The sequence below is a fragment of the Novosphingobium sp. PhB165 genome, from assembly GCF_004341845.1.
GTDB lineage: Bacteria > Pseudomonadota > Alphaproteobacteria > Sphingomonadales > Sphingomonadaceae > Novosphingobium.
On record NZ_SLVB01000006.1, the window covers coordinates 1 to 56,261 of the forward strand.

Annotated in this window: 53 protein-coding genes and 1 tRNA gene; 29 read left to right on the forward strand and 25 right to left on the reverse strand. The window is 65.3% G+C overall.

Going from position 1 to position 56,261, the window contains the following annotated elements; translation table 11 throughout:
* Positions 1-17: 17 nt before the first annotated feature.
* Positions 18-94 (forward strand) — tRNA-Met (locus EDF56_RS17025).
* Between the two features lie 163 nt (positions 95-257).
* On the forward strand, positions 258-959 hold the full coding sequence (locus tag EDF56_RS17030) for a Crp/Fnr family transcriptional regulator (RefSeq protein ID WP_132389644.1): 702 nt from the start codon (positions 258-260) through the stop codon (positions 957-959).
* A 77-nt stretch (positions 960-1,036) separates the two neighbouring features.
* Here the strand turns inward: EDF56_RS17030 and EDF56_RS17035 are convergent, their stop codons facing one another.
* Positions 1,037-1,735: an OmpW family outer membrane protein gene (locus tag EDF56_RS17035; protein WP_132389647.1), complete on the reverse strand. Its 699-nt coding sequence runs from the start codon at positions 1,733-1,735 to the stop codon at positions 1,037-1,039.
* 199 nt (positions 1,736-1,934) lie between these two features.
* Between EDF56_RS17035 and hemN the strand changes: the two genes are divergently transcribed.
* Positions 1,935-3,248: an oxygen-independent coproporphyrinogen III oxidase gene (gene hemN / locus EDF56_RS17040; RefSeq protein WP_132389649.1), complete on the forward strand. Its 1,314-nt coding sequence runs from the start codon at positions 1,935-1,937 to the stop codon at positions 3,246-3,248.
* Positions 3,249-3,254: 6 nt separating this feature from the next.
* Here the strand turns inward: hemN and EDF56_RS17045 are convergent, their stop codons facing one another.
* Together EDF56_RS17045 and EDF56_RS17050 are read right to left on the reverse strand one after the other, a co-directional pair.
* Complete coding sequence (locus EDF56_RS17045) at positions 3,255-3,527, reverse strand: PilZ domain-containing protein (RefSeq protein ID WP_132389651.1); 273 nt, start codon at positions 3,525-3,527, stop codon at positions 3,255-3,257.
* Between the two features lie 206 nt (positions 3,528-3,733).
* Positions 3,734-4,492, reverse strand: a complete 759-nt coding sequence (locus tag EDF56_RS17050) for a phosphocholine cytidylyltransferase family protein (protein WP_132389653.1) — start codon at positions 4,490-4,492, stop codon at positions 3,734-3,736.
* Between the two features lie 185 nt (positions 4,493-4,677).
* Between EDF56_RS17050 and EDF56_RS17055 the strand changes: the two genes are divergently transcribed.
* From EDF56_RS17055 to EDF56_RS17070, 4 genes are all read left to right on the forward strand, one after another.
* Positions 4,678-6,054 (forward strand): lipopolysaccharide biosynthesis protein, encoded by a 1,377-nt coding sequence (locus EDF56_RS17055; RefSeq protein WP_132389655.1) that lies wholly within the window; start codon positions 4,678-4,680, stop codon positions 6,052-6,054.
* Positions 6,055-6,073: 19 nt separating this feature from the next.
* Positions 6,074-7,291, forward strand: a complete 1,218-nt coding sequence (locus EDF56_RS17060; protein ID WP_132389657.1) for a M20 family metallopeptidase — start codon at positions 6,074-6,076, stop codon at positions 7,289-7,291.
* Between the two features lie 84 nt (positions 7,292-7,375).
* On the forward strand, positions 7,376-8,332 hold the full coding sequence (locus EDF56_RS17065) for a hypothetical protein (RefSeq protein WP_132389659.1): 957 nt from the start codon (positions 7,376-7,378) through the stop codon (positions 8,330-8,332).
* Positions 8,329-9,027, forward strand: a complete 699-nt coding sequence (locus EDF56_RS17070; RefSeq protein ID WP_243652663.1) for an AAA family ATPase — start codon at positions 8,329-8,331, stop codon at positions 9,025-9,027. Before EDF56_RS17065 ends, EDF56_RS17070 begins: the two co-directional genes overlap by 4 nt.
* Here the strand turns inward: EDF56_RS17070 and EDF56_RS17075 are convergent.
* The 3 genes from EDF56_RS17075 to dxs are packed head-to-tail and all read right to left on the reverse strand — an operon-like array spanning position 9,024 to position 13,056.
* Positions 9,024-9,818, reverse strand: coding sequence for an alpha/beta fold hydrolase (locus tag EDF56_RS17075; protein WP_165912232.1), 795 nt, complete (start codon positions 9,816-9,818; stop codon positions 9,024-9,026). The genes EDF56_RS17070 and EDF56_RS17075 overlap by 4 nt on opposite strands.
* Positions 9,815-11,131, reverse strand: coding sequence for an MFS transporter (locus EDF56_RS17080; protein ID WP_132389663.1), 1,317 nt, complete (start codon positions 11,129-11,131; stop codon positions 9,815-9,817). The genes EDF56_RS17075 and EDF56_RS17080 overlap by 4 nt, the downstream gene beginning before the upstream one ends.
* Positions 11,132-11,133: 2 nt before the next feature.
* Positions 11,134-13,056: a 1-deoxy-D-xylulose-5-phosphate synthase gene (dxs, locus tag EDF56_RS17085; protein ID WP_132389665.1), complete on the reverse strand. Its 1,923-nt coding sequence runs from the start codon at positions 13,054-13,056 to the stop codon at positions 11,134-11,136.
* Between the two features lie 97 nt (positions 13,057-13,153).
* On the opposite strand from dxs, the gene EDF56_RS17090 reads away from it, so the two are divergent.
* Together EDF56_RS17090 and EDF56_RS17095 are read left to right on the forward strand one after the other, a co-directional pair.
* Positions 13,154-13,549, forward strand: a complete 396-nt coding sequence (locus tag EDF56_RS17090) for a VOC family protein (protein ID WP_132389667.1) — start codon at positions 13,154-13,156, stop codon at positions 13,547-13,549.
* 36 nt (positions 13,550-13,585) lie between these two features.
* Positions 13,586-14,149 carry a GNAT family N-acetyltransferase gene (locus EDF56_RS17095; RefSeq protein ID WP_132389669.1) on the forward strand — a complete coding sequence of 188 codons (564 nt, stop codon included), beginning with the start codon at positions 13,586-13,588 and terminating at the stop codon, positions 14,147-14,149.
* Position 14,150: 1 nt separating this feature from the next.
* Here EDF56_RS17095 and EDF56_RS17100 read toward each other — a convergent pair whose 3' ends face one another.
* The 6 genes from EDF56_RS17100 to rpe form a co-directional block, all read right to left on the reverse strand.
* Positions 14,151-14,612: a transcriptional repressor gene (locus EDF56_RS17100; protein ID WP_132389671.1), complete on the reverse strand. Its 462-nt coding sequence runs from the start codon at positions 14,610-14,612 to the stop codon at positions 14,151-14,153.
* A gap of 72 nt (positions 14,613-14,684) precedes the next feature.
* Positions 14,685-14,861 carry a hypothetical protein gene (locus EDF56_RS25990; RefSeq protein ID WP_165912229.1) on the reverse strand — a complete coding sequence of 59 codons (177 nt, stop codon included), beginning with the start codon at positions 14,859-14,861 and terminating at the stop codon, positions 14,685-14,687.
* Positions 14,862-15,017: 156 nt separating this feature from the next.
* Positions 15,018-15,227: a hypothetical protein gene (locus EDF56_RS17105; protein ID WP_132389673.1), complete on the reverse strand. Its 210-nt coding sequence runs from the start codon at positions 15,225-15,227 to the stop codon at positions 15,018-15,020.
* Between the two features lie 22 nt (positions 15,228-15,249).
* Positions 15,250-16,842 carry a bifunctional phosphoribosylaminoimidazolecarboxamide formyltransferase/IMP cyclohydrolase gene (gene purH / locus EDF56_RS17110; protein WP_132389675.1) on the reverse strand — a complete coding sequence of 531 codons (1,593 nt, stop codon included), beginning with the start codon at positions 16,840-16,842 and terminating at the stop codon, positions 15,250-15,252.
* A gap of 136 nt (positions 16,843-16,978) precedes the next feature.
* Positions 16,979-18,931, reverse strand: a complete 1,953-nt coding sequence (locus EDF56_RS17115) for a heparinase II/III family protein (protein WP_243652664.1) — start codon at positions 18,929-18,931, stop codon at positions 16,979-16,981.
* 4 nt (positions 18,932-18,935) lie between these two features.
* Positions 18,936-19,598, reverse strand: a complete 663-nt coding sequence (rpe, locus tag EDF56_RS17120) for a ribulose-phosphate 3-epimerase (RefSeq protein ID WP_132389677.1) — start codon at positions 19,596-19,598, stop codon at positions 18,936-18,938.
* A 259-nt stretch (positions 19,599-19,857) separates the two neighbouring features.
* Between rpe and EDF56_RS17125 the strand changes: the two genes are divergently transcribed.
* Complete coding sequence (locus EDF56_RS17125; RefSeq protein WP_132389679.1) at positions 19,858-20,379, forward strand: DUF2141 domain-containing protein; 522 nt, start codon at positions 19,858-19,860, stop codon at positions 20,377-20,379.
* Between the two features lie 41 nt (positions 20,380-20,420).
* Here EDF56_RS17125 and EDF56_RS17130 read toward each other — a convergent pair whose 3' ends face one another.
* The 3 genes from EDF56_RS17130 to EDF56_RS17140 form a co-directional block, all read right to left on the reverse strand.
* The gene (locus EDF56_RS17130) at positions 20,421-21,200 is read right to left on the reverse strand and encodes a nucleotidyltransferase family protein (RefSeq protein ID WP_132389681.1); all 780 of its coding nucleotides are present in this window, start codon (positions 21,198-21,200) and stop codon (positions 20,421-20,423) included.
* Entirely contained in the window at positions 21,197-22,123 is a 927-nt protein-coding gene (locus tag EDF56_RS17135) for a hypothetical protein (RefSeq protein WP_132389683.1), read from the reverse strand. Before EDF56_RS17135 ends, EDF56_RS17130 begins: the two co-directional genes overlap by 4 nt.
* Positions 22,124-22,203: 80 nt before the next feature.
* Positions 22,204-23,250 (reverse strand): diacylglycerol kinase family protein, encoded by a 1,047-nt coding sequence (locus EDF56_RS17140; protein WP_132389685.1) that lies wholly within the window; start codon positions 23,248-23,250, stop codon positions 22,204-22,206.
* A 214-nt stretch (positions 23,251-23,464) separates the two neighbouring features.
* Between EDF56_RS17140 and EDF56_RS17145 the strand changes: the two genes are divergently transcribed.
* The 3 genes from EDF56_RS17145 to EDF56_RS17155 are packed head-to-tail and all read left to right on the forward strand — an operon-like array spanning position 23,465 to position 25,399.
* Positions 23,465-24,613 (forward strand): CDP-alcohol phosphatidyltransferase family protein, encoded by a 1,149-nt coding sequence (locus EDF56_RS17145; protein ID WP_132389687.1) that lies wholly within the window; start codon positions 23,465-23,467, stop codon positions 24,611-24,613.
* Between the two features lie 25 nt (positions 24,614-24,638).
* Positions 24,639-25,076 (forward strand): HIT family protein, encoded by a 438-nt coding sequence (locus tag EDF56_RS17150; protein WP_132389689.1) that lies wholly within the window; start codon positions 24,639-24,641, stop codon positions 25,074-25,076.
* Positions 25,073-25,399: a YnfA family protein gene (locus tag EDF56_RS17155; protein WP_132389691.1), complete on the forward strand. Its 327-nt coding sequence runs from the start codon at positions 25,073-25,075 to the stop codon at positions 25,397-25,399. Before EDF56_RS17150 ends, EDF56_RS17155 begins: the two co-directional genes overlap by 4 nt.
* Before the next feature lie 55 nt (positions 25,400-25,454).
* Here EDF56_RS17155 and phbB read toward each other — a convergent pair whose 3' ends face one another.
* Both phbB and EDF56_RS17165 read right to left on the reverse strand, forming a co-directional pair.
* Positions 25,455-26,177: an acetoacetyl-CoA reductase gene (gene phbB / locus EDF56_RS17160; protein ID WP_132389693.1), complete on the reverse strand. Its 723-nt coding sequence runs from the start codon at positions 26,175-26,177 to the stop codon at positions 25,455-25,457.
* A gap of 169 nt (positions 26,178-26,346) precedes the next feature.
* Entirely contained in the window at positions 26,347-27,117 is a 771-nt protein-coding gene (locus tag EDF56_RS17165; protein ID WP_132389695.1) for a hypothetical protein, read from the reverse strand.
* Between the two features lie 326 nt (positions 27,118-27,443).
* Here EDF56_RS17165 and EDF56_RS17170 point away from each other — a divergent pair, with 326 nt between their 5' ends.
* The 5 genes from EDF56_RS17170 (at position 27,444) to EDF56_RS17190 (ending at position 33,664) form a co-directional block, all read left to right on the forward strand.
* Complete coding sequence (locus EDF56_RS17170) at positions 27,444-27,920, forward strand: DUF3576 domain-containing protein (protein WP_132390542.1); 477 nt, start codon at positions 27,444-27,446, stop codon at positions 27,918-27,920.
* A 77-nt stretch (positions 27,921-27,997) separates the two neighbouring features.
* Positions 27,998-30,529, forward strand: coding sequence for a leucine--tRNA ligase (gene leuS, locus EDF56_RS17175; protein ID WP_132389697.1), 2,532 nt, complete (start codon positions 27,998-28,000; stop codon positions 30,527-30,529).
* Positions 30,526-31,023 carry an LPS assembly lipoprotein LptE gene (gene lptE / locus EDF56_RS17180; protein WP_132389699.1) on the forward strand — a complete coding sequence of 166 codons (498 nt, stop codon included), beginning with the start codon at positions 30,526-30,528 and terminating at the stop codon, positions 31,021-31,023. Before leuS ends, lptE begins: the two co-directional genes overlap by 4 nt.
* 37 nt (positions 31,024-31,060) lie before the next feature.
* Entirely contained in the window at positions 31,061-32,125 is a 1,065-nt protein-coding gene (gene holA / locus EDF56_RS17185) for a DNA polymerase III subunit delta (protein ID WP_132389701.1), read from the forward strand.
* A gap of 138 nt (positions 32,126-32,263) precedes the next feature.
* Positions 32,264-33,664, forward strand: a complete 1,401-nt coding sequence (locus EDF56_RS17190; RefSeq protein WP_132389703.1) for a sugar transferase — start codon at positions 32,264-32,266, stop codon at positions 33,662-33,664.
* A 109-nt stretch (positions 33,665-33,773) separates the two neighbouring features.
* Here the strand turns inward: EDF56_RS17190 and EDF56_RS17195 are convergent, their stop codons facing one another.
* The 3 genes from EDF56_RS17195 to EDF56_RS17205 are packed head-to-tail and all read right to left on the reverse strand — an operon-like array spanning position 33,774 to position 35,582.
* Positions 33,774-34,289, reverse strand: coding sequence for an LptA/OstA family protein (locus EDF56_RS17195; protein ID WP_132389705.1), 516 nt, complete (start codon positions 34,287-34,289; stop codon positions 33,774-33,776).
* Positions 34,286-34,933 (reverse strand): LPS export ABC transporter periplasmic protein LptC, encoded by a 648-nt coding sequence (lptC, locus tag EDF56_RS17200; protein ID WP_132389707.1) that lies wholly within the window; start codon positions 34,931-34,933, stop codon positions 34,286-34,288. The genes EDF56_RS17195 and lptC overlap by 4 nt, the downstream gene beginning before the upstream one ends.
* Before the next feature lie 25 nt (positions 34,934-34,958).
* Positions 34,959-35,582 (reverse strand): ribonuclease D, encoded by a 624-nt coding sequence (locus tag EDF56_RS17205; protein WP_132389709.1) that lies wholly within the window; start codon positions 35,580-35,582, stop codon positions 34,959-34,961.
* A gap of 93 nt (positions 35,583-35,675) precedes the next feature.
* Between EDF56_RS17205 and ung the strand changes: the two genes are divergently transcribed.
* On the forward strand, positions 35,676-36,365 hold the full coding sequence (gene ung, locus EDF56_RS17210; RefSeq protein ID WP_132389711.1) for a uracil-DNA glycosylase: 690 nt from the start codon (positions 35,676-35,678) through the stop codon (positions 36,363-36,365).
* A gap of 21 nt (positions 36,366-36,386) precedes the next feature.
* Here ung and EDF56_RS17215 read toward each other — a convergent pair whose 3' ends face one another.
* The 5 genes from EDF56_RS17215 to EDF56_RS17235 all read right to left on the reverse strand — a co-directional run bounded on the left by EDF56_RS17215 (position 36,387) and on the right by EDF56_RS17235 (position 46,740).
* Positions 36,387-36,695, reverse strand: a complete 309-nt coding sequence (locus EDF56_RS17215; RefSeq protein WP_132389713.1) for an antibiotic biosynthesis monooxygenase family protein — start codon at positions 36,693-36,695, stop codon at positions 36,387-36,389.
* Between the two features lie 150 nt (positions 36,696-36,845).
* Positions 36,846-38,279: a glutamate synthase subunit beta gene (locus EDF56_RS17220; RefSeq protein WP_132389714.1), complete on the reverse strand. Its 1,434-nt coding sequence runs from the start codon at positions 38,277-38,279 to the stop codon at positions 36,846-36,848.
* A gap of 16 nt (positions 38,280-38,295) precedes the next feature.
* Entirely contained in the window at positions 38,296-42,933 is a 4,638-nt protein-coding gene (gene gltB / locus EDF56_RS17225) for a glutamate synthase large subunit (protein ID WP_132389716.1), read from the reverse strand.
* Between the two features lie 471 nt (positions 42,934-43,404).
* On the reverse strand, positions 43,405-45,414 hold the full coding sequence (locus EDF56_RS17230; protein WP_132389718.1) for a hypothetical protein: 2,010 nt from the start codon (positions 45,412-45,414) through the stop codon (positions 43,405-43,407).
* An 84-nt stretch (positions 45,415-45,498) separates the two neighbouring features.
* A complete protein-coding gene (locus EDF56_RS17235) occupies positions 45,499-46,740 on the reverse strand; it encodes a TIGR04063 family PEP-CTERM/XrtA system glycosyltransferase (protein WP_132389720.1) in 1,242 nt (413 codons plus the stop codon).
* Between the two features lie 66 nt (positions 46,741-46,806).
* Between EDF56_RS17235 and EDF56_RS17240 the strand changes: the two genes are divergently transcribed.
* From EDF56_RS17240 to EDF56_RS17285, 10 genes are all read left to right on the forward strand, one after another.
* The gene (locus tag EDF56_RS17240; RefSeq protein ID WP_132389722.1) at positions 46,807-47,013 is read left to right on the forward strand and encodes a hypothetical protein; all 207 of its coding nucleotides are present in this window, start codon (positions 46,807-46,809) and stop codon (positions 47,011-47,013) included.
* Positions 47,006-48,421, forward strand: a complete 1,416-nt coding sequence (locus EDF56_RS17245) for a putative O-glycosylation ligase, exosortase A system-associated (protein ID WP_132389724.1) — start codon at positions 47,006-47,008, stop codon at positions 48,419-48,421. The genes EDF56_RS17240 and EDF56_RS17245 overlap by 8 nt, the downstream gene beginning before the upstream one ends.
* A 139-nt stretch (positions 48,422-48,560) precedes the next feature.
* Entirely contained in the window at positions 48,561-49,256 is a 696-nt protein-coding gene (locus tag EDF56_RS17250; RefSeq protein WP_132389726.1) for a response regulator transcription factor CtrA, read from the forward strand.
* 205 nt (positions 49,257-49,461) lie between these two features.
* Positions 49,462-50,685 (forward strand): PepSY-associated TM helix domain-containing protein, encoded by a 1,224-nt coding sequence (locus EDF56_RS17255; RefSeq protein ID WP_132389728.1) that lies wholly within the window; start codon positions 49,462-49,464, stop codon positions 50,683-50,685.
* A gap of 33 nt (positions 50,686-50,718) precedes the next feature.
* Positions 50,719-51,435 (forward strand): tRNA (guanine(46)-N(7))-methyltransferase TrmB, encoded by a 717-nt coding sequence (locus EDF56_RS17260; protein WP_132389730.1) that lies wholly within the window; start codon positions 50,719-50,721, stop codon positions 51,433-51,435.
* A gap of 62 nt (positions 51,436-51,497) precedes the next feature.
* The gene (locus EDF56_RS17265) at positions 51,498-53,048 is read left to right on the forward strand and encodes a peptide chain release factor 3 (protein ID WP_132389732.1); all 1,551 of its coding nucleotides are present in this window, start codon (positions 51,498-51,500) and stop codon (positions 53,046-53,048) included.
* A gap of 121 nt (positions 53,049-53,169) precedes the next feature.
* On the forward strand, positions 53,170-53,874 hold the full coding sequence (locus tag EDF56_RS17270; RefSeq protein ID WP_132389734.1) for an endonuclease/exonuclease/phosphatase family protein: 705 nt from the start codon (positions 53,170-53,172) through the stop codon (positions 53,872-53,874).
* Positions 53,875-54,025: 151 nt separating this feature from the next.
* The gene (locus EDF56_RS17275; RefSeq protein ID WP_132389736.1) at positions 54,026-54,364 is read left to right on the forward strand and encodes a P-II family nitrogen regulator; all 339 of its coding nucleotides are present in this window, start codon (positions 54,026-54,028) and stop codon (positions 54,362-54,364) included.
* Between the two features lie 29 nt (positions 54,365-54,393).
* Complete coding sequence (locus tag EDF56_RS17280) at positions 54,394-55,722, forward strand: ammonium transporter (RefSeq protein ID WP_132389738.1); 1,329 nt, start codon at positions 54,394-54,396, stop codon at positions 55,720-55,722.
* 182 nt (positions 55,723-55,904) lie between these two features.
* Positions 55,905-56,243 (forward strand): P-II family nitrogen regulator, encoded by a 339-nt coding sequence (locus EDF56_RS17285; protein ID WP_132389740.1) that lies wholly within the window; start codon positions 55,905-55,907, stop codon positions 56,241-56,243.
* The last annotated feature ends 18 nt before the right edge of the window (positions 56,244-56,261 follow it).

A 56,261-nucleotide genomic window follows, 5' to 3' on the forward strand; every position in this document is an offset into this window, starting at 1 on the left:
GACGCAACACACGGTGACGCGGGGTGGAGCAGCCCGGTAGCTCGTCAGGCTCATAACCTGAAGGTCGCAGGTTCAAATCCTGCCCCCGCAACCATGTCTCAAAAAAAAAACCCATCCACTCCTAAGCTGTGACACAGCGGATCTCCCAGGTCCGCGCGGTGCACGCTGCCGTATCTCGGATGCTGGCCTTTCCAGTTTGGCTGCTTTGCGGTATCGGCGGGGCTCCCATGCAGAGCAGGTCGCAGGTGCCCCCAATCATGTCCAATTGCGACCTTTGCGTCATCCGGAACCACGCCATTTGCGCGGCGCTCGACGCGAAGGAACTCGAAGCGCTGAATGCGATCGGGCGGACGCGGAGCATCGTGCCAGGTGAATCGCTGATCTGGGAGGGCGAGGATTCGGTCCTTGTCGCCAATGTCATCGAGGGTGTGCTCAAGCTTTCCACCAATACCGAGGATGGGCGCGAGCAGATCGTTGGCGTCGTCTATCCCTCCGACTTCATAGGCCGTCCGTTCGGCGGCACCACCGGCCACGGCGTGACCGCGCTGACCGAGGCCAAGGTCTGCGTCTTTTCGCGACGCGACTTCGACGCCTTCGCGCGCGAACACCCGGCGCTTGAACACAAGCTGCTGGAGCGCACGCTGGGTGAGCTGGATCGCACGCGGCGCTGGATGCTGTTGCTCGGCCGCAAGTCGGCTTCGGAGCGATTGGCGAGCTTCCTGCTCGAAATGGCGGAGCGGCTTGAAGGGCAAGGCTGCGCAGTCGATTTCGATAAGCCGAACCAGCGCCGCCTGACTCTGCCTTTCTCGCGCCAACAGATTGCCGATGTGCTCGGTCTGACGATCGAGACGGTGAGCCGCCAGTTCACCCGCCTCAAGCAGGATGGCGTGATCGATCTGCCCTCACGCCGCGATGTAACGATACTTGATTTTGCGGCGTTGACGGCGGAGGCCGGTTGACCTGCGTTGATGCTGTGAACACGAAAAGGGGGAGCCGATGGGCTCCCCCTTTTTGCGTTTGAGGCGGATGTACCGCTTCAGAAGCGATAAGCGACGCCAGCGCTCAGCACCCAGGGATCGAGATCGTGCCGGGTCTTGAGCGCAAGGGTGCCGTCTTCGTAGAACGAGGCGGTCGGCCGGACCCAGTACTTCTTGGCATCCAGCGAAAGGCCCAGCCCTCGATCGTTCAGCGCGATGTCCAGGCCGCCCTGCAGGGCGAAGCCCAAGGCATTCGACATCCTGACTTTGTCGACGCCGAGTGCCTTGGCGGTGTCACCCGGCTTTTCGTCGATCACGAAGAAGATCGAGGGGCCGGCGCCGAAGTAAGGCTTGATCGGCGTGCCCGTATCGAGGTGGGCTTTCAGCGTGACCGTGGCGGGCAGGATCAACACGTGATCGACAAGGCCGGCACCGGCGATATCGCCCGTTCCGCTGACGTGGTGCTGGGTGAGGCAGCAGATCGTCTCGACCGAGAAGGTCTTGTTGAAGAAGTATTCCACCGCGACGGTCGGCACCACATTGTCATTGGCCTTGGTGCCCACGGTATCGAGCGCCGCCAGCGTGCCGCCGAGGGTCGTGCCCGTGTCGATCGCGGTGATCTTATCGATCTTGCCGTCGGGAAGGACGGCGGTGCCGAGCACCTTGACCTGCCACGCGCCGTCGGGGCTGCCGGCCAGTGCCGGCGTGGCGATTGCAGTGGCGGCCGCGAGCGCCGCAAGCAGGGTCAGTCTGCGCATGTCTTGTGTCTTTCCGTCGCCGCCGGGGCCGCACGGTGCGATCCCCCCTCTTGAGCGGCGACGGCCTCGCCTGTGGATCATCTGGCGCGCGGTTGAATTGATGCGGCGCAATTTCGCGGAAAATCGGATGGTGGAGGCTCGCGAACGCGCTTGATCGAGCGCAATGACGCGCGGCCCATCTCGGACGATTCTCTGGCCGATGTGGACCTATCATCCCAAGCTTCTGGCGGTCCCCGTGCCGCGCTACACCAGCTTCCCCACTGCGGCGGAGTTCGGCGAAGACGTGGGCGCACCCGACTTCGTCACCGCGCTGGAGGAAACGCGGGGCGAGGTTTCGCTCTATGTCCACATCCCCTTTTGCGAGAAGATCTGCTGGTACTGCGGCTGCAACACCAGCGTCGCCAACCGCACCGATCGCGTGGCGGGCTATCTCGACGCAATCTGCCGCGAGATCGTGCTGGTTGCCGAGCGCGTGCCCTCGACCGCGCGGATCGCGCGGATTGCTTTCGGCGGTGGCAGCCCGAACGGCATTTCACCGGTCGACTTCGTGCGGCTTGTCGACAGGCTGACACTGCATTTCGCCGCGTCCAGCCCGATCATGTCGATCGAACTCGATCCGCGGACGTTCAGAGCAGACTGGGCCGCTGTGATTGCCTCGGTCGGCATAAGCCGCGCCAGCCTTGGCGTGCAGACGTTCTCGCCCGCGTTGCAGAAGGCCATCGGCCGCGTCCAGCCGACGCGGATGATTGCAGAGACCACCGAAAGGCTGCGCCGCGCGGGCGTGACCTCGCTCAACTTCGACCTCATGTACGGCCTGCCCGGACAGACGCTGGATGACTTGCGCGATTCGCTGGCACGGACGGTCGCACTTGGGGCCGATCGCATCGCGCTGTTCGGTTATGCCCACGTACCGCACCTCATCGCGCGGCAGCGGAAAATCGACGCCGCCGCGCTGCCCGATGCCGAGGCGCGCTTTGCCATGGCGGCTTTCGGTCACGCGTTCCTTGTGGCCGAAGGCTATGCGCCGATCGGGTTCGACCACTTCGCCAGACCGGAGGACAGTCTGGCGCAGGCGGTAGAGACCGGGCGGCTGCGTCGCAATTTTCAGGGCTTCACCGAGGACCACGCGCCGGTTCTGATCGGGCTGGGTGCTTCGGCGATCTGCCGTTTTCCCTCGCTGCTCGTGCAGAACGAGAAGAACACCGGGCGTTACCGCGCGATACTGGCGCAGGAGCAACTCGCCGCCGGGCGCGGCATCGTGCGCTCGGCCGACGATCGCAGGCGCGGAAAAGTGATCGAGGACCTGTTGTGCCGGAGCCGCGCCGCGATCGACGCGGACTTGCGGGAGGAGGGTTGGCCCTTGCTCCAGCCCTACTTCGCCGCCGGACTGTGCGAGGCGGACGGCGAGTATCTCGTCATCGCGCCGGGCGGTCTGCCCTATGCCCGTTCGATTGCCGCGCGCTTCGATCCCTATCGCAAGGATTCTCTGCGGCGGTTCAGTTCGGCGGTGTGACGCTTTTCACCCTCCTGCCTCGAACTCCACCCCGAACAGTTTCCCCTCGGTCCAGCGCACGAGTCCCCAGACTTCGCGCCCATCGTCCAGCCTTGCCCGCACCGCTTCGTTAAGCGCCGGCGGCTCACCCACGGCGGCGGCGCTGAGGCCGTGCGAGGATATGTCGCGGATCATGATCTCGATCGATCTGCCCGCCGCATCGGTGAGCACGAAATGGGCCAGGTGCGCACGGCGGCGTTCGCGGGGGGTAGGCGTGGGCTTGAAGCGGTGCGCGTCCATATCGGCGGGAGAACGGCCGCAATCGGGAAAAGTTAATCGCGGCTATCCGGTTTTGAGCCGGATCAATGGCAACAGCACCCCTCTCTGCGAAGACATGTCCGCCGGTCTCTCATCGCCGCTCCACTCGCGGTCGGTGAAACCGCTTCTCCCCCAACTCAAAGGGCGGCCCCTCGGGACCGCCCTTTTTAGACCGGCGAAACCCGTGCTCAGCCCCAGGTATCGGTCAGCTTGGTGGCGATTTCGATGTCGTTGAGGAAGTCGACTTCGGCCCAGTTCAGGCCTTCGATCGAATTGGTGCCGACTTTGCCGGTGGGCGCGATCGAATCGATCACCTTGAGGTACCAGTGCTGCACGCCTTCGGGCGTGCGCATGGCCTGCCGCACGGTCTCGCGGAACAAGTCGGCGCCTTCGCCCCGGAAGGCGAGGAAGCCGATCGATTCGGCGTTCGACTGGGCCGCGGTCAGCGTCTTGCCGATGTGGACGAGGCGCCCGTCGGCCGTGCGCTCCACTTTCATGTCGTCGCTGTCATAGCCGTCCTGCTTGACGTCGACGGTGACGGTGATCGGCCAGAGATTGCCGTCCTTGTCGGTCGCGCCCTGCTGCACCTTGTGGACGATCTCCTCCGAAACCAACGTGTCGCCGTTGAGGATCAGGAAGTCGTCGCGCATCGTTTCCCGCACGATCCAGCACGAGCCCAGATTGTCCGCCACCTTGAAGAACGGGTTGAAGCGCACCGTCACGTCGACGCGGGGATCCTTGATCGACTGAAGGTGCTCTTCCAGCATGTCGGTCATGAAACCGGTGACCACGTCGATCCGTTTGACGCCGCCGCGCGCCAGCATCTCGATTTGCCATTCGATCAGCGACCGGCCGGAAAAGTCGATCATGCACTTGGGACGCTCGGCCGTGAGAGGAAGGAGGCGTGAGCCCTGGCCGGCACTGAGAAGAATGGCGTGTTCGATCATGGGTTTCACATTCATGTTCGCGGGGGGGATGGTTCGCATCTAGGGATTGCGGCGTAAAAGGAAAAGGTGCGGCGCGATAAGGAGGCCGCAATGGAGCCTGCAAATGCGGCGCCGTTCACGCTGCGGCAATCGCGATTTCGCGACTGGCTTGCAACTCGTGCTCCCCTCGTTCACATGCAGATTTGATGTCCCCCAAACGCTACCGTCAAGAGAGCCAGTCTCCGCTGGGCCGGATTCTCCAGAACACCGCCTGGCTGCTGGGCGGCAAGGGCGTGGGCGCGGTTTGCGGGATCGGCTACCTCGCGATCCTCACGCGCACGCTGGGGCTCAAGGATTTCGGGCACTTTTCGCTGATTTTCGGCACGGCGCAGGCGCTTGTCGCCATCGCCGGGTTCCAGACCTGGCGTGTGGTCGTGCGCTATGGCAGCGAACACGTGCACAACAAGGACTGGAGCAAGTTCGGCCGCCTCGGCATGCTCTGCGGCGTGCTGGACGCGGTGGGCGCGATCATGGGCTGCGGCATCGCCGCCGTCCTGATCTACGGTTTCGCCCATAAGCTGGAACTCAATCCGCAGTACATGAACGTGGCGTTCTGGTTTTGCTGCGCCTCGCTCTGGGCGCTGGTTTCGGCGCCCACCGGCATTGTGCGCGCACTGCACCGGTTCGACATGGCGGTCTATGTCGAGGCCGTGGTGCCCATTGGCCGCCTTGTCGCGGCGGTGGCGATCTGGCTGACGGGGCCTTCGGTGGGCCGCTTCCTGTTCGCCTGGGCCGCCATCGATATCATCGAAGCGACGCTCTACTGGATCATGGCGCGCCGGCTTGCGCCAACGGCGGTGCGCTTGAAGCACTTCTTCGAATGGCGTCAGGCCATTGCCGAGAATCCCGGCGTCACGCGCTTCTTCATGGTGACCTACGTGGGCTCCACGCTCGATGCCGCGGTGAAGAACGGCCCGCTGCTGGTGGTCGGCGCCTGGGTCGGCACCAAGGCGGCGGGTCTCTACCGCCTTGCCTCGCAGCTTTCGCAGGCGCTCACCAAGCTGTCCTCGCTGCTGACGCGCTCGGTCTATGCCGAAGTGGCGCGCGTGCGCGTGACCTCGCAAGCGGCGGAGTTCCGCAAGCTGGCGTTCCAGACCAGCAAGATTGCCGGGATTGGCGGCATCGTCGTGGTTACCGTGGCGATCCTGCTGGGTAAGGAACTGCTGGCCCTGATCGGCGGCGACGCGTTCGAGAGCGGCGAGGCGATTCTCGTGCCGCTCACGGTCGCGGCCTGCTTCGACCTTGCCAGTGTCGCGTTCGAGCCAGTGCTCCACTCGACCGGGCGCGCGCAGCATTCGCTGGTGGCGCGCCTGATCTCGGTGGTCGCGCTGGCCGTGGGCATGTTCTATTTCATCCCGATGGGCCCCAGCGGCGCAGCCTGGGCGGTCGCGCTGGCCGGCGCCGTGTCCTATCTGGCGATGGGAGCGATGGCCTGGCGCACGCTCTCGCTGATCGAAAGCGATGCGATCCGCGTGATCGACGCCGAGCCGGAACCGGACGAACCCGGCTCGACAGTCGAGTGACGGTCGGTATCATGGGGGCATGTCCAAAGACCTGCTGACCCGCGAAGCCGCCCGCCTTTCCGACCGCATTGTCGCCTTGCGACGCGCGGTCCACGCCGAGCCCGAGATCGGCCTGCACAATCCGAAAACGCGCGACAAGATCCGCGCCGCGCTGGCCCACCTGCCGCTGGAATGGCGCGAAGGGCCGTCGACCACCGGGCTGATGGCGACCTTGAAAGGCGGCGCCGGGGACGGTGGCTGCGTATTGCTGCGCGGCGATACCGATGCCCTGCCGATGCCCGAGGAGACCGGGCTGGATTTCGCCTCGACCATTCCCGGCGTCATGCATGCCTGCGGGCACGACACCCATGTCGCCATGCTGGCGGGCGCGGCGGAGATTCTGGCGGGTCAGGCGGACAAGTTGAAGGGCGAAGTGCGCTTCATGTTCCAACCGGGCGAGGAGGGCCATCACGGCGCCCGCTTCATGCTCGATGACGGACTGCTGGGGGGCGAAGGCTTCGACCGGCCGCTGCCCGATGCCGCGTTCGCGCTCCACATCATGCCCAATGCCCCGCACGGCGTCATCGGCGGGCGCGCCGGGCCGCTGATGGCGGCGGCGGACGAACTGCGCATCACGGTCACCGGGCGCGGCGGTCATGCCTCGATGCCGCATGACACGGTCGATCCGGTGCCGGTCGCCTGCGAGATCGTCATGGCCATCCAGACCATGGTCGCGCGGCGCTTCAGCGTGTTCGATCCGGTGGTCGTCACCATCGCCAAGGTCGAGGCGGGCAGCGCCCACAATGTGATTCCCGATGCGGCAAAGCTGACCGGCACGATGCGCACGCTTTCGGCCGAGAACCGCGCGCGCCTGAAGGACGAACTGCCGAGGATGGTCGCCGGAATCGCCGGGGCCCACGGGTTGACCGGCGAAGTGACGATCCTCGAAGGCTTCCCGGTAACCGTCTGCGATCCGCGCGCGGTTGCTTTCGGGGAAGGCGTGGCTCGGGACCTGTTCGGACAGGAGGCCTTCCGCCGCCTGCCGGACCCGATCATGGGCGCGGAAGACTTCGCCTATGTGCTGGAGAAAGTGCCCGGCGCGATGTTCTTCCTCGGCGTGGCGCCGGAGGGGGCGGACTGGGCCCATTGCTGCGGCATCCACTCGACGCGGATGATGGTCGACGAATCGGTGCTGCCGCGCGGATCGGCCTTCCTGGCCGGCCTTGCGCAGGGCTGGTTGGCGCGCGGCTTCAGCTAAAAGGCCTTCGGGCAGGCGGCATTGCCGCTGCGGTCATTGCCATGACACCGGCTCCTTGCTGCCTAGGCGGCAAGGAGAGCCACCATGATCATGGACCTGGAAACCGATCTGGCATTCGCCGATTTCTTCGCCGCACAGCGCGACGGCAACCCCTACTGGAACGAGAGCGTGTGGTTCTCGCTCTCGGTGCCGTCCCGGCACATCCACGGCCTCATCCAGTACTATTTCCGGCCGAACATGGGCATGCTCAACGGCGGCCCGGTGCTGTGGGATCCGAGCGGACGGTTCCAGTGGAACTGCCTCCACTACGATTGGGCGCACTTGCAGGCCGCGCCTTCGGAAGCCGCCAAGTTCGACATGACGGCGCGCAATTCGCTGTCCTGCCGGATGATCGAGCCGCTGGCGAAGTACAAGCTCGACTATGACAAGGACGGGCTGTTCCTCGACCTCACCTGGACCGCGATCGGCCCCGTCCACCAGCTGAAAACGGGCGATGCGGGCCAGAGCGCGACGGCCGGATTCCATATCGAACAGCCGGGCCGGATGACCGGGACCCTGCGCTGCGGCGCCGAGGAATTCGCGGTCGATTGCCTCTCCATGCGCGATTGCTCTTACGGAAAGCGCGACTACGAATCGCTGGCCTGCGGCGGCTATTTCTGGGGTATTGCCGAGGACCGCGCCTTCCACGCCATCGCCATGGGGGAGGGGACCGAGGGCCGCTCCATCGGCGGGTTCATCTGGAAGGACGGCCGGCTCTCCAGCCTTGTCTCGGGGCGCCGCGAGGTGCTCGAATGGGGCGAACACGGCCCCGCGCGCGCGCTGTTCGAGGCGACCGACGGGCTCGGCCGCACCCTGCGCGCCCATGCCGAGATCGACCCGGGCCTGATCTTCACCGGCTATACCGACCACACCGTCGTCTGGTCGCTGACCCGCTGGGACTGGGACGGCGTGGAACTTTGGGGAGACAATCAGGAGTTCTGCCCCGCCGCCCGCTTCCGCGCCATCGCGCGCGGTGAAATCGCACCGGGAGATCCGGCATGAGCGCTATCACCCCGGGCCAGATCATCGTCGTCAACGGCACTTCGGGGTCGGGCAAGTCGACCGCCTGCGAGCTATTCCAGAAGCGCCGGCAGGACTACTGGCTGCTCTACGGAATCGATCATTTCATGGCCCAGACCCTGCCCGCGCAGTTTGGCCACCACGGACCACGCGCGGCCGAAGGAATCGAGGCGGTGCCGATCGATCCCGCCGATCCGCAGGGCCCGCTGCGCTGGCGCTTCGCCCCGCAGGCGATGGCCGCCTTTTCCGCAATGCATGAATGGATGGCGGCGACTTCGCGGCAGGGCGTCAACGTGATCTTCGACCACTTGCTGATGAGCGATCCGCCGGTCCTGCAAGACCTTGTCCGCCGGACCGAGGGACTGCCGGTGCTGCTGGTGACTCTGAAGCCCCCGTTCGAAGTGCTCGAACGCCGCGTGGCCGAGCGGGCCATGACCAAGCGTATGCCCACCGATCTGCTGGGCGAGGATGCGGTGAACAAGATCGTCGACCGCCTCTCGCGCCTGCGCCCGTGGTTCTTCGAGGAAGTCTACCGGAACACGGTGTCCGATCTGGTCATCGACACTTCGGTCCAGTCCCCGGAAGAGGTCTGCGCCGCGATCGAGGCGCGACTGGCCGAAGGGCCGGGCACCGCGTTCGAGGAATTGCGCCGCCGGGAAGCTCAACGCGCCGCCTAGAAGCCCCGCTCTTTGAGCCAGGCGACGATGGCATCCTGCGCCTCGGGCGCGAACTGGAGTTGGTGGCCGAAACGGTCGAAGGCCACGAAGTGGCCATCGCGCGCCGCTTTCGCCAGAGCCTCGCCCTGCGCGAAAGGGATCAACCGGTCGTCGCGGGCATGTAGCACGAGGACCGGCGCCGCAACGCCCGGCATGACTGTCAGACTCTCGAAGCGGTCGAGCAGCAGCATGCGCACAGGAAGCCATCGGAACATCCTGGCGGCCACATCGGGCAAGCTGGTGAAGGGCGAGACGAGAACCAGTGCCGCGGGCGCATGGTCGTGCGCCAGCCTCGTGGCGACGCCGGTGCCCAGTGACGCGCCCATCAGGATCAGGCTCGGGGCCGTCACGCCTTTCGTTTCCAGAAACGCGCGCGCTGCCTCTCCGTCGCGGATCAGGCCGGTCTCGGTCGGTTTGCCGGGGTTGCCGGAATAGCCGCGATAATCGGCGAGCAGCACGCCATATCCGGCGTCGGCCAGCCGCTGCGTGGCCTTGGCCGCGCCGGGCAGATTGTCGCCATTGCCGTGAAAGAACAGCACGGTGCGCTTGCCGGGCGCCGCCGGGCGCCATGCCGCCGTGAGCGCCAGTCCGTCATCGGTGTGGAGCGTGACCCGCTCGAAACCGGAGGGGGTAGGCGCGGGGTGGGGATGGGCTGGATAGACGATGGAGCGCTGGGTCAGAAACAGCAGCAGCACGGCGGCGAGATAGAAGCCGCCGATGGCGACGATCGCCGTCAGCAGCAGCCGTCTCACACGGCCAACCGGTCGAGCACGTTGTCGCGCCGGGTGTCCTTGAGCAGCAAGGCCGCCACCAGCGAGACCGCGCAGAGCGCCGAGACATACCAGTAAAACCCGCTCTCGTGCCCGGCCGCCTTGAATGCTAGCGCGACGTTTTCGGCGGTCCCGCCGAACAGCGCATTGCCGACGCCATAGGCAAGGCCAACGCCCAGCGCGCGCACATGCGTCGGGAACATCTCGGCTTTGAACAGGCCGCTGATCGAGGTGTAGAGGCTGTTGATGACCAGCCCCGCCAGCACCAGCGCGAAAGCGGGGCCGATGGCCTTGGCTCCGGCCAGCGCGGTGAAGATCGGCACGGTGAACACCGTCGCCAGCGCGGCGAACAGGATGATGTTGTTGCGCCGCCCGATCCGGTCGGACAGCAGCCCCATCAGCGGCTGGAGCAGCATGAACAGCGTCAGTTCGCCCAGCATCAGCATGGTCGCCGTTTCCTTGCTCAGGCCGACGGTGAGCACGAGGTACTTCTGCATATAGGTCGTGAAGGCGTAGAACGAGAGGCTGCCGCCCGCCGTCAGGGCAACGACGATCAGGAACGGGCGTGTCGCCACGCGGAACAGTTCGGCAAGGCTGCCCGCCGCCTCACCGGCGCGGTCCTCGGCGCTGGAAGTCTCGTGCATGTGATGGCGGAACAACACGATGCCGAGCGCACCCGCCGCGCCGATCAGGAAGCCCACGCGCCAGCCCCATGCGGCAAATTCGGCCTCGGTCAACACTTGCTGGAGCAGCACGATCACCAGCGTCGCGCAGAGCTGCCCGCCGACCAAGGTGACGTATTGGAACGAGGACCAGAAGCCGCGCCGCCGCCGTCCTGCGATCTCGCTGAGGTAAGTGGCGGCCGTGCCGTATTGCCCGCCGGTGGAAAAACCCTGCACCATGCGGCCGATCAGCAGCAGCAGCGGCGCGATGATGCCCACTTGCGCGAATGTCGGCAGCACCGCGATCAGCAGCGCGCCGCCGCCCATCATCATGACCGAGAGCACCATGGCGCTCTGCCGCCCATGGCGGTCGGCATAGCGGCCGAAGTACCAGCCGCCGATGGGCCTGAGCAGGAAACCCACTGCGAAGATCGCGCTGGTCGCCATCAACTGCACCAGCTGGTCGCTCTTCGGGAAGAAGGCGGGCGAGAAGTAGAGCGCGGTGAAGGCGTAGATGTAAAAATCGTACCATTCGATGAGGTTGCCCGCCGATCCGGCAAGGATCGCGCGCAACCGCACCGCGTCGCTGATGCTGCCCGGCTTTACCGGGGAGTCCGCAGCGACGGCATCCACCGTCAGGCGCGCGCTTCGTTCACGCCGGCACTGTTGTGCCGCAGCGCCTTCAGCACGGTATCGACGATCTGCGGGGCATTGAGGCCCGCCTCGTCATACTGCGCCTCGGGCTTGTCCTGATCCTGGAAAATGTCGGGCAGGCGCATGGTGCGGATCTTCAGGCCCGCATCGGTCAGCCCTTCGTCGCTCGCCATGGTCAGCACATGCGCGCCGAGGCCGCCGATGGAGCCTTCCTCCACCGTCACCACCACTTCGTGGCTCAGCATCAGCTTGCGGATCAGTTCGGTGTCGAGCGGCTTGGCAAAGCGAAGGTCGGCAACCGTGGCGGAAAGCCCCTTGGCCTCCAGCAGGTCGGCAGCCTTGAGCGCCTCGCCAAGGCGGGTGCCGAGCGAGAGCAGGGCAACCTTCGACCCCTCGCGCACGATCCGGCCCTTGCCGATTTCAAGCTGCTGCGGAACGTCGGGCAGCGCCACGCCTTCGCCATTGCCGCGCGGATAGCGGAAGGCAATCGGGCCGGAATCGTGGAGCGCGGCAGTGTGCGTCATGTGGACCAGCTCCGCCTCGTCGGCGGCGGCCATGACCACCATGTTCGGCAGCGTCGCCAGATAGGTAATGTCGAACGAGCCTGCGTGGGTGGCGCCGTCGGCACCGACCAGACCTGCGCGGTCGATCGCGAAGCGCACCGGCAGGTTCTGGATGGCGACATCGTGCACGACCTGATCGAAGGCGCGTTGCAGGAAGGTCGAATAGATCGCGCAGAACGGGCGCATGCCTTCGGCGGCGAGCCCGGCGGCGAACGTCACTGCGTGCTGTTCGGCAATGCCGACATCGAAGCTGCGGTCCGGGAACTGCTGCACGAACTTGTCGAGCCCGGTGCCCGAGGGCATGGCGGCGGTGATCGCGCAGATCGTCGGGTCGCGCTCGGCCTCGGCGACCAGCGCCTTGGCGAAGATGCCGGTATAGCTGGGCGGACCGGCGGGCGACTTGGCCTGTTCGCCGGTGACGACGTTGAACTTCTGCACGCCGTGGTACTTGTCGGCTGCTTCCTCGGCCGGGGCGTAGCCCTTGCCCTTCTGCGTCACGACATGGACGAGGATCGGGCCTTCGCCCGCGTCGCGCACGTTTTCCAGAACCGGAATCAGCGCGTCGAGGTCATGCCCGTCGATCGGGCCGACGTAGTAGAAGCCGAGTTCCTCGAACAGGGTGCCGCCCATGGCCATGCCGCGGGCGAATTCGTCGGTCTTCTTCGCGGCCAGATGCAGCGGACGCGGCAGGCGGCGGGCGAACTTGCGCGCCAGTTCGCGCAGGCCGAGGAACCGGCCCGAGGAGACGAGGCGCGCCAGATAGGCCGAGAGCCCGCCGACCGGCGGCGCGATCGACATGTCGTTGTCGTTCAGGATCACGACCAGACGATTGCCGGCCTGTTCGGCGTTGTTCATCGCCTCATAGGCCATGCCCGCGCTCATCGCACCGTCGCCGATCACGGCGATGCCGCGGCCGGGCCTGCCCTGAATCTTGTTGGCGACGGCAAAGCCGAGCGCGGCCGAGATCGAGGTGGAGCTGTGCGCGGTGCCGAACGGATCGTATTCGCTTTCCGAACGCTTGGTGAAGCCCGAAAGGCCGCCACCCTGGCGCAGCGTGCGGATGCGGTCGCGGCGGCCGGTCAGGATCTTGTGCGGATAGGCCTGGTGGCCCACGTCCCAGATCAGACGGTCCACCGGCGTGTCGAACACGTAGTGGATGGCCACGGTCAGTTCGACCACGCCCAGACCGGAGCCGAGATGTCCGCCCGTCTGGCCGACGGCGGAAATCATTTCGGCGCGAAGCTCGTCGGCCAACTGGCGCAGCTGCGCGGGCTTGAGCTTGCGCAGGTCGTCAGGCGTATCGACGGTATCGAGAAGCGGAGTTGCCGGATTGGCTGTCATGGTCTTGGTTTACACACGAGTTGGTCTGGTGTCGAATTTTCCGCTGCGCATAGGCCGCGAATAGTCCAAGATACAGAGATTCCCGCAGGAGGTCCCGATGAATCTCCCTTCGAATCCGCTGAGCCGATCGAATCCCATCGCTTTCGTGGCCACCGCCGACCGCGATCGTGCGCGGGCTTTCTATGCCGAGACGCTGGGGCTTCCGGTGCTGGCGGAGGACGATTTCGCCGTGACGTTCCGGATGGGAGAAGGGGGCACGACCATGCGGCTGACGGCCGTTCCCGGCCACCAGCCGCTGCCGCACACGGTGCTCGGCTGGGCGGTGGACGATGTGCGCGGCGCGGTCGCCGCGCTTCGGGGCAAGGGCGTGACTTTCAATGTCTACGAAGGCTTGGGGCAGGATGCCGACGGTATCTGGCAGGCGCCGGGCGGCGCGCGCGTCTGCTGGTTTCCCGATCCCGACGGTAACGTGCTGAGTCTCACGCAGTTTTGAGCTGGGCGGGGCTGGTGTGGCCGGCGCGATCGTGACATGAACCGGCTCCCCCCAACCGAGGAGCTATCCTTGTCGCTTTCCATCCGTCCCGCCACCGTTGACGATCTTCCGCAGCTTTCCACCGTGATGGACGCCGCCATCGGCGAATTGCAGCAGGGTTTCCTCGATCCCGAGCAGATCGCATCAAGCCGCGCGGTGATGGGGCTCGACCGCCAGCTGGTCGAAGACGGGACTTATTTCGTGGCGGAAATCGATAGCGAGATCGCCGGATGTGGCGGCTGGAGCCGGCGCGCGACGCTCTACGGCGGCGATCACAGCGCCGGCCTGCGTGAGCCGCGCCTGCTCGATCCCGCCAGTGAGGCGGCGCGGGTGCGGGCGATGTACACGCATCCGGGTTTCGCGCGGCGCGGTGTCGGTCGGGCGCTGCTGTCGCACTGCGAGGAACGCGCCCGTGCCGAGGGATTCACCACCTGCGAACTGATGGGCACGCGCTCGGGCGAGCCGCTCTACCGGGTGGCGGGCTATGAAGTGATCGAGCGGATCGAGGATTCCACCGGCGGCGCTCCGGTGCCGCTGGCCCGGATGCGCAAGGCTATTTAGCTCAGCTACAGGCGGCGCAAGTGCCGCGCAGTTCCACCACCGGACGGACGTCGGCGAAACCGGCCTGCCGGGCGGCTGCGACCAGCGCGCCGGTCAGCTTGTCGTCATCGATGTGCACGGCCTGGCCGCAGACGTCGCAGATCAGGAAGATGCAGTCGTGCTGGCAGCCGGGGTGGCTGTTGGCCAGATAGGCGTTCGCGCTTTCGACGCGGCGGGCAAGGTTGGTGCGCACGAAAAGGTCGAGGATGCGATAGACGCTGTTCGGTGCGACCCGCTTGCCGCGCAGCGCCGAAACGCTTTCGGCAAGGTCATAGGCGGAGGCGGGGCGTTCCCGTTCGACCAGCGCGCCGAACACGTCCGCGCGCATTTCGGTCCACTGTTCGCCCGCTTCGAGAAGCGCGGCGCGAGCGGCTTCGATCAAGCCTTTGCCGGAATGTTCGTGATGATGGTGCGCACTAGCCATGCTCCCCATATGGGGGCTTGGCGGCGCAGGCGCAATCCAAAGGTCGGGCCGAACGCTCGGCCCGAAGGTCTCTCAGCGCTGGACCGATGCAGCGTGCGCGGGCGGCACGATGTTTTCGGACAGCGTGTGATGGCCAAGGCCCATCACGCCGAACACCAGCAATGCACCGCCGCCGAAGCCGAGGGCGAAGAAGCGGTAGAAGTCGGCCTTGAAGAGTCCCATGATCGGTGCAGCTGTCCAGTGGTTCACGAATTTGCGTGCGGCCCCCTTGAGCCGATTCGCCTTGCCGTCCAGTGAACGTGGGGTAATCCGCGCCGGTTATGCGATGAATGGTTAAGATGGCGCGATGAATGGCGGGAACAGTCGCGCGACCGTCATGCAAATGGGCGAATGCGGCCGATTCGCCTAAGGGAAGAGCGAGCCCAGTGCGCCATGGGCAAGCGATGCCAGCACCAGCAGCGCCAGCGGAACCACGGCGCAGCCGAAGGGCAGGGCAAGCGCACCGGCAATGGTACCGGGGTGCCGGATCCGGCCCAGCCGCACCAGCACTGCCGATGCGGCCATGCCGACAAGGAAGGCAAGGGCGACCAGCGGTCCGAGCCAGTCTACCCTCATAAGCGCCTTCCTCCCCGTATCCTCAGTGCTTGAAGTGGCGCATGCCGGTGAAGACCATCGCCAGACCGGCCTCGTCGGCGGCGGCGATCACTTCGTCGTCACGGATCGAGCCGCCCGGCTGGATCACCGCCGTCGCGCCCGCCTCGGCGGCGGCCAGCAGACCGTCGGCGAAGGGGAAGAACGCGTCAGACGCGACCGCCGAGCCGACTGTGCGCGCCTGCGCCCAGCCGAACTTCTCGGCCGCTTCCGCTGCCTTCATCGCGGCGATGCGCGAGGAATCGCGGCGGTTCATCTGGCCGGCGCCGATACCGGCGGTGACGCCGTCCTTGGCATAGACGATCGCGTTGGACTTGACGTGGCGGGCCACGGTCCAGGCGAACAGGCAGTCCTTCAGTTCCTGCTCGGTCGGCGCGCGCTTGGTCACGACCTTGAGATCGTCAAGACCGATGGCGCCGGCATCGCGGCCCTGAACGAGCAGGCCGCCCGTGATCGGCTTCACGGTCAGGCCGGGGCGGCGCGGATCGGGCAGGCCGCCGGTCAGCAGCAGGCGCAGGTTCTTCTTCTTGGCGAAGAAGGCGCGGGCTTCCTCGTCGGCGTCGGGAGCGACGACGACTTCGGTGAAGATCTGGCAGATCGCTTCGGCGGTCGGACCGTCGAGCGTGGTGTTCACGGCAACGATGCCGCCGAAGGCCGAAACGTCGTCACAGGCCAGCGCGCCCTGCCAGGCTTCCAGCAGGCTGGAGCCCTGCGCCACGCCGCAAGGGTTGGCGTGCTTGACGATAACCACGGCCGGATCCTGCCCCTTGAACTCGGCAGCGAGTTCGAAGGCGGCGTCAGCGTCGTTGTAGTTGTTGTAGGACAGTTCCTTGCCCTGCACCTGCTCGCCCTGGGCCAGGCCCTTGGTGAACGGGCCGACCGGCGTATAGAGCGCGGCCTTCTGGTGCGGGTTCTCGCCATAGCGCAGCGTGGTGGCGAGGCGACCGTTGACGCTGAGCATCTCGGGGAACTCAAGGCCCTGATCGGCGAAGGCGAACCACTGCGAGATCATCGAATCGTAAGCGGCGGTCTGCGCATAGGCGCGCGCGGCCAGCAGCTTGCGGAACGACAGGGTGGTGCCGCCGTCGGTGGTTTCCAGCTCGGTCAGCAGGCCGGCATAGTCCTTGGGATCGGTGACGATGGCAACGAAGGCATGGTTCTTCGCGGCCGAACGCACCATCGACGGGCCGCCGATGTCGATGTTCTCGATGATCTCGTCACGGTCGGCGCCCTTGGCGACGGTCGCTTCGAAGGGGTAGAGATTGACGACGACGAGGTCGATCGCGCCGATCTCGTGATCGGCCATGGCCTTGGCGTGTTCCGGATTGTCGCGCACGGCCAGCAACCCGCCGTGAACCTTGGGGTGCAGCGTCTTGACGCGGCCGTCCATCATTTCGGGGAAATTGGTGAGGTCCGAAATGTCCTTCACCTCAAGACCGGCATCGCGCAGCGCCTTGGCGGTACCGCCGGTGGAGACCAGCTCGACACCGCGCGCGGCCAGCGCCTTGCCCAGATCGGCAAGGCCGGTCTTGTCGGAAACCGAAAGCAATGCGCGGCGGATCGGGACGATGTCGGTCATGAGGGGCCTCTTGCAAATGGGATCGGGCAGGGAGTTGCGCCGTGTTACGTCGGCCCCCTAAGTCGGCCCCCCTAAGTCGGCAAGGCCAAGGCTGCAAGTCGGGTAAGGCACAACCGGTGGCGTACCTCAGCCCAAATCACCCCATTTTCTTGAGAAGCCAGCCGAAGTTTCCGCCGCCGCGCGAAACCATGCCCTGAATCACCAGCTGCTGCGTGGCCTGCGGGCGGCCGAGTCCGTCGACCCAGAGCGAATCCTCCAGCGTCACTTCACCGGCGGCGCTGCGGAACTGCCAATAGCTGCCATCGGGCAGGGCAAGGCCCGCGCCCTGACCGTCCACGGTGGGCGAGACTTCGACGTCGGGGCCAAGGTGGAAGCGGATCGCGAAGCCGACTTTGCCGCGCTTGCCCTTGCGGCCGGACGGCAGCAGCAGGTCTTCGCCGCGCAGCTCGGTGCCGTCATCGCGCAGGATCAGAATGCGGCGGTGAGTGAGGCCGTGGCGCGCGGCATAGCCGTTGTGGCTGGCCTCCAGCCGGGTGGCCTGGCCGCCGTTTTCCTGCGCCAGCGTCTTGCGATCGACATCGACTTCGCTGACGCCCGAACCGATCGCACCGTTGATCAGTACGGCGGTGGAATTGGCATCGTCCAGCGTCATCGTCGAATGGGCGGCCGTTGCGCGCAGGGCCTGCTCCAGCCGGACCGGAACAAGCCCGCCGCCGCTGGCGGCGCCGCCGCAATTGACGATCAGCCGGTGCTTGCCGTGCGACAGTTCGAACGCCAGCGTCGAGGCGCAGCCATAGCGCGCATGGGCGGGCAACGGCGGCGGCGCGGTGTCGAACTGAAGGATCGACTTCTGCGCGACCACGCGCTGGTATCCCCATTGACGCACTTCGCGCAGCGGGCGGGTGCGCACGCCGCTGGCCTTGATGAGCTGGTCGAGATCGGGGGCGCTGACGGCCCATGCGCCCTGCCACGAACCCAGCGATCCGTCGCTGTGAGTCAGCGCCAGCAGCGGCGGCACCAGCATCTCGATCACGCGCTCGATCGTCTGCGGCGCATCGCGGCGGGTGGCCTGATAGCAATTGCGCAGGCGGACGAGCAGCGCGATGGCTTCCATCTGCGCCAGCGGGCTGCGCGAAAGCAGGCCGCCATCGTCACCCATCAGGTCGCCCAGCGCCTTGATCAGACCGGCTTCGCCGTAAAGGCGGCGCGGGCGGCCATCGGGCAGCAGCAGGCCGGCGGCGATGATCGCGCACCATCCGGCCACTTCGGCCAGCCCATCCTCGGCATTGTGGACGCGGCGGTCCAGCCAGCGCGCGGTCGCGGCGATATGCGCCAGCGTGCGGTTGCGCAGCGCCTTGTCGCCGGACAGGATCAGCGGGGCATGGGCCAGCCAGTTCATCAGCCGCATGCCGGTGTGGCCGACCGACCAGGCTGGCCCCTTGCCGGGCTTGGACGGCGGCACCGGATTGGCCTGAAGCCAGGAGGTGAGCAGGCGCTCGGCAACCGGGATGCACTGCTCACGCGGGGCGCAGACTTCGAGGTCGGTCAGCCACGAGAAGCTGTGCACCACGCGTTCGAGCGGCGGCGTGACGCGCGCCGCGCCCGCATAGTCGACTTGCGCGATCGGCGTCCTGGCGCCGTGGACAAGGAAGTGCCCGGCGCGCAGCGCGGTGCCGGCGGCGCCATTGCCGGGCAGGGTATTGTTGACGGTGGCAAGCAGGCGCGTGCGCGGCTTGCGGCCCAGCGGCGACGTCAGCATCGTTGCCGGAATGCCCAGGCGATAGGCGAAACGGATGAAGCGATCCGCCGCGCCGGTGGCGGGCGGCGAGAAATCGGCAAGCGCCAGGTTGCGGCCGGTTTCGATCCGCACGTCGATCTGGGGATCGCCTGAAAGACCGGGCGAGAGATCGTTATGACGATCCGGCCGCGCCTCCGGGGAGAATTCGGTGATGTCGGGCTCTGTGGTCAGGCCCTGTTCCAATGCACCGTGCAACGCACTCTCCTCGGCGGCCGTCAGCGGGCCCGGGTTGCCCGCCCGATCCGCGACCGGATAGCCGGTTCTGAAGCGCGGATGGGCGGTTGTGGCCAAAGTCTCAGTCCAGTCCCTTGAGTGCCCGGATATTGGCGGCATATTGCGACGGGCCGCCCCGGAACGTGGCGGAACCCGCCACCAACACGTCGGCACCGGCAGAAACGCAGAGCGGCGCGGTCTTGGCGTCGACGCCGCCATCGACCTCGATCAGGATCTCGCGGCCGGACTTGTCGATCATCTTGCGCACCGCCTCGATCTTGCGAAGCTGGCTGGAGATGAAGCTCTGGCCGCCGAAGCCGGGGTTGACGCTCATGATGAGGACAAGGTCGATCTCGTCGATCAGGTAGTCCAGCATCTTGGCGGGAGTGGCCGGGTTCAGCGAGATGCCCGCCTTCTTGCCCAGCGACTTGATCTTCTGGACGGTGCGGTGGACGTGCGGGCCGGCTTCGGGGTGCACGGTGATGATGTCGGCCCCGGCAGCGGCGAAATCCTCAAGGAAGGAATCGACCGGGGAGATCATCAGGTGCACGTCAAACACCTTGGCCGAATGCGGGCGCAGCGCTTTCACCACGGCGGGGCCGATGGTGATGTTGGGAACGAAGTGGCCGTCCATCACGTCGACATGGATCCAGTCGGCACCCGCTTCATCGACCGCGCGCACTTCCTCGCCCAAACGGGCAAAGTCGGCGGAAAGGATCGACGGCGAGATCAGGGGGACGGTCATGGAAATTCGATACTCCTCATGTGCAAGAATAAGACACCATATGTAGTGGGGACAAGCGGCACCCCGGTCTTTTCCACACGCGATATGGCGCGGCGCGCCCTATGCCGTGGTCGCGCGGGGATGTCCCATTGTGAATTGTCAATTCAGAGTGCATTCACGGCCTTGCTGCCAATTCGCCCCCCTGAAATGAAAGCGCGCGCAGGCGGTTTCCAAGGTCTGCGAACGCCGATTGGGTTAGATGGACGAGGTCACAGGACCGATGAAGACGACACTTTCGCATCATTCGCGTGGCGCCCGGCGCACGGTTGCCGTTCTGGCGGGGCTGGGCATGCTGGGACTCGCGGCTTCGGCCGGTGCCGCCGTGCGCGGCCATGAGGAAATCCGCAACGACCTCAGCCAGTGCCGGGCCGACCGCGGGCCGGCGCTGATGGTGACGGTGGACGGCATCAAGTCCTCCTCGGGCACGATCCGGGTCCAGAGCTACCGCGCCACGCCCGACGACTGGTTGCAGGCGGGCCGGTGGATCTCGCGCATCGAGACTCCGGCGCGGGCCGGATCGATGACCTTCTGCGTGCCGCTCCCGGCAACCGGAACGTTCGGCATCGCCGTCCGCCATGATGTCGACGGCAATGGCAAGACCGACATCGGCACCGACGGCGGCGCGATGTCGAACAACCCGTCGATCAACATCTTCAATCTCGGCAAGCCGAGCTACTCGAAGGTCGGGGTGCAGGTGGGGAACGAGGTGAAGTCGATCCGCATCCAGATGCGCTACATGTGATTTTTCGGGCCGGTGCCGTTAAGGACCGGCCCATGTATGGTTCAGTGCCGTTCGGGTCGCTCTGAAAGGATCGCGCGGGCATCGGCCAGATCCGACGGTTTGTCGACATCGACCGCCGCCAATCCGTCGCGCGCGGCCACGAGCCGCGCGGTCACGCCGATCTTGCTGCCCAGCCGCGCCAGTGCCGAGGCCAGCGTCAGGCGGCCCAGCGCATAGCCGATCAGGATGCCGGCCCCCAGCCGCGCGGCAATGCGCCAGGGGCGCTTGCGATCGGCCTCGACAAGCTTCCAGGTGTCGATCGCCGTTTCGGCGCGGGGGGTGTTCAGCAGGAACAGGTTGCAGCCGGACCAGTGGCCGTCGGCAAAGCGCAGATAGGTGCGCTTCGATCCCGGCATGGCAAGCTCGATCGCCTCGCGCCGGGCCAGCAATACCGCGACATCGGCGTCTTCCGGGGTGTCGGCAATGAAATCGTCGACCCACTCGCTGCGCAAAAGGGCATGGTCCGATGTCGTCACCAGCATCGGCGCGCCGAGCCGGGCCAGACCGGCGGCAACGCTGGCGCTGGGCCCCGCTTCGGCAGGAATGACTTCGCAGCCCAGTTGCTGCGCCAGGGCAACCACGGCTGGGTCGTTGGCGACCACGGCAATGCGCTCGACCCGGCTCCCCTTGAGGGCATCCACGACATGCGCAAGCATCGGTTTGCCGGCGATTTCGACCAGCGCCTTGTGACTCGTGCCTTCGCTTGCGGCGACGGGATCGGGGGCGCCGGGGCGCGATCCGGCCAGCACGAGCGCGGCGTGGGGGGGATGCTCCGGAGTCATGCGGCGCTGCGCTCGCGCGCCTTCTTCGCGCGCCAGACCTGCCACAGCACGCCCGGCGCCGCGAGCACCGGATGGCGTTCCCGCCAAGGCGTCAGGCGCACGGGAATCCCGGTGTGGCGCTCGATTTTCCAGGCGGCATAGCGTGCGGCTCCTTCGAACGTGGTCGAGGCCTTGAGCAGGCGGAGCACGTTATACGGCTTGCCGAGCCGGCGGCGGCGCGCCCACCAGCCGAGCATCTTCTGCCGCTCGTTTTCAGAGAGTTGCGGGCAGATCGTACCCTCGGATTCGCGGGTGAAAGCGATTCCGTCCGCCGCCAGTGCGAGCGGCAGAAGTCCGTCGAAATGTTCGCGATTCACCGAGAGGATCGAATCCTCGCGGCCCGCCTTCTCGACGCGGAATTCGGCCGCGTAAGTCGCGCGGAACAAGGCGCGCCAGTAATCCTCTGCGGTGCCTTTCGTGGGCCCGAGCGCCACCGCAAGACGGCTGGCCGTGCGCGCCGCGCCCGATACCGCGTGGGCGACAAGCAGGGCGGCATTTGCGTCACGCTGCCAGGCAAGGCCGCTGGGCTGGACGAAGCGGGCCCAGATCGTGGTATCGACCAGTTCGCCCGCCGCAGCGGCGCGGAACGTCTCCAGCGCCATTGTCGCGACTTTGGCGCGCAGGGTTACCCCCTCGCGCTCCCATTCATGATAGCTGACGCGCGGCCAGATCTTCTCGACCTGCGGACCTTCGGTCAGCACATAGAAATCGAGTACGCCTTCAAGCGAGCCGGTGCGCAGATTGGATCCATAGAACAGCACTGCCGCCGTTCCCGGCGTGGCGCGTGCCAGCCGCTCGGCAAAGGCGCGCACTTCCGCCACCACGGGGCGGTCCAGCGCCGTCCGCACCCGCGCTTCAAGGGGCTGGCCGTAGGCTTCAGTCATGACGTCATGCTCTCGGGCATGCCTGCCCCGAAACCAAGCACCGCAAATCGGACGGTATCGAGGCCGGCGCTTTGGCGGGTTCAGGGCACCACGAACGTGATTTGCGGGCCTTCTTCAAGCACGTAGTCGCCGGCCGGGAAAACCTCGCCATCGAGGATGAACGACCCGCCGATGTCGAGGTCGATCGCCCGGGTCGCGAAGCGGTGGGCGCCGCGACGGTCGAGGAACTTGCCGCCAAGGCCGAACATCATGATCAGCGGCAACAGCGCGACGATCCAGCGCACCGGCCAGTCGATCACCGCCAGCTTCATGCCGGCTGCGACATTGCGGCCGAACGGCTTCGCGCCCAGCGGGAACTTTTCGAACGTGGTGGCGACCGCCATGAAGCGCTCGTCGGGATTGCCCCGGCCGTCATACGGCAGGTCACGCCCACTGCGATGGTCGATCAGGCGCGTCGGCGTGCTGGAGCGCCAGGGATTGCCGGCGCGGCCGAACAGCGTCTGGATGATGCCCCAGAGCACGGTCAGGCCCACGGCGAAGCTGTTGAAGGCACCGCGACGGTGTGCTTCCTGGCCGGCCTCGGTCGCCAGCGCGAAAGCGCCGGTGCCCAGGATGAAGCCCTGGATGCAGCCCGCGCTGCCGTCCTTCGAAGAGACGCGCAGCGGGCTGCGGACCAGCGTGTTGCCGCGATGCGCCGCCGCGAGCGCTTCGGCCAGCGACCAGTGGGTCGGCAGGCCAAGGTCGATCGCCAGTGCATTGGTCTTGCCCTTGGGCAGGACCATGAACGTCGGCCACTGATCGCCGAACACATCGGCGCCGCAAGTCAGTACATCGCGCACGGTGCCGTCGCCGCCGTCGACCACAAGATAGTCGATCCCGCGTTGCGCAAAGCCTTCCAGCACGCGATAGAGATCGGTGCGGGTACGCGGCGTTTCCGTCAGGATGTTGGAGCAATCGGCCATCTCGGGCGCATTGCCCTTGTTGCGATGGCTGCGCGGATTGCGAATGATGCCGACGAGCGGAACCGCACGGCCACGACGCGCTTGGCGCGCCGGACGCGCGACCCGTTGAGGGGCCTGCTCACCGATGGTCGGCAGCGTTTCGAATTCGTAAATGGTTCCGTACACGGGCGTCTATGTAATGGCACCCGCCCCGGAAATCACCAAGAAACATTCCCTGACACATTCAAGTTACAGTTCTATGGCGGTTTTTCGGGCGTTGAAATTCCGGCAACAAATTGCGCATTTACTGCAAGCTGAAAATGAACGCGGCGCAACCTGCCGGAATGATGGTCGCTTTGCCGGATTTCCAAATCGGTCCCGACAGATTACGGCCAAGGCCATGGCCGATACGGAAAACTCCCCCCAATCCCGTCCTGTCGTCGTCACCATTGGCGATAACCCCATGAAACTATGGGGTCTTACAATGACCCAACGCACCGCGCGGATTGCGCGGGCGAATGGCTGCGAGAACGGCGAATCCCCCGGCGCAGGCGCCGCGATCCTCTCGAACGCGGCTTTTGCATGGGATCCGGCATGGTTTCGCTATGTTGCAGAGCGGCCGGGCATGGTGCTGACGCTGGGCGGCGTTCCCGCGCTCGCCCATGCTGCCGATTCCGCCCAATCGGCGCGAATCGCCCAGGCCATGAAGGCCGGTGCGCCGCTCACCGATTCGTCCGGAATGGATGTTGTCGCCTACGAGAGCGGGCCGACGATCGAGAACAAGCAGCTCCGCAAGCGCGAAACCCCGTTCCTGATGACGCTGACGCGCGAGAGCGTGCGGCCGATTGAGCGGGCCAGCTACTTCGGCGCCTACAAGGGCGTCACCGACCTGCTGACCAAGTACCTGTGGCCCGAATGGGCGCTGGTGCTGACACGCATTTGCGCCAAGCTGCACATCACGCCGAACATGGTCACGACTGTGGGCGCGGTGTTCTGCGTGATCGCCACGGTGCTGTTCGCCTTTGGCCACTATTGGCTGGGCATGGCGCTGGGCCTCGTGTTCATGGTGCTCGATACCGTGGACGGCAAGCTGGCCCGCTGCACGATCACCTCGTCGGCCTGGGGCAATGTCTTCGATCACGGCATGGATCTCGTCCACCCGCCTTTCTGGTGGTGGTTCTGGGCGACCGGCCTTGCCTATTGGGGCCTCGGCTACGACAGCACGACGTTCTGGCTGGTGCAGGCCGTGATTCAGGGCGGCTACCTTGTGCAGCGCCTGATCGAGGGCGTGTTCATGCGTCAGAACGGCATGATGCACATCCACGTGTGGCGCCCGTTCGACAGCCGGTTCCGCCTGATCACGGCGCGCCGCAATCCGAACATGGTGATCCTGTTCGTCTCGATGCTGTTTTCGCGCCCGGACCTTGGCCTCATCGCCGTGGCCTGGTGGACCGCGATTTCCTGCCTCGTCCACGCGGTGCGGCTGGTGCAGGCGTGGACCGTGCGCGCGAAGGGCGGCAAGATCACGTCCTGGCTGGCGGACGCCTGAGCAACTTGCCGAAGGAGAATTGGCGATGAACGCGACGATGGAAAAATTCGGCTTTCCGGCGAGCCTTGTCGCTGAATTCGACCATTGGGTCGTGCTTGCGCGTCCGGCGCAGCCGACGCTGGGCTCGCTGGTGCTGGCGGCGAAGAGCGAGGCCACGGCCTTCGGCGATCTTCCCACCGAGGCCCATGCCGAACTCAAGCAGGCGAGCGCCGCCATCGAAGCGGCGCTGGCCGGAGCGGTCGACTATGCCAAGCTCAATTACCTGATGTTGATGATGGTGGACCCTCATGTCCATTTCCACGTGATCCCCCGCTATGAGGGCACGCGTGAATGGCAGGGGCGCGAATTCGTCGATTGCGGCTGGCCCAAAGTGCCCGATCTGGGTCATGCGGTCGCTCTGGAAGGGGAAGACCTTGCGGCGCTCGTCGCGTGGCTCAAGGGCTATTTCAACCCGTCCGCGTGAAGTCCTTCGTCGTCTATTTCGGCGCGGCTCTGGCGGAAATCGGGGGCTGCTACGCTTTCTGGGCATGGCTGCGACTGGGCAAGTCAACGCTATGGCTGGTCCCCGGTGGGCTGCTTCTGGCCACTTTCGCGGGATTGCTGACGCTCGTCGATAGCGACAATGCCGGGCGCGCCTATGCGGCCTATGGCGGGATCTACATCACGTCCGCGCTTCTGTGGCTGTGGGCTGTGGAGGGCGTCAGGCCCGATCGCTGGGATCTGGGCGGTGCGGCCTTGTGTCTTGCCGGCGCGGCGGCGATCTTGTTGGGCCCGCATCGCGCCTGACGGGCTACAAAAGCGATCACCCGCTTCCCGTGAGGAAAGCGGGTGATCCGAAATTTTAGTACATGTGCTGCCCGCCATTGATCGACAGGGTCGATCCGGTGACGAACGCGGCATTCTCCGAGCAGAGGAAAGCGCACCCGCGCGCGATCTCGTAAGCGCTGCCAAGGCGGCCGACGGGGATCTTGGCGACGATCTTTTCCAGCACCGGGGGCGGCACTGCGGCCACCATGTCGGTATCGATATAGCCCGGCGCGATGGCGTTGACGGTGACGCCGAACTTGGCGCCTTCCTGCGCCAGTGCCTTGGTGAAGCCATGGATGCCGGACTTGGCGGCGGCATAGTTGACCTGCCCGTACTGTCCGGCCTGACCGTTGATCGAGCCGATATTGACGATACGGCCCCAACCGCGATCGCGCATGCCCTGGAAGGTTGCCTTGGCCATGTTGAAACAGCCGCCCAGGTTGATGCGCATGACATCGTTCCAGTCATCGAACGTCATCTTGTGCAGCACGCCGTCGCGGGTGATGCCGGCGTTGTTGATGACGATATCGACCTGTCCGAACTTCTCGACCACATCGGCAACGCCCTTGAGCGTGGCTTCATGGTCGCCCACATCCCACCGGACAGCGGGGATGCCGGTCTTTTCGGTGAAGGCCCGTGCCTTCTCCTCATTGCCTGCGTAATTTGCAACAACGGTATGACCGCGTTCCTTGAGCGCCAGCGAGATAGCCTCGCCAATGCCCCTGGTTCCGCCGGTAACGATCGCAACACGCGCCATATCAAGCCTTTCGCTTCAGTGCACATCCACCGGCAGGCAGGCTAGGAAATGCGCGGGAGGAGGGCAAGCGCAACCCCATTCCGGAGCCAGCAATTTTGCGCCGAAATGATTGCGACAAGCGCAATCAGAATTGCATGGATGTAAACTGCCGCCTGCCATGGCGGACCCGTCAGAAGCGGAACTGGGTGCCCAGGTAGATTGCCTGCGAATCCAGCTTGCCGTCGGTCAGCGGCATCAGGCGCTCACGGTCTTGCGAATAGCGCACGCCCGCCGTGACATCGAGGTTCTTGGTCAGGCGATAAGCACCGCCCACGTCGACTTCACCGGATTCGCCCGCAAACGTATGCGGCGCGCGGCCCGACGGGCGCTTCTCGTCGATAGAGATGCGCGGGGCAAAGCGCGATTCGGCCGGTTCGGCGGTGCCTGCGGTAAGGCTGAACTTGCGCAGTTCGGGCGCGTCGGTCAGCGTGTGGGCGGTTGGTGCCGGTTGCGCCGCCGCTGTGTCGGGCGAGAAGTTCTGGTACCCGCGCGCAACGCCCAGGTTGAAGGCCGCCGGGGCGATGCGCAGCGTGCCGACATTGGTATCGTCACGCGCGACCTGAATGCGATTGTGGACGACGATGATCGACTTGGCCGCCTCTGAATCGACACGGACAGCCACGGTCAAGGCGCGATCCGGACGATTGGGGGTACCGGCCGGAGTGAATGGAAACGGCTGGCCCTTGCTCAGCGAGCGCATCGCGATCACGCGCAGCAGGTTCTCGTTCGTGGTGTCGGGATCGAGCGAATCGACGGCCGAGTCCGCATGCGGCTGTACCGCACGCAAGCTGGTCGAAAAGGCGAGTACGGCGCTCGGCAGGGCGAGCACGGTCACGCAGCCGGCAAGCATCAGGCTCGCCTTCATGCCGCCTTTCGACGTGCGTGCGCGGTCCTTTTCCATCGTAACGTCCCTGAAGGTCCTTCCACCCTGTTTTTGCCGCTGGGCCAGCTTCGGCCCGGTCGGCATGCGCGGCCATCCTCGCTCCGGCACCTTAACACAGGATGATTGCGCGCGGGAGAGGTCATCGGCGCGAGACATGGCAGATATCGGATAAGCGCAGATCCCGGATAAGCAACGCGTTCATGTGGCGTTTAGCACTCTTGCCGTTTAGCCGGCTTGCCGACGCGGGCGCACTTGCCGCCCGGGCAACGGCGGTTATAGAGGCGATGGATGGCTACCACCGGATGTTCCGGCGGATCGACGCCGAGACAGGAACTGGAAACGACATGACAGGCAGCACCGACAAGGGCCTCTTCTCCGCTCGATCGCTGGCAACTGCGGGTTTTTGTGCCGTTGCGGCGCTTGCGCTGGCAGGCTGCGGTGGCGGCCGTAAGGAAAAGCAGGTGAAGTCGGCAGCCGTGGCACCTTCGATGGTGACCACGATCGGCGTCAACAGCTACCTGTGGCGCGCAAGCCTCGATTCGCTGTCGTTCATGCCGCTTCTCCAGTCGGACAGCGCCGGTGGCGTGATCGTCACCGACTGGTATACCAATCCCAAGAGCCCGACCGAGCGCGTCAAGGTTACCGTGATGATCCTCGACAAGGATCTGCGCGCCGATGCCCTGCGCGTTACCGCGCAGCGCGAAGTGGCCGCGAACGGCGGCTGGACGGCGGCGCCGGTGCAGGCCGCGACGGTGCAGAAGCTTGAGGACATCATCCTCACCCGCGCCCGCGACCTTCGCCGCAACTCGATGGGCAACTGATCCCCGTCTGCGGGCGAATATGTGTCCGCAGACCCAATTTCGCGGGCGATCGTGTGCCCGCAGGAGACTCGATTAAGATGACCGAGCGGTTCGATCCGGCTCAGGCGGACACGCGCTGGCAGGCTGCGTGGGACGACGCACAGTGCTTCAAGGCTGACGATACTTCGTCGAAGCCCCGCAGCTTCGTGCTTGAGATGTTCCCCTATCCCTCGGGACGCATCCATATCGGCCACGTGCGCAACTACACGATGGGCGACGTGCTGGCGCGGTACAAGCGCATGACCGGGCACGAAGTGCTCCACCCGATGGGCTGGGACGCATTTGGCATGCCGGCCGAGAACGCGGCGATGGAAAAGGGCGTCCACCCCGGCGGCTGGACGCGTGAGAACATCGCGAACATGAAGGCGCAGCTGAAGCGCCTGGGCTTCGCGCTCGACTGGAGCCGCGAGATCGCCACGTGCGAGCCGGAATATTACGGTCATGAGCAGGCGCTGTTCATCGATCTCTATGAGAACGGCCTCGTCTACCGCAAGGAATCGGCGGTCAACTGGGACCCGGTCGACCAGACCGTGCTCGCCAACGAGCAGGTGATCGACGGGCGCGGCTGGCGCTCGGGGGCGCTGGTGGAGAAGCGCAAGCTCTCCCAGTGGTTCCTCAAGATCACCGACTTCGCCGACGAACTGCTGGAAGGCCTCTCCACGCTCGACAAGTGGCCTGAGAAGGTCCGCACGATGCAGGAGAACTGGATCGGCAAGTCGCAGGGCCTGCAGTTCAAGTTCGACCTGACCGCTGAAATCGGCGGCATCGGTTCGGTGGAAGTCTACTCCACTCGTCCCGACACGATCTTCGGCGCCAGCTTCGTGGCCGTTGCCGCCGATCACCCGATCGCGCAGGCCGCTGCCGTCGGCCGTCCCGAGGTCGAGGAATTCATCGCGCTGTGCAAGCAGGGCGGCACCACCGCGGCGGAACTGGAAACCGCGGAGAAGCTCGGCTTCGATACCGGCATCAAGGCGAAGCATCCGTTCACGGGCGCCGACCTGCCGGTCTACATCGCCAACTTCGTGCTGATGGATTACGGCACCGGTGCGGTCATGGCCGTTCCGGGCCACGACCAGCGCGACTTCGAATTCGCCACCAAGTACCAGTTGCCGATCCTGCGCGTCGTCGCGGCGAGCGAGGCCGATGCCGACAAGCCGTTCGACGGTGAGTCGGAGGCCGGTGACGGCGTTTGCGTCCATTCCGACTTCCTCAACGGCATGGCCGTGAAGGACGCCAAGGCCGCCGTCATTGCGCGGGCCGAGGCCGAAGGTTGGGGCGAAGGCAAGACCGTGTGGCGCCTGCGCGACTGGGGCGTTTCGCGCCAGCGCTATTGGGGCACGCCGATCCCGTTCATCCACTGCGAGGTTTGCGGCGTGGTGCCGGTGTCCAAGAAGCACCTGCCGGTCACGCTGCCCGAGGACGTCGATTTCTCGACCCCCGGCAACCCGCTGGTTCGTCACCCGACCTGGAAGCACGTCGATTGCCCGCAGTGCGGCCACCCCGCGCGTCGCGAGACCGACACGCTCGACACTTTCGTCGACTCTTCGTGGTACTTCCTGCGCTTCGCCAGCCAGCCCGAGGATCGCCCGTTCGATCCGGCCAAGATCGCCGAATGGCTGCCGGTGGAACAGTACATCGGCGGCATCGAGCATGCGATCCTGCACTTGCTCTACGCCCGCTTCTGGACGCGTGCGCTGGCCCGCATCGGCAAGGTCGAGGTGAAGGAGCCCTTCGCCAGCCTGTTTACGCAGGGCATGGTCACGCACGAGACCTATTTCCGCATCAACGATGCCAACGGTCAGCCGGTCTACTTCTCGCCCGGCGAGATCGAGCGCGGTGCCGAAAGCGCCCGGCTCAAGGCCGATGGCGCCCCGGTCGAGATCGGCCGCGTCATCAAGATGTCGAAGTCGAAGAAGAACGTCGTGGACCCCGACGAGATCGTCGCGACCTACGGCGCCGACGCGATCCGTTGGTTCATGCTGTCCGACAGCCCGCCGGAACGCGACCTGCCTTGGTCGGAAGCCGGTATCGAAGGCTGCGGCCGCTTCGTCCAGCGCCTGTGGCGTCTGTTCGCCCAGTACGATGCTGCGGCAGAGGGCGAGGACAAGGCGATCGACCGCAAGGCGCACCAGACGGTGGCCGCTGTCGCTTCGGATATCGAATCGCTGGGCTTCAACAAGGCCGTGGCGCGCATCTACGAACTGACCGGCGCGGTCGAGAAGGCGGCCCCTTCGGCCAGCCGCTCGAACGCGATCCGCACGGTTCTGCTGCTCGTCTCGCCGATGATGCCGCACTTGGCCGAAGAAGCGTTCGCCACGTTCGGCGAAGGCCTCGTCGCACAGGCGGCATGGCCCGAAGTCGATCCGGCACTGCTGGTCGAGGATGAGGTGACCGTGGCCGTTCAGGTGAAGGGAAAGCTGCGCGATACGCTGACCGTCGCCAAGGGCACTTCGAAGGAAGAGCTTGAAGCGCTTGCCCTTGCCAGCGAGAAAGTGCAGCGTGCACTGGATGGCGCCGAGGTGAGAAAAGTGATCGTCGTTCCCGACCGACTGGTGAATCTCGTCGCGTGAAGCGCCTGAGCGTCCTTCTCGGAGCCGTGCTGCTCTCTGGCTGCGGCCTCACCCCGATGTATGCGGGGGGAGGCAACGGCGCTGTCGCGCGCGGGCTTGCCGATGTGCAGGTCTCGACGATCGAAGGACGCGCCGGCTGGCTGGTGCGCAATGCCATCGTCGATCAGATCGGCTCGGGCAAGGCGGGCGTCGCGCCGAAGTATCGGCTCGATATCCGCCTCGACGACAAGCTTGAAGGCCTGGCGCTGCTGTCCGACGATACGATCGCACGTGAGCGCCGCACCTTGCGCGCGCGCTACCAGCTTGTGGACATTTCGAGCGGTGAGATCGTCCTCGACGCCACCGCCGGATCGGATGCGGGCATCGACGTCGTCTCTTCGGACTATGCGACGCTCGCGGCCGAGCAGACTGCGCTCGAAAACCTCTCCAAGGATGTCGCCTCGCGCATCGTCACCGGGGTCGCGCTGCGGCTGCGGGGCGATACGCACCAGTGACGTGCGCCGGTAACGCGCGGACAATGGCCCGGAATCCGTGAAGGCAACGCGCAAGGATTTTGCGGGCACAGCCGCGCGCGCCGCGCAGCAGGCCCGGGTCTTCTTCTTCTGCGGACCTGACGAGGCCGGTTGCACCGACGCCGCCGAGAAGATCGTCTCGCTGCTCACTGAGCCGGGCGAGCGGGTCGAGATGGCGGGCGGCGACTTGCGCAAGGACCCGGTCCGACTGGGCGACGAGGCGCGCTCGAACTCGCTGTTCGGCGGCACGGCGCGCCATATCTGGGTGCGCGCGCAGGGCGACGAGGCGCACGACGCCGTGCAGATCCTGATCGAGAATCCGGTCGATTCGTGCCCGGTGCTGATCGTGGCCACCGGCGCCACCGACAAGTCTCGTACGGCCAAGCTACTGGCGACGCGAAGCGATGCGCTTGTGGCGATGTTCCATCCGCCGGATCTTGGCACCGTTACCGGGGCCGTGCGCACTTTGGCCAACGGCGCCGGGCTGAAACTCGGCAGCGAACTGGCCGAGCGTATTGCCCGCGCGGCCGGGCTCGATACGCGGCTGGCGCGCTCGGAAGTCAGCAAGCTGGCGCTCTATCTCGATGCCACGCCCGAAACGCCGCGCCCGGTTTCGGCTGCCGATCTCGACGCCATTGGTGCCTCGACCGAGGACGACGACTTCGCACCACTGGTGGATGCCGTTCTGGGTGGGAAGCGGCCGCAGATCGGCCCGGAGCTGAAACGCCTGCGCGATCTCGGGATCAATCCGGTTGGCCTCCTGCTGGCTTTCGAGCGCCGCGCTGCGCAACTGGCCGCGTTGAACGCGCGGCTGGGGCGCGGCGGTGATGTCGGCGCACTGTTGGAAGCAGAAGCGGCAGCCCGCCGTGTTTTCTGGAAGGACAAGCCGGCACTGTCTGCCCAGCTCCGCATCTGGCGAGGCCCTCGACTCGAACGTCTGGTGGCACGCCTTGTTGCAATGCATCAATCGTTGCTTGGCAATAGTCAGGATTCGGAACTGTTATTATCCCAGGGCTTGCTGGAAATTGCGCGAACTGCATGTCTCGATGTTGAACATCGGACAAATAGAACGGGTTACCCCTAACCCCTTTCCCCATTATCTGCTACGTCCATAGAGTTGTATATGTATTCGCAACGCAGCATGAATCCGGTGCTGGGAGTTGCGACCAGTCTGGACAACACCGGTATTAACGTGAGTTCGGCAATGGGGAGTGTTGAGCGAGTGAACGCACCATTCGCGATATCACAACAGGCACGACAGAAAGCCGAAGCCGACGAGCTTCTGGTCGCTCCGTCGCTGGAGCGCCGCCGTCTCCAATGCTATCTCGTGCTCATTCTGGGCGATATCGTTGCACTGCTGGCTGGGTTCGCCATCGCGGGATGGCTTTACGACATCGCGGACGGGGCTGCGCGCTCGCTGGTCTATGCTCAGGTTCTTTTGCCGATTTTCCTGACGCTTGCCCTCTACAACGGCTCTTATTCCACGTGTTCGCTGCGGCAGGGGTGGCGCGGCGTGTTGCGCGCGCAGGCGGCGATCATCGTGGCCGTGGCCGTGGTTGTCTTCGTCCAGTTCCTGATGAAGTCATCCAGCGAATCCTCGCGCGGGGCCTTCAGTGGCGGTGTTCTGCTGGCCATGGCTCTGATGGGCTGGGCCCGGTTGCAGTTGCGCAGTTTCGTGTACTGGCGCTGCGGTGCCAATGTGATCAACGAGCTTGTCATTGACGATGGCGGGCCGCAGCTTCGTCTGCCCGGTGCGATCCGCGTGTCGGCCGCCGCGATGGGGCTGCATCCGGATCTGACGGATCCCCATTCGCTCGACAGGCTTGGCCTTGTTCTGCGCAACATCGATCGTGTCGTCATCAGCTGTCCGGCAGATCGCCGGATGAGTTGGGCGATGATCCTCAAAGGGGCCAACGTCGACGGTGAAGTGCTTGATGACGAGGTCGCGCGGCTGGGTGCACAAGGTGCCCGCGTAATCGCCAATCACGGTCTGCTGTTGGTCTCGGCTGGTCCGCTTGGCTTGCGCGAGCGGGCCATAAAGCGGCTGTTCGATGTGATGTTCGCGGGGGTTGCGATCGTTGCGCTGACGCCGCTGATGATCGCCGTGGCCGTGGCCGTGAAGCTTCAGGACGGCGGTCCGGTCTTCTTTGCCCAGCGCCGTATGGGACGCGGAAACCGCTTCTTCAACATGTACAAGTTCCGGTCGATGACGCAGGCGCTGTGCGATGTGGACGGCAACCAGTCTGCATCCAAGGATGACCAGCGCATCACTGCGGTCGGCCGCTTCATCCGCGGGACCAGCATCGATGAACTGCCGCAGCTCTTCAATGTGCTGCTGGGAGATATGAGCATCGTCGGGCCGCGTCCGCATGCGACGGGTTCGCTCGCCGGAAACAAGCTGTTCTGGGAAGTCGACCTGCGCTACTGGCAGCGCCATTCGCTTAAACCCGGCCTTTCGGGTCTTGCTCAGGTACGCGGCTATCGCGGCGCTACCGACTGCGAATCCGATCTGGTGAACAGGCTTCAGTCCGACCTCGAATATCTCGAAGGCTGGACGATCATGCGCGACATCCAGATCGTATTCCTGACCTTGCGCGTTCTGGTCCACGACCGGGCATTCTGATCGCCCCCCCCGCCACGTCGGCGTGCTGCTGGAAATCATTCTGACACGACAAGGGAACACGCGGCCGGCAGGGCCGCGTGTTCGGCAGGATAATCCCTGTGTTAGGGGCTTAGTTCTGCTGTCTCGGCACGTTGAAGGTGCCGGTAACCCGGCCGCCTGACGCTGAGGACACGCCGCTGTTGAGGTCGATCACGAAGCGTCCGCTGCGCAGGGTGTCGCCCGTGCCGCGCTTGAGCGTGGCATTGCCGACCATGGTGATGATGCGCTGGTTGACGTCGTAGATCGCGGTGTCGCCTGTTGCGGTCTGGTCCTGCCGGGTAACGATGACGTTGCCGCTGGCAGTCATGCGATTGACCTTCATCTGGCTGGCATTGGCCAGATCGATCACCGTACGGGCCGAGCGAATGCGCAGGTCCGTCTGGGTAATGTCGACATTGCCGGTGAGGACGACGCGGTTCTGCCGGTCCTGCATCTCGATGCGGTCGGCACCGAAATTGACCGGCGCGTTGCTGTCGTGCCCGCCGGTCAGGGACTGCGCACCAAGCTGCTGGGAAGCGGCAAAGATGGCGAGGCCGACGACGGGCAAGGCGACGGCGGTACGCAGGAGGCCGGGGCGAACGGTCATTGGGGGATCCTCAGCTGGCCGGGCGTGATTCGCATGCGCGCATTGCCTTCGAGCGTTACGGTACGGTTGTCCAGATCGGCATGCATCGAATTGGCGCTGAAGGTGCCGCTGGGACCGGCACCGGAAACGCCGCCCGAGGCGACTGCGGTCTTCTGCTTGATGTCGATGTCCACCTGCTTGGTGGTCATGTTGTAGCCGCCGGCGCCGTTGAAGTTCACCGGGCCGGAGACTTTCATGGTGTCTTCTTCGAAATTGTAGGCCCCGCGCGGTGCAGCGATCGTGGCCGGCCCGTCCTTCATGTTCATCTTCGCATTAAGGTCGAGCATTTCGACAACCGGGACATCGGGTGAATGTTGCACGGCGGTGCCCGCCGTGACGAGAAATTCCCGGCCCGCATTATCCTGTCCGCGATAGGCGGCATTGGCCACGGCGATGCGCTGGGTGGTCACTGCGACCTTGTTGCGGTCCAGCAGGAAGCTGATCTCGCCGCGCGGCGAGAGCGGCACCAGGATCATCACGGCCGCGACGACGCCGATGCCGGTGGGCAGCGCCTTGGCGAGGAAGCCAACCAGGCGATCATGCGAACCGCCGGGCGCGGCGAAGTGCCGGCGGCGATTGAGGATCTGGATGGCTTCTTCGGACATGCGCGCGTGCTCTCCGGCTTAAAGGTCAGGCGGCTTCGTGGCTGAAGATGTCGTGATCGGGCCACCCGGCAAGATCGAGCCGCGCGCGGGCGGGCAGGAAGTCGAAGCAGGCCTGCGCGATTTCGGTGCGGTTCTCCCGCGCAAGACGCACGACGAGAATCTCGTGCATGGCGTGGAGATAGCGCACGTCCGACGCGGCATAGTCCTTCTGCGCGTCGGTCAGTTCGGCCGCGCCCCAGTCGCTCGACTGCTGCTGCTTGGAGACTTCCTTGCCCAGCAGTTCGCGCACGAGGTCCTTGAGGCCGTGGCGATCGGTGTAAGTGCGGGTCAGCTTGCTGGCGATCTTGGTACAGAACACCGGCGCGGCAGTCACGCCGAGGTAGTGCTCGATCGCGGCAAGATCGAATCGCGCGAAGTGATAGAGCTTGAGCCGGGCCGGATCGGCTAGCACCGCTTTCAGATTCGGCGCGTCAAAGGCGCTGCCCGGCGCAAAGCGGACGAGGTGCTCGTCTCCCTTGCCGTCGGAAATCTGGACCACGCAAAGGCGGTCGCGCGGGGTGATCAAGCCCATCGTCTCGGTGTCGACGGCAACGGGTCCCGGCGCAAGCACGCCTTCGGGGAGATCTTCTTCGTGGAGATAGACAGCCATGGTCCGGAAATGCTTAGGGACTGGGCCAGGTTTTCGCAATGGTCGGATGCCCTTGCGGGCCCCGATAGCGAACAATTCGGGAGTAGCGCAGCGATGGAAGCAGCAGAAGCCATGCAGGGCGTGCCCCCATCCTGGCAAGCCGCGCTCACGCCGGTGCTGGAGACGCCCGAGTCGCGGCGGCTGGGCGGCTGGCTGAAAGCCGAGGAAACGGCGGGCAAAATCATCTATCCCCCGCGCGGATCACGTCTGCGCGCGCTGGAACTGACGCCACTGGACGAAGTGCGCGTGGTGATCCTGGGGCAGGACCCTTATCACGGCCCGGGTCAGGCGCATGGACTGGCGTTTTCAGTGATGGAGGGCGTGAAAGTGCCGCCCTCGCTGGTGAATATCTACAAGGAACTGGCGACCGACTGCGGCGTCACGGCGCCGGGCCATGGCAATCTGGAGCATTGGGCGCGGCAGGGCGTGTTGCTGCTCAACAATGCGCTGACGGTCGAAGCCGCGCAGGCCGGTTCGCACCAGAATCGTGGCTGGGAGGCGATCACGGATGCGGCGGTGGCGGCCGTTGCCGCCAAGTCGGAACCGTGCGTGTTCCTGCTCTGGGGCAGCCACGCCAAGAAGAAGGCGATGCGCGTGCCGGGGTTATCCTCCAGCCACCATCTGGTGCTGACAGCCCCGCACCCGAGCCCGCTGTCCGCCTATGCCGGCTTCTTCGGCTGCCGCCACTTCAGCCGCGCCAATGAATTCCTCGAAGCCCAGGGGCGTGGGCGGATCGACTGGTAAACGCTGATGGGTGGGGGATGGTCAGGCGGATAGGCCGGCGACCGCCTCATCCATCTCGTAATGGTGCATGGAGCCGCCGGTGGTCACATCGCCGAAAGCGGCGCGGAAGCGGCCAAAACTGTCCAGCTTGCGCGCGGCGATATGCGCATCCATCGAAGTCCAGACGACATTGAAAGTGAAGCGCGAGGGATTTTCCACGCCGCGCCCGAAGCGAATGGACACCACGCCTTCGCAGGCCGCGAGTTCGGGAACGCCGGTTTCGCGCATGGCCTTGGCGAAGGTATCTTCCGCTCCGGGGCGAACGTCGATTTCGGCGATTTCCAGCAACATGTTATCTCTCCCGTAGTCACGGGGAATTTCGGCCCCGGCGTCGTGGGGGTCAAGCATGGGCCTATCGCCCGGACGGCTTCCTGCGGATCGCAGATACGAAAAGGGCGCCCGGTGAGGGGCGCCCTTTCCTGATTGCGATGCCGCGTCCGCTTAGCGCGGCAGGTCGGAAACGCCCATCAGCGCTTCGTCCACCGCGCGGGCGCACTGGCGGCCTTCGCGGATGGCCCAGACCACCAGCGACTGACCGCGACGCATGTCGCCGCAGGACCAGATGGCCGGGTCGCTGGTGCGGTAGTCGGTCATGGTCGCCTTGACGTTGCCGCGCGCGTCCAGTTCGACGCCCGACTGATCGAGCATGCCGGCCTTGCGCGGGCCGACGAAGCCCATGGCGAGGAAGATCAGGTCGGCCTGGAGCGTGAACTCGCTGCCTTCCACTTCCTGCATCTTGCCGTCCTTCCACTCGACGCGGACGCATTCGAGGCCGGTGACGTCGTTCTCGCCGACGACGCGCTTGGTCAGCACGGCCCAGTCACGCTCGCAGCCTTCCTCGTGGCTGGACGAGGTGCGCAGCTTGAGCGGCCAGTTCGGCCAGGACATCGCCTTGTTCTCGTGAACCGGCGGCTTGGGCATGATTTCCAGCTGCGTGACCGAAGCCGCGCCCTGGCGGTTGGAGGTGCCGACGCAGTCCGAACCGGTATCGCCGCCGCCGATGACGATGACGTGCTTGCCGGTGGCCGAGAGCGTGCCGCGCGGGGCCGCGCGCAGTTCGTCGTCACCCGCGTTGCGCTTGTTCTGCTGGGTCAGGAACTCCATCGCGAAGCGCACGCCGGGCAGTTCGAAGCCGGGGATGTTCAGCGGACGGGGATCCTCGGCGCCGCCGGCGAAGACCACGGCGTCGAAGTTTTCCTTCAGCGAAGCCACCGAAACCGTCACGCCGACTTCGACCGAGGTGCGGAATTCCACGCCTTCGGCCATCATCTGCACCATGCGGCGGTTGATAAGGTGCTTCTCCATCTTGAAGTCGGGGATGCCGTACCGCATCAGCCCGCCGACGCGGTCGTTCTTCTCGAACACCGTCACCGAGTGGCCGGCGCGGGCCAACTGCTGGGCAGCGGCCAGACCTGCCGGGCCCGAACCCACAACCGCCACCGACTTGCCGGTGCGCTTGGCGGCGACCTTCGGCGTGATCCAGCCTTCCGCCCAGCCCTTGTCGACGATCGCGCATTCGATCGACTTGATGGTGACCGGCTGGTCGATGATGTTCAGCGTGCAGGCCGCCTCGCACGGGGCGGGGCAGATGCGGCCGGTGAACTCGGGGAAGTTGTTGGTCGAGTGGAGGACTTCCAGCGCATTGCGGAAGTCATCCTCGTAGACCAGGTGGTTCCAGTCCGGGATGATGTTGTTGACCGGACAGCCGGTGTGGCAGTGCGGCACGCCGCAGTTCATGCAGCGCGATGCCTGAGCCTTCAGCGTCTCGGCCGGGAGCGGAACGACGAACTCCTTGTAGTTCTTCAGTCGCTCGGCCTTGTCGCCGTACGTGCGGTCCTGGCGGTCCAGTTCGAGGAAGCCGGTTTCCTTGCCCATTTCTATTACCTTCGAATTATTCTGCGGCCACCGAAGCGGCTTCAAGCCGCTCGGCCTCGAGTTGGCGGAGTGCCTTGGCGTAGTCGCGCGGCATCACCTTGACGAACTTGGAGACGGTCGTCGCCCAGTCGTCGAGCAGCGCACGGGCCCGCTTGGAGCCGGTGTGCAGGTGGTGCCGTTCGAGCAGTACGCGCAGGCGTTCCGCGTCGTGGCGCAGCATGTCGCCCATGCCGAGGTCGGTGACGCCATTGGTCCGCTGCTGCGGACGGCCGGCACCGTCTTCCTCGTCGGCTTCGGCCGAGAACTTCACGAGATCGACCATGGCGGGATTGCACAGCTTTTCGAACTGGCCGTCCTCGTCATAGACGTAGGCAACGCCGCCCGACATGCCCGCCGCGAAGTTGCGGCCGGTCTTGCCGAGCACGGTCACCACGCCGCCGGTCATGTATTCGCAGCCATGATCGCCGCAGCCTTCGACCACCGTGACGGCGCCCGAGTTGCGCACCGCGAAGCGTTCGCCGGCGACGCCGTTGAAGAACGCCTCGCCCGAGATCGCGCCGTAGAGCACGGTGTTGCCGACGATGATGTTCTGCAGCGGATCGCGGTTCACGTGGCCCGGCTGGCGGACGATCACGCGGCCGCCCGACAGACCCTTGCCGACATAGTCGTTACCGTCGCCGGTCAGGTCGAGCGTGACGCCGTGGGCAAGCCAGGCGCCGAAGCTCTGGCCGGCAACGCCGGTGAGCTTCACGTTGATCGTGTTGTCCGGCAGGCCGGCATGGCCGTAGCGACGGGCGACTTCGCCCGAAAGCATGGCTCCGACGGTGCGGTTGACGTTGATCACCGGCTTTTCGATCCGCACCGGCTCACGCTTCTCCAGCGCGTCGGCGGCGGCTTCGATCAGCACGTTGTCCAGCGCGTGCTCCAGACCGTGGTCCTGCGTCTGGCTCCAGTTGAGCGACGGGCTGTCGCCCAGCGGCGCCTGATAGAGCACCTTGGACAGGTCGACGCCCTTGGCCTTCCAGTGGGTGATCGCCTTCTTCATGTCGAGACGGTCGACGCGGCCGACCATCTCCGCGATCGTGCGGAAGCCCAGTTCCGCCATGATCGCGCGCAGCTCTTCGGCCACGAAGAAGAAGTAGTTGATCACGTGTTCCGGCTGGCCGGTGAAGCGCGCGCGCAGCACCGGGTTCTGGGTGGCAACGCCGACCGGGCAGGTGTTCAGGTGGCACTTGCGCATCATGATGCAGCCGGCCGCGATCAGCGGGGCGGTGGCGAAGCCGAACTCGTCGGCGCCGAGCAGCGCCGCGATGGCCACGTCACGTCCGGTGCGCAGGCCGCCGTCGGCCTGAACCACCACGCGGCTGCGCAGGTTGTTGAGCAGCAGCGTCTGCTGGGTTTCGGCCAGGCCGATTTCCCAAGGCGAACCCGCGTGCGTCAGCGAGGTCAGCGGCGAAGCGCCGGTGCCGCCTTCGTAGCCCGAGATCGTGATGTGGTCTGCGCGTGCCTTGGAGACACCTGCAGCCACCGTGCCGACACCTACCTCGGACACCAGCTTCACCGAGACTCGCGACGTGGGGTTCACGTTCTTGAGGTCGTGGATGAGCTGCGCGATGTCCTCGATCGAGTAGATGTCGTGGTGCGGCGGCGGCGAGATCAGGCCGACGCCCGGCGTCGAGTGACGCGTTGCGCCGATCGTCTTGTCGACCTTGTCGCCGGGCAGCTGGCCGCCTTCGCCGGGCTTGGCGCCCTGGGCCATCTTGATCTGGATGTCGTCGGCGTTGACGAGGTACTCGGTGGTGACGCCGAAGCGGCCCGAGGCAACCTGCTTGATCGACGAACGCATCGAATCGCCGTTCGGCAGCGGCTTGAAGCGGCTGGGATCCTCGCCGCCTTCACCGGTGTTCGACTTGCCGCCGATGCGGTTCATGGCGAGCGCCAGCGTGGTATGCGCCTCCCACGAAATCGAGCCGTAGCTCATCGCGCCGGTGGCGAAACGCTTGACGATATCGGCCGCCGATTCGACCTCTTCGAGCGGCACCGAAGCACCGGGCACGAAGTCCATCAGCCCGCGGATGGTCAGCAGGCGGCTGGACTGGTCGTTGATCGACTGCGCGAACTCGCGGTACTTTTCGGGCACATTGCCGCGCACCGCGTGCTGGAGCGCGCCGATGTTCTCGGAAGACCAGGCGTGTTCCTCACCGCGCACGCGCGAACCGTAGATGCCGCCCACGTCGAGCATGTTCGCGTAGATCGGATCGTCGCCATAGGCCGTGGCATGGCGGCGGACGGTCTCTTCCGCGATCTCGGTCAGGCCGGCGCCTTCGATGGTGGTGGCGGTGCCGGTGAAGTACTTGTCCACGAAGGCGGTCGACAGGCCGACCGCGTCGAAGATCTGCGCGCCGCAGTACGACTGGTAGGTCGAGATGCCCATCTTGGACATGACCTTACGGATACCCTTGCCGATCGCGTAGATGTAGTTCTTGCGCGCCTTTTCGGCAGCTACCGGCAGGTTCTTGCGGGCGCGGATTTCCTCGATCGTCTCGAAGGCGACGTAAGGATTGATCGCTTCCGCGCCGAAGCCTGCCAGCACGCAGAAGTGATGCACTTCACGCGCTTCGCCGGTTTCCACGACAAGACCGGTCTGCATGCGCAGGCCCTGGCGGACGAGGTGGTGGTGGACGGCAGCCGTCGCCAGCAGCGCCGGCATCGGGATGCGGTCCGGACCCTGTGCACGGTCGGACAGGATCAGGATGTTCTTGTCCGCCAGCACGGCCTCGGTGGCCGCCCAGCACATTTCCTTGATCGCCATCTCCAGACCGGTGGCGCCGGCAGAGGCGTCCCAGGTCATGTCGATGGTCTCGGTGCGGAAGGCGCCGTCGAGCGCGGCTTCGACCGAGCGGATCTTGGCCAGATCCTCGTCGGTGAGGATCGGCTGGCTGACTTCGAGGCGCTTGTGCGAACCGGCGTCATGACCCAGCAGGTTCGGGCGCGGACCGATCATCGAGACGAGGCTCATGACCAGTTCCTCGCGGATCGGGTCGATCGGCGGGTTGGTGACCTGCGCGAAGTTCTGCTTGAAGTAGTCGTAGAGCAGGCGCGAACGGTTCGACAGCACCGGAATCGGCGTGTCGGTGCCCATCGAGCCGAGCGGATCGTCCGCGTCCACGGCCATCGGTTCGAGGAAGCGCGAGGTGTCTTCCTGCGTGTAGCCGAAGGCCTGCTGGCGATCGAGCAGCGTGCCGGTCGGTTCCGGAAGCTGCGCCAGTTCGGGTTCGATCACGTCGAGGTCGGCGAGGTTGTACTGCGCCATCTCAAGCCACTTCTCGTAAGGCTCTTCGCCTGCGAGCTGGTTCTTGATTTCCTCGTCCTCGATGATGCGACCTTCCTCGAAGTCGATCAGCAGCATGCGGCCGGGCTGGAGGCGCCACTTGCGGACGATGTTGTCTTCCTTGATCGGAAGCACGCCCGATTCCGACGCCATGACGCAGAGATCGTCGTCGGTGACGAGGAAGCGTGCGGGGCGCAGGCCATTGCGGTCCAGCGTGGCGCCGATCTGGCGGCCATCGGTGAAGGCCACGGCGGCCGGGCCGTCCCACGGTTCCATCAGCGCGGCGTGATACTCGTAGAACGCGCGGCGTTCCGGGGTCATCAGCGGGTTGCCCGCCCACGCCTCGGGGATGAGCATCATCATCGCGTGGCTCAGCGAGTAGCCGCCGGCCAGCAGCAGTTCCAGCGCGTTGTCGAGGCACGCGGTGTCCGACTGGCCGTGCGGGATCAGCGGCCACATCTTGTCGAGATCGGCGCCCAGCAGCTCCGATTCCATGGTGCGGCGGCGGGCGTTCATCCAGTTCACGTTGCCGCGAACCGTGTTGATCTCACCGTTGTGCGCCATGAAGCGGAACGGGTGCGCCAGCTTCCAGCTCGGGAAAGTGTTGGTCGAGAACCGCTGGTGGACGAGGCCGAGCGCCGAGACGAACTCGGGATTGCGCAGATCGTCGTAGAACGAGCCGACCTGGGTCGCGAGCAGCAGGCCCTTGTAGACGATCGTGCGGGTCGAGAAGCTGGGCATGTAGAGCTCGGTGAGCCCCGGCATGTTGTGCTTTTCGGCCATTGCCGTCAGCGGGTTCTGGGTCTGCTTGCGGATCGCCAGGATCTTGCGCTCGAACGCGTCCTGATCGGCGCAGTTCTCACCGCGGCCGACGAAGCACTGGCGGATCACCGGCATCGATTCGAGCACGGTCTTGCCAAGGCCGTCGAGAGTCACCGGCACGTCGCGCCAGCCGATCAGCGACTGGCCTTCCTTGGCCACGAACTTTTCGAAGGTCTGCGTGATCAGGTCACGGCAGGCGGTGTCCTGCGGCAGGAAGCACATGGCAACGGCATAGTCGCCCGGCTGCGGCAGTTCGACGCCGGCGCTCTTCGCCCAGCTGCGGAACAGTCCATCGGGAAGCTGAGTCAGGATTCCCGCGCCGTCACCCAGCAAGGGGTCGGCGCCCACCGCACCGCGGTGGTCAATATTTTTAAGGATTTCCAGTGCCTGGGTAATAATGGCGTGGCTTTTGTTACCTTTGATATGAGCGACAAAGCCCACACCACAAGCATCGTGTTCATTACGCGCATCATAAAGGCCCTGGGGCTTAGGAAATCCCATCGATAAAACCCATCCTGTCGTTGTCCGGGGTTCGCACCATGCGCCTCGCTCTGGCGCGCGCGAATCGCACGCGGCCAAAATCCGCCATGGTGTCCCCTAGCGCCCCCATGACGATTACGGCCTCGATTTGCAACCGCGAAGGCGCAAGTCTGCGAAGATTTAGTGCGTTGACACGGTAAAAATGGGAATTTTGTTGTCCGTTTCGGATGCGCAGAAGGCGGAAACGGGCGTGCGATGTCGCGCCGATCGCGGGAAATGATCGCCGAGAAGACTTTTTGGGCGTCGGGCAGGTCTTTGCGCTGCACTGCGATGGCCGTGAATGCGCATGCTTGCCCGGGGTTCGAGGACGAATCCGGCCCCGGATAACCCTTCCGTCGCCGGGAAGGGGGCCGCCTTGCGGGTAATGTTCAAAATCGGCAGGGCGCTGTCAGAGCGCCCCGCGTGGGTCGAGGCGAACGGGAATAGGCCCCGTCAGGCGGCCCCGCTCATGCGTTGCAGCGTGGCGAGTGCGGCGCGCAGGGCCTTTTCGGTCTCGGCGGGATCGGGGCGGCCGGGGGGATCGAACAGGCGGGCGCCGGGGAGCTGCGGCGCAGCGAATGCCGTCGCGGCATCATAGGGCGCGGGATCATGGGAGGCAGCGAAGCCATCCTCCACGATGGGTGCCTCGGAAAGCACGGCGGCCTCGTGTTCATCGAAGCGGGCGAAGGTCGTTCCGTCGTCCGCAAGATCGCCATCCAAAAGGGCGGCGCTTTCGTCTTCAAGGCTGATGAGCGCTTCGCGGGGCGCGGCCCGGCGCTGGAGGCTCAGGAGCGAGGAATAGCCTTCATCCAGGACGCCTTCCTCGACCATGTCGGCGCCATCGTCGGCGAAATCGTCGTCTTCGGCAAGGTTCGCGCAGACTTCGTCCTCTTCGTCGCCGTCGTCGGTCCCGGGGAGGAAGTCGTGGCCGCCGGCGAGGCGGGCCATCGGGCGGTCGGACGGGTTCTCGTCAGCAGCCCCCTCGGGGGCGGCGGGCATGACGATGTGACGCGGCGGGATATAGCCCGGCACGGCGTCATCCTCGTCGAAAGCCGTGATGCCAACGGGACGCAGTGCCGCGGGGATCGGTGTGGGCGCGAAGGCCTTGGGCTCGGAAGCCTCGGGTTCGACGACCGCCGGCTCGGGGACTTGCGCCGCATTGGCGTGAGCCCAGTGACCGGTGCCGAAGGGGCTTTCCGATTCATCGAGATCGCGCGGGGAAAGGTCCTCGATCGGCTGGACCGGTTCATCATCGGCCCCGGCCGCCGCTGCATAGTCGGCGCGCACGCCGTAGGGCGGCGGAGCGAAGGGCGCCGGTGCGAAAGGCGGGGTCGGCGCGAACTGGGCTGCCGAGGCAAGCGACGCGAAGCGCGGGAGCATGGGCGCCGCAGGGGGCGTCGGGTCCTCGAACGCGGTTTCCGGCTCATCCTGCACGGGAGCCTGCGTGGCGGGGGAGGGCACGACCGAAAGCGGTGCCGCCTGGACAAGCGCGCGTTTGCGGCGCTGCTCTTCCATGGCCAGCGCGAGGCGCTCCAGCAACTCTACGTGCGAGAGATCGTCCAGAGGAGCGGCAATGATGCGGTCGGCGCTTGCCGAGACGGGGGCAGGGGCTGCCTCGGCTGCCAGCGGTGCTTCCTCGATGTCGTCCTGGACGGCGACATCGATCGGGGCGGATTGTTGCGGGGTTTCGGTTTCGTATGCCGAAGGCGCAAACGATTCGCGTGCGCGGGCATAGGCCTCGAAGAGGCTGGCTGCGGGAGCTTCCGCTTCCGTGTCCTCTTCGTCGTCCTCATCCTGTGCATGTTCGGGATCGGCCCATGCTGCCGGCGAGAACGCATCGGCAAGGTGCGGAAAGGCCTGGGCTTCTTCCTCGTCCGCGCAGGGCGGCGTGGCTGTCTCGGCGGCGTAAACCGCCAGACGGGATGCAAAATCGTCGTGCTCCTGCGCGGCGCTTTCGTGTTCGTCAGCCGGATGGGCGATCGCTTCAGGCTCGGCCGGTGCCGCGACGGGGGCGGGCGGCGCATAGTCGTCGAGATCGGAGAGTTGGAGGATGGCCGTCGCGGCGGTGACCGGTTCGGGTTCCTCGGGCACTTCGACAGGTGCGACGAAGCTGCGGCGACGGCCGGGAAGGCGTGCGGCGGCAGGTGTTTCCTCGGCGGTTTCCTCGAACGCGCCGGTCAGATCGTGCATCGGCTCACTCTGGGCGGCCTTGGGTGCGGCAAGGCGCCGTCCGAGCACAGCGCCGACAAGGCCGCCGATTCCGGTCATTCCCAGGGCAACCAGCAGCCGGGCGGTCACGCCAAGCGGCGGTGCGGCCATCGGGATTGCCTTGGCAAGGCCGGTGGCCTCCACCAGCCGCTCGATTGCGGCCGTGCCCAGCGCCATGCTGCCAAGCCCGCACAGCGCCGCGAACCACAAGGCAACAATCGCCGGGAAAAGCGGATGGCGCGTGATCGGCTGCATGCCATTTCCGTCCCGCTGCGGGCCGCGTTCCTGTTTCGCCACCTTCTTCACCTCTGCTGATCCCGGTCGAACGCCGCTGCCCGGTCAGGCGGCGGCATCGAGTCCGTTTTGAACCTTATCGACTGGCAGTATTTGGTAAACGTCTTGATAACGGAGCACATTGCGCGCCCAATCATGCCGGGCGCCGACATGGTCGTGCCCGGCGGCGCGCAGGCGTTCCCAGCCCTCGCGATCGGCAAGCAAGTCGGCCAGCGCTTCGGCGCAGGCGGCCGGATCATCGGGCGGGAAGAGCGTGCCGGTCACGCCGTGCTCCACCAGTTCCCGGTGTCCGCCGACACTGCTCGCCGCCACAAGTTTGTCCTGCGACATGGCCTCCAGTGGCTTCAGCGGCGTGACGAGATCGGTGAGTCGGCTGCGTTTGCGGGGATAGGCCATGACGTCACAGAGCGCATAGTACCGCTCGACCTCATCGTGCGGGACGCGGCCGATGAAGCGGATTGCATGCGCGGCGCTGGAAGCCTCCGCCTGTTCGCGTAGTGCCGCCTCGCGGGGGCCGCCGCCGACCAGCAGCAGCCGCGCATCGGGTTGGCGTTCGAGCAGCAGCGGCATGGCGACGATCAGGTCGTCGAGCCCCTCGTAATCGTAGAAGCTGCCGATGAAGCCGATCACCGGGCAGGGGCGACCATCCACCTCGAAACCCAGTTCGCGGGCCAGCGACCCGTCGCGCACTGCCGGTTCGCCGAACAGCGTGAGGTCGACTCCGTTGGGTACCACCGTGATTTTCCCGGGCGGCGTCCCGCGCGTGACAAGATCGGCGCGCAGTCCCTCGCAGATCGTCACCACGGCATCGGCCCTGGCGACGACGCGGTTCTCCAGCGCGCGAATCAGGCGGTACTTGAGCGAGCCCTCGGTGCCGGTGCCGTTGCCCACGGCCGCATCTTCCCAGAAGGCGCGGATCTCGTAGACGCAGCGAATCCCATGGCGGCGCGCCACGCGCAGCGCGGCAGTTCCGCAGAGCGCGGGTGAGTGGGCATGGATGACGTCGGGCCGCCATTCGTGCACGGCAGCCTCGATCCCGCGCTCGAACAGCGCGATTTCGCGCCATTCGCGCCAGAGCGGCGGCCCGCTCGCCGTGCCGGGACTGCGGTGGAAAGTGAGATCGTCGAACCGCTCGCAGGCCTCTGCGCCGGCGTGGTAGCGCGGGCCGGTCACCCCGCGCACTTCCCATCCCATCGCTTCCTGCGCTTTCAGGATCGCGCGGGTGCGGAAGGTGTAGCCACTGTGCAGCGGCAGCGAGTGGTCGAGGACGTGGAGAACCCGGGTCATGACCGGAATGCCTAACGAAGAACGCTTAACGCGCCGTCAACCCCGCGCTGCTAGCGCTTTCGGTTCATGGTCGACATTTTCGCCCTTGCCCTGAGCCATGGCTTGCTGGCGCTGGTCGCTTGGCGCCTGCTGCTGCGTCCAGACCTCGATGTCGAGGCGGGGCCGGCTGAGCGGCCGGCGAAGCGCGACAGCGGCAAGCAGGATGGTGCCCGTCCGGTGCGGCGCGGAATGGTCTGGCATCGCCGCCCCGGAGAGACGGACGGCGATGCTTGACCTCGGCCTCACGGCATTTCTGGCCTGTTTCCTGGCGCTTGGCTTCCGGCGGCCGTTCCTCTGGGTGCTGTGCTATCTCTATGTCGACATCGTCGCGCCCCAGCTCATTTCCTGGGGTATCCTTTCGCACATTCCGATCTCGCTCATGGCTTTCGCGGCGGCGTTCGGCGGCTGGCTGCTGTTCGACGACAAGCGCGACACGCGTTTTACCTTCCGGCAAGGCCTGCTGACGGCGCTGCTGATCTACTGCGCGGTCAGCACGTTGACGGCGGTCTATCCCGAGGCGGCGCAGGAGAAGTGGGCCTGGGTGTGGAAGGCGCTGGTCTTCGCGATCTTCCTGCCGTTTACCCTGCGCACGCGGCTCCGGATCGAGGCGGTGGCGCTGGTCATGGTGCTTTCGGCGAGCGCGCTGATCATCGACGGCGGCATCAAAACTGCGATGGGCGGCGGCGGCTATGGCTCCCTGCGCATCTTCGTGGAGAGCAACACGGGTCTGTTCGAAGGCTCGATCCTGTCGAGCGTGGCCATCGCGATCATCCCGCTGATTCTGTGGCTGGCGAAGCACGGCACGATCTTCCCGTCCGACTGGCGCGTGAAGCTGTTCGCCGCCGCGCTGATCTTTGCCTGCGCGCTGATTCCGGTGGGCACGCAGGCGCGTACCGGCCTCGTCTGCCTCGGCGTGCTGTGCTTGTTCTATCTGCGGACGGCGAAACACAAGGTGTTGATTGCAGGAGGAATGGCACTGGCCGTCACGCTGGCGGTGCCGTTCCTGCCATCCTCGTTCCTCGCGCGGATGGGGACGATCGAGAATCACCAGGCCGACCAGTCCGCCAGCACGCGAATCGGTGTGTGGAAATGGACCTGGGACTATGTGAAGCAGCATCCGATGGGCGGCGGCTTCGTGGTCAACATCGCCAGCAAGGTGGCCTACGACACGATCGCGGCCAACACCGACGGCGGCAATACCACTATCACGCGTACGCGCGTGGTGGAGGAAGGCCGCGCATTCCATTCCAGCTACTTCGAGATGCTGGGCGAGCAGGGCTTCCCCGGCTTCGCGCTGTGGATCCTGCTCCAATTGACCGGCCTTGTGCAGATGGAACTGATTCGCCGTCGCTGGAAGCCCCGCAAGAACCCCGAAGAGGCATGGGCTGCGCCGCTGGCCGTGGCGCTGCAGCTCTCCCAGATCGTCTATCTGATCGGATCGCTGTTCGTGGGCATCGCTTTCCAGCCCTTCATTCTCATGCTGGTGGGCCTGCAATGCGGGCTGTGGAGCTACTTGCGCCGGATCGAACGGAGCGCCCCGACGATGCGGCAGGACAAAGTAACGATACGGGCCGCAAAGTCGGGCCGGACCGGGCTTGCGAATCCGGTTACGCACCCCTCCGATATGGCGAAATCCCTATGATCCATTGCGGATCGAAGCATGGTTCGTCTTTTACGGCAAATTAACCTTTAACCTTCATTGCTCATATGGTTAATACACGGCAATGTCCGTTTAGACGGGGTTAGCGTCGGCGGATATGGGGCAAAAGGGGGGCAACCCAATGCGAGTGCTGTTGATCGAGGATGAACCAACTACGGCGCGGGCGATCGAGCTTATGCTCACGGCCGAAGGGTTCAACGTTTACTCTACCGACCTGGGCGAAGAAGGCCTGGATCTCGGCAAGCTCTACGATTACGACATCATCCTGCTCGACCTGAACCTGCCCGACATGCACGGGTACGATGTGCTGAAGAAGCTGCGCGTCGCCAAGGTGCAGACGCCGGTCCTGATCCTCTCGGGCATTTCTGAGATGGATTCCAAGGTTCGCTCGTTCGGCTTCGGCGCTGACGACTATGTGACCAAGCCGTTCCACCGCGAAGAACTGATTGCGCGTATCCACGCCGTGGTTCGCCGCTCGAAGGGCCATTCGCAGTCGGTCATCCGTACCGGCAAGCTGGTCGTGAACCTCGACGCCAAGACCGTTGAGGTCGATGGCGCCCGCGTGCACCTGACCGGCAAGGAATATGCGATGCTGGAGCTGCTCTCGCTGCGTAAGGGCACCACGCTGACCAAGGAAATGTTCCTCAACCACCTTTACGGCGGCATGGACGAGCCCGAGCTGAAGATCATCGACGTCTTCATCTGCAAGCTCCGCAAGAAGCTTGCCCATGCCTGCGGCGGCGCCAACTACATCGAAACCGTCTGGGGCCGTGGCTATGTGCTGCGCGATCCGGACGAACTGGCCGAAGTCGCCTGATCCTATCCGGCCCGATCCTGTCGGGCTGTGACGCGAGTTCCCCTCGCATGAGTGAAAACGGCCTGCCTCTTGGGGCAGGCCGTTTTTCGTCGTCTTGGCGCCCCGCGAAATTGGACCCATGATTCGAGAAATTCTGGACGTTTTCAAAGGACCAATTCCCGTCGGAAATCGGTGACCGTGCCGACAGGAAGGTTATAGGTCCGTCATGAAGTCCGTTCCGCGCTCGCCCTGGATCGTCCTGCACCGCTATCTGGGATTGGCGGCGATCCCGTTCCTGTTCATCGCGGCCATTACCGGTTCGGTGCTGTGCTTCGTCCGTCCGATCGACGCCTGGCTCAACGCAGACCTGTTTCGCCAGCCGGTTGCGGTTGCGCACCCGACTGAGGTGGTGGGGATGATGGACCGCTTTGTGCAAGCGCATCCGGAATGGATCGTGCGCGGATTTCCGATTGCGGTGCCGGGCGATTTGCGGATTCCGGTGAAAGTGGACCGCGCGGTGGGCCGGGAAGGGCCTGCGGTGGACCAGATCTTCCTTGATCGCGCGACAGGGGCGATTGCCGGTGGCCGCTCGACCGAGGCAGCCTTCAATCGGCGCGGCATGGCCGAATGGCTGGTCGCCTTCCATTCGAAGCTGGTGCTGGGAACCGGGGGGCGCTGGCTGATGGGACTGGTGGCGATTGCGTGGCTCGTGGGCCATCTGATCGGCTTCTATCTGTCGTTTCCGCTCAGGAAGCCGTTCTGGAAAGGCTGGAAGAAAAGCTGGAAAGTCAGCTTCCGGTCGCTGCTGCCCAAGTTCATGCATGACTGGCATCAGGCGAGCGCGCTCTGGCTTTTCGTGCCGCTTACCGTGCTGGCGCTGACGTCGATTGGCTTCAATTTCTTCTCGGAAGCCTATGCTCCGGCGGTGGAGGCGCTCTTCGCGAAAGACAAGCCCGATGCAGCCAAGACGCTGCCGCAGGGGACGGGCACGGCGCCCATGACATTCGCCGATGCCGTCACCGCCGCTCGCGCCGAAGCCGCGCGTACGAATGTAAGCTGGCAGCCCGCGACGGTGCTGACCGATCCGAAGGAGGGTACCGTCGGCGTGACCATGACCGACGATGGCCGGCTCAATTACCACGGGCTCGGCCCGATCTATTACTACTTCGACCGGAAGAGCGGCGCGCTGGTCAAGACGCTCGATCCCTATCACGGCGATAGCGAACTGGCCGGTTATCGCCTGCTCTACCCGCTTCACAGCGGGCGCATCGGCGGCAATCTGACGATCCTGCTGGTCTTCCTTTCGGGACTGGCAACGGCAGGGCTATGCGTGACCGGCGTTTATGTCTGGTGGAAGAAGCGCCAGTCGCGCGTGGCGGCGCGCAAGGCGCAGGCGAAACGGGCTGCGGCGATCGTGGGAACCGGCCGGGTCATCCAAGCCGAGCGTTGACCTTCCGCGGCGTTGGTGCCACTGCGCCGCGCCATGACGGCTCACAAATCCGGCGATCCGACCACGCTCAACCGCCTCTATGGCCGCGCCAAGGGCAAACCCCTGCGCGCGGGTCAGCAGGCGCTGGTCGACAACCTGCTGCCGCGGATCGCGGTCCCGCTCGAAGGCCCGGTCACGGCCGAGGGCCTGTTCGGGCGCGATTGCGCGCTGCATTTCGAGATCGGCTTCGGCGGCGGCGAGCACATGGCGCAGCGCGCCGACATGCTGCCCGATCACGGCTTCATCGGCTGCGAACCCTTCGTCAACGGTGTCGCCCAGGCACTTACGCATGTCGCTGGTGACAATGGCGCGCATCCGCCGATCGGCAATGTGCGCATCCACCACGGCGACGCGCTGGAAGTGCTGGCGCGCATTCCGGACGGCTCGCTCTCGTTCCTCTATCTGCTGCACCCGGACCCCTGGCCCAAGGCGCGCCACGCCAAGCGGCGCATGATGAACGACGGCCCGGTGGACATGTTCGCGGCCAAGCTCAAGCCGGGCGGCGAGTTTCGCTTCGGCACCGACCACGCGGTCTATCTGCGCCATGCGCTGATGGTGATGGAGCGCCACACCGACCAGTTCGAATGGCTCTGCGACAAGCCCGCAGACTTCCAGAACCGCCCCAGCGGCTGGCCGGAGACCCGCTACGAAGCCAAGGCGCGTGCAGTTTACGGCCATGAAGTCTGGTATTTCCGCTATCGACGCAAGTGAGGGAACGCGGGTTCGGTCCCACGGGAGTTGCGGGCAGCCGCGTGCGCCACTAAAGCGCGCCGATGACCAATTCTCCCAGTTCCTCCCGGCGTACTTTCGCGATCATCTCGCACCCGGACGCCGGTAAGACCACGCTGACCGAAAAGCTGCTGTTGCAGGGCGGCGCCATTCACCTTGCCGGCGAAGTGAAGGCGCGCGGCCAGGCGCGCCGTGCGCGGTCGGACTGGATGAAAATCGAGCAACAGCGCGGCATCTCGGTCACCAGCTCGGTGATGACGTTCGAGAAGACGAGTCCTGACGGCAGTGTCATTACCTTCAACCTGCTCGACACGCCGGGCCACGAAGACTTCTCCGAAGACACCTACCGCACGCTGACGGCGGTCGATTCGGCGATCATGGTCATCGACGCGGCAAAGGGTATCGAGCCGCAGACACGCAAGCTGTTCGAAGTCTGCCGCCTGCGGTCGGTGCCGATCATCACCTTCATCAACAAGGTCGACCGCGAGGGCCGTCCCTGTTTCGACCTGCTTGACGAAGTGGCCGACATGCTCGCGCTGGACGTCTGCCCGATGTCCTGGCCGGTCGGCATGGGCGGTCTGTTCGAGGGTATTCTCGACATTGCCAGCGGCCGGATCAGCCGCCCGCAGGGGCCGAGCAAGGAATTCCTCGGCCATGTCGACGAAGGCGCGACCCTGCCCGAGGCGGTGGCCGAAGAGCTGGAACTGGCGCAGGCCGGCTATCCCGAATTCGATATCGACGCCTATCGTGGCGGCGACCTGACGCCGGTCTACTTTGGCTCGGCGCTCAAGAACTTCGGCGTTGCCGAGCTGATCGACGCAATTGCGAAGTTCGCGCCCCCGCCGCGCCCGCAGCCTTCGGAAGCCGGCACGATCGAGCCGGAGAACAAGGAAGTCACCGGCTTCATCTTCAAGGTGCAGGCCAACATGGACCCGATGCACCGCGACCGCATCGCCTTCATGCGGCTGGTTTCGGGCACCTTCAAGCGCGGCATGAAGCTGACGCCCTCGGGCCTCGGCAAGCCGATCGCGGTGCACTCGCCGATCCTGTTCTTCGCGCAGGACCGCGAGATTGCCGACAGCGCCGAGCCCGGCGACATCATCGGCATTCCGAATCACGGCACCTTGCGCGTGGGCGATACGCTGTCCGAGAAGAACGTGGTGCGCTTTACCGGCCTGCCCAACTTCGCGCCGGAAATCCTGCGCCGCGTCGCGCTCAAGGATCCGACCAAAACCAAGCAGTTGCGCAAGGCGCTGGACGACCTTTCGGAAGAGGGCGTGATCCAGGTCTTCTATCCGGAGATCGGCTCGCAATGGATCGTCGGCGTGGTCGGCCAGCTCCAGCTTGACGTGCTGATCAGCCGGCTTGAGGCCGAATACAAGGTCGAGGCGATGCTGGAACCTTCGCCCTTCGATACGGCGCGCTGGATCAAGGGCAGCGACCAGGCGCTGCGCGAGTTCGCCGATTTCAACATGATGAATCTTGCGAAGGACCGTGACGGCGATCCGGTGTTCATGGCGCGTTCGGCCTGGGACGTGGGTTACCAGCAGGAGCGCAATCCGGAACTGACCTTCAGCGCCACCAAGGAGCGCTAAGGGGGGAACAACTCCCGGGTCCTGCGGATTGGTTATTCCGCCAGCCTCGTCTTTGGCCACCTTGGCTTTGGCGAGGTGGGCGGCGTAAGCTAGTCGTTCGAAGACCCGTGGGGCCCGTTCCTTGCAGATCACATTCGCCAGCTACAACATTCACAAGGCTGTCGGTCTGGACCGACGGCGCGATCCCGAGCGCATCCTGACGGTCCTGCGCGAAATCGATGCCGATGTCGTGGCGCTGCAGGAAGTGGACCGCCGTTTTGGCCGGCGCATGGCGGCGCTGCCGCTTGAAGCCATCCACGCTGCGACCGACTATGTGCCCGTTCCGCTGTCGATGAAGCCGGACAGCCTCGGGTGGCACGGCAATGCGATTCTCGTGCGCAAGGGAATCGAACTGCGTGAGGCTGCGCCGGTACCGCTGCCGGTATTGGAACCGCGCGGCGCAATTCGGGCCGATCTGGAGCTTGAGGGGCATCGCTTCCGCGTGGTCGGCATGCACCTCGACTTGTCCGGGCTGCGACGCCGGCTTCAGGTGCGCAGCGTGCTGGCGCATGTCGGCGGGTGCGACGGGCATGTCCCCACCGTGCTCATGGGCGATTTCAACGAATGGTCGATGCACGGCGGCTGTTTCCGCGAATTCGCGCGGCCCTGGCACGTTCTCTCACCGGGCCGGAGTTTCCCCTCGCGGCGGCCGCTGGCGCAGCTGGACCGCATCATCGTGTCCAGCGAATGGGCAGTTCTGGGAACAAACGTCCATCACAGCCCGCTCTCGGCGACAGGATCTGACCATCTGCCGGTCTTTGCCACGCTGAGATTGCCTAAAAAATAGGCAGCTGCTCGGGAATCGGGCGGTGCACAATGCTGCGGTTGCGAGCGATAGCTAAAAATCGCACCGATTCCCGCCCTTGAGTAAATTGGCACACCCCTTGCTTTGCTAATTGGCAGCCGGTGCTGGGGCCGGTGGCAAGCAGGGGATAGGCATGAAGTTCGTCATAGCCATCATCAAGCCCTTCAAGCTCGACGAAGTTCGGGAAGCGCTTGGCGCGATCGGCGTCGCGGGCATGACCGTTACCGAGGTCAAGGGCTTCGGCCGTCAGAAGGGCCAGACGGAAATCTATCGTGGGGCCGAGTATTCGACCAACATGCTCCCGAAGGTGAAGATCGAGGTCGCCGCGCCGGACGATCTGGCGCCGAAGATCGTGGAAACGATCCAGCAAGTCGCCAGCACCGAAGCCATTGGCGACGGCAAGATTTTCGTCCTCGATCTCGCTTCGGCGGTGCGTATCCGCACCGGCGAATCCGGCGACACCGCGCTTTGACCGGCGCTTCCGACAGGAGGGATTCCACGATGAACCGCAAGATTCTGTGCGGCGCCGGCGCTCTGGGAGCGTCGCTGTTCGCCGCCATGCCTGCCTGGGCCCAGGCTGCTGCCGCTGCCGCGGCACCGACCGTCAACAAGGGCGACACCGCCTGGATGATGACCTCGACCCTGCTCGTTCTGATGATGATCGTGCCGGGCCTTGCCCTGTTCTACGGCGGTCTGACCCGCTCGAAGAACATGCTTTCGACCATGACGCAGATCGGCGCCGTGGCCAGCCTTGCCATGCTGATCTGGGTGATCTGGGGCTACACGATGGCCTTCGGCGATGGCGGCAATGCCTTCATCGCGGGCTTCGGCAAGCTTTTCCTCGCCGGTGTCACGCCTGACAGCGTGTCGGCAACCTTCACCGCCGGCGTCGCAATTCCCGAATACGTGTTCATCTGCTTCCAGATGACCTTCGCGGCAATCACGGTCGCGCTCGTGCTCGGTTCGACCGTGGAGCGCATCAAGTTCTCGGCCGTGATGGTGTTCGGCGCCATCTGGCTGACGATCGTCTACTTCCCGATCGCGCACATGGTCTGGGGCAGCAATGGCTACTTCTTCGCCAAGGGCGCTCTCGACTTTGCGGGCGGTACCGTCGTTCACATCAACGCCGGTGTTTCGGCTCTCGTTGCGGCTCTGATCCTGGGCAAGCGCAAGGGCTATCCCACCGAGCCGATGCCGCCGCACTCGCTGACCCTCACCATGATCGGTACCGGTCTGCTGTGGGTGGGCTGGTTCGGGTTCAACGCCGGTTCGGCGCTTGAAGCCAACGGTTCGGCCGCCCTGGCCATGATCAACACCTTCGTCGCCACCGCTTCTGCCGCCCTGTTCTGGATGCTTGCCGAGCGTCTCAGCGGCCACAAGGGTTCGGCCCTCGGCTTCTGCTCGGGCATCGTCGCCGGTCTCGTCGCGGTCACACCGGCAGCCGGCAACTCGGGCCCGTTCGGCGCGATCGTGCTCGGCGCCGTCGCTTCGGTCGTCTGCTTCTTCGCCGTGAGCAAGCTCAAGCCCGCGCTTGGCTATGACGACGCCCTCGACGCTTTCGGTGTGCACGGCATTGGCGGCATGATCGGTGCGATCGGCACCGGCATCGTCTACTCGCCCGCTCTTGGCGGCCCCGGCAAGCCGGACTTCGACATGGTTCACCAGGTCATCGTCCAGCTTGAAACCGTCGGCACCACGATCGTTGTCGCCGCCATCGGCACTGCGATCGCGATCACCATCGCCAAGGCAGTCACCGGCCTGCGCGTCAGCCCCGAAGTCGAACAGGAAGGTCTCGACATCGGCGAGCATGGCGAGCGCGCCTACAACTAAGTTCAGAGTTTGGCGGCAGCGGGAACTCTCCTCTCTCCTCCTCCCCGTTGCCGCCTCCCGGTGTTCCTCCTGCGAACACAAACTCAAGGGCCGGAGCCAGCCGCTCCGGCCCATTTTTCTTTGTCGTCGGGATGGCTTTGTGTGATGGTGCGCACAGCATGCACCCGGCCAGGGAGATGGACGTGAAATACATCATCGCGATCATCAAGCCGTTCAAGTTCACCGAAGTGAAGGACGCTCTGGCCAGTGCCGGAGTCTCTGGACTGACAGTATCGGAGGTGAGCGGTTTCGGCCGGCAGAAGGGCCAGACCGAGATCTATCGCGGCGCGGAGTATTCCTCCAGCCTGGTGCCCAAGATCAAGCTGGAGATTGCGGTGTCGGATGCTTTCGCCGATTCGGTCGTCGAGATCATCGGCAAGTGCGCGAGCACCGACGAGATCGGCGATGGCAAGATCTTCGTGTTCGATCTGGCCGAGGTCCTGCGCGTGCGCACAGGAGAGCAGGGCGATATCGCCCTGTAGACACGACCGGCAGGAAGC

Bases quoted from the DNA above. Each gene is read 5' to 3' on its own strand.
- EDF56_RS17245 (WP_132389724.1), top strand. From the start codon at position 47,006: ATGCTTGACCTCGGCCTCACGGCATTTCTGGCCTGTTTCCTGGCGCTT.
- EDF56_RS17135 (WP_132389683.1), bottom strand. From the start codon at position 22,123: ATGACTGAAGCCTACGGCCAGCCCCTTGAAGCGCGGGTGCGGACGGCG.
- EDF56_RS17055 (WP_132389655.1), top strand. From the start codon at position 4,678: ATGTCCCCCAAACGCTACCGTCAAGAGAGCCAGTCTCCGCTGGGCCGG.
- ung (WP_132389711.1), top strand. From the start codon at position 35,676: ATGGAAGCAGCAGAAGCCATGCAGGGCGTGCCCCCATCCTGGCAAGCC.
- gltB (WP_132389716.1), bottom strand. From the start codon at position 42,933: ATGGGATTTCCTAAGCCCCAGGGCCTTTATGATGCGCGTAATGAACAC.
- EDF56_RS17220 (WP_132389714.1), bottom strand. From the start codon at position 38,279: ATGGGCAAGGAAACCGGCTTCCTCGAACTGGACCGCCAGGACCGCACG.
- EDF56_RS17230 (WP_132389718.1), bottom strand. From the start codon at position 45,414: ATGCAGCCGATCACGCGCCATCCGCTTTTCCCGGCGATTGTTGCCTTG.
- EDF56_RS17255 (WP_132389728.1), top strand. From the start codon at position 49,462: ATGAAGTCCGTTCCGCGCTCGCCCTGGATCGTCCTGCACCGCTATCTG.
- EDF56_RS17095 (WP_132389669.1), top strand. From the start codon at position 13,586: ATGAACCGGCTCCCCCCAACCGAGGAGCTATCCTTGTCGCTTTCCATC.
- EDF56_RS17105 (WP_132389673.1), bottom strand. From the start codon at position 15,227: ATGAGGGTAGACTGGCTCGGACCGCTGGTCGCCCTTGCCTTCCTTGTC.
- EDF56_RS17130 (WP_132389681.1), bottom strand. From the start codon at position 21,200: ATGACTCCGGAGCATCCCCCCCACGCCGCGCTCGTGCTGGCCGGATCG.
- EDF56_RS17170 (WP_132390542.1), top strand. From the start codon at position 27,444: ATGACAGGCAGCACCGACAAGGGCCTCTTCTCCGCTCGATCGCTGGCA.
- EDF56_RS17150 (WP_132389689.1), top strand. From the start codon at position 24,639: ATGAACGCGACGATGGAAAAATTCGGCTTTCCGGCGAGCCTTGTCGCT.
- EDF56_RS17065 (WP_132389659.1), top strand. From the start codon at position 7,376: ATGATCATGGACCTGGAAACCGATCTGGCATTCGCCGATTTCTTCGCC.
- leuS (WP_132389697.1), top strand. From the start codon at position 27,998: ATGACCGAGCGGTTCGATCCGGCTCAGGCGGACACGCGCTGGCAGGCT.
- EDF56_RS17100 (WP_132389671.1), bottom strand. From the start codon at position 14,612: ATGGCTAGTGCGCACCATCATCACGAACATTCCGGCAAAGGCTTGATC.
- EDF56_RS17275 (WP_132389736.1), top strand. From the start codon at position 54,026: ATGAAGTTCGTCATAGCCATCATCAAGCCCTTCAAGCTCGACGAAGTT.
- EDF56_RS17195 (WP_132389705.1), bottom strand. From the start codon at position 34,289: ATGACCGTTCGCCCCGGCCTCCTGCGTACCGCCGTCGCCTTGCCCGTC.
- EDF56_RS17050 (WP_132389653.1), bottom strand. From the start codon at position 4,492: ATGATCGAACACGCCATTCTTCTCAGTGCCGGCCAGGGCTCACGCCTC.
- EDF56_RS17145 (WP_132389687.1), top strand. From the start codon at position 23,465: ATGGCCGATACGGAAAACTCCCCCCAATCCCGTCCTGTCGTCGTCACC.
- EDF56_RS17265 (WP_132389732.1), top strand. From the start codon at position 51,498: ATGACCAATTCTCCCAGTTCCTCCCGGCGTACTTTCGCGATCATCTCG.
- lptC (WP_132389707.1), bottom strand. From the start codon at position 34,933: ATGTCCGAAGAAGCCATCCAGATCCTCAATCGCCGCCGGCACTTCGCC.
- EDF56_RS17280 (WP_132389738.1), top strand. From the start codon at position 54,394: ATGAACCGCAAGATTCTGTGCGGCGCCGGCGCTCTGGGAGCGTCGCTG.
- EDF56_RS17165 (WP_132389695.1), bottom strand. From the start codon at position 27,117: ATGGAAAAGGACCGCGCACGCACGTCGAAAGGCGGCATGAAGGCGAGC.
- EDF56_RS17045 (WP_132389651.1), bottom strand. From the start codon at position 3,527: ATGGACGCGCACCGCTTCAAGCCCACGCCTACCCCCCGCGAACGCCGC.
- EDF56_RS17060 (WP_132389657.1), top strand. From the start codon at position 6,074: ATGTCCAAAGACCTGCTGACCCGCGAAGCCGCCCGCCTTTCCGACCGC.
- hemN (WP_132389649.1), top strand. From the start codon at position 1,935: ATGTGGACCTATCATCCCAAGCTTCTGGCGGTCCCCGTGCCGCGCTAC.
- EDF56_RS17030 (WP_132389644.1), top strand. From the start codon at position 258: ATGTCCAATTGCGACCTTTGCGTCATCCGGAACCACGCCATTTGCGCG.
- EDF56_RS17035 (WP_132389647.1), bottom strand. From the start codon at position 1,735: ATGCGCAGACTGACCCTGCTTGCGGCGCTCGCGGCCGCCACTGCAATC.
- rpe (WP_132389677.1), bottom strand. From the start codon at position 19,598: ATGACCGTCCCCCTGATCTCGCCGTCGATCCTTTCCGCCGACTTTGCC.
- EDF56_RS17250 (WP_132389726.1), top strand. From the start codon at position 48,561: ATGCGAGTGCTGTTGATCGAGGATGAACCAACTACGGCGCGGGCGATC.
- phbB (WP_132389693.1), bottom strand. From the start codon at position 26,177: ATGGCGCGTGTTGCGATCGTTACCGGCGGAACCAGGGGCATTGGCGAG.
- purH (WP_132389675.1), bottom strand. From the start codon at position 16,842: ATGACCGACATCGTCCCGATCCGCCGCGCATTGCTTTCGGTTTCCGAC.
- EDF56_RS17070 (WP_243652663.1), top strand. From the start codon at position 8,329: ATGAGCGCTATCACCCCGGGCCAGATCATCGTCGTCAACGGCACTTCG.
- EDF56_RS17215 (WP_132389713.1), bottom strand. From the start codon at position 36,695: ATGTTGCTGGAAATCGCCGAAATCGACGTTCGCCCCGGAGCGGAAGAT.
- dxs (WP_132389665.1), bottom strand. From the start codon at position 13,056: ATGACAGCCAATCCGGCAACTCCGCTTCTCGATACCGTCGATACGCCT.
- EDF56_RS17090 (WP_132389667.1), top strand. From the start codon at position 13,154: ATGAATCTCCCTTCGAATCCGCTGAGCCGATCGAATCCCATCGCTTTC.
- EDF56_RS17205 (WP_132389709.1), bottom strand. From the start codon at position 35,582: ATGGCTGTCTATCTCCACGAAGAAGATCTCCCCGAAGGCGTGCTTGCG.
- EDF56_RS17235 (WP_132389720.1), bottom strand. From the start codon at position 46,740: ATGACCCGGGTTCTCCACGTCCTCGACCACTCGCTGCCGCTGCACAGT.
- EDF56_RS17260 (WP_132389730.1), top strand. From the start codon at position 50,719: ATGACGGCTCACAAATCCGGCGATCCGACCACGCTCAACCGCCTCTAT.
- EDF56_RS17240 (WP_132389722.1), top strand. From the start codon at position 46,807: ATGGTCGACATTTTCGCCCTTGCCCTGAGCCATGGCTTGCTGGCGCTG.
- EDF56_RS17125 (WP_132389679.1), top strand. From the start codon at position 19,858: ATGAAGACGACACTTTCGCATCATTCGCGTGGCGCCCGGCGCACGGTT.